Genomic DNA, 54,867 nt, shown 5'->3' with positions numbered 1-54,867 from the left:
TGGCACGACCGACGGTGCCAATGCTGGCGGGCCAGCGGATAAGGATGCAGCAGGTGAGGAGACGAGCGGCGAGGACAGCGCCTCACTCTCGACCGACCCTGACCATGACCAAGCAGGTAGGCGCAATACGAGTGCACACGATGGGCAGCACAGCGCCGGAGAAGAAGAAGGAACTGGCGATGCTAGTAGGGGAGGAGCTGCTGAAACTGACGCGCCAGCCCTGATGCCTCACTCCATCCACCTCGCCGACACCGGCTCCGGCACTCGCCTCAGCGCCCTGCTTATCTCACCCTTCGACCAGCTAACCAGCCCCAGCCTGCACGCTGCCGCTCATGCGCACCACCTGCAGCACGTGGCTCAGCCTGACACCCCGACCACACCGCCCGCCGCTGACGATGAGCCCACAAGCCCCACAACACGAACAACGCCCACCCTGGTGGGTGAGCGTTGTTCAACATCTGGAACCACATCCCAGCCTGTTTCAACTGGGGTGGGTTCAGGTAAGAGCTTGTTGGTACCCCCACTGGGATTCGAACCCAGGACCTTGTGCTTATCAGGCACGACACGAGGTATAAGCTCGCTGCTCTAACCGCTGAGCTATGGGGGCGCGGCCTTGACGCCGGTGGCGTCGTAGGTGATCGACGCTTCCGGTTCCGGCAGGGTCCCGGCAGCGCGGGAATAGGCTACCTCAGATGTAGGCCGCGTTCGTCCCTTTTCCAGTCAGTGTTTCATCGGCTCATCTCCGAACTCGTCTTGTGGCCCGGGTGTCGGGAATCCTCGGTCTTGCCGCTAGCCTGGTTGTATGAGTCACACCTCCGCCGCATCTTCTGACGATGGACGTCAGTCCTCACGGAACAACCCGGACAACCCTCTGAGCGTCGGTGACGTTGTCGCCCTCGTGGAATCCGCTGCACCTCCAGGTCTGGCCGCATCCTGGGACTCCAATGGACTCATCTGTGGCGACCCTACGGACCCGGTACGCAGCATCCTGCTGGCCGTCGACCCCGTGACAGCCGTCATCGATGAGGCCATCGACTCCGGCGTCGACATGATCATCACCCACCACCCGCTCTACCTGCGCGGGACCGACCACGTCGCGGCCACCGACGCCAAGGGGCGCTGCGTCCACCGGCTCATCCGTGCCGGCATCGCTCTGCTCAACGCCCACACCAGTCTCGATGCCGCTTGGGGCGGGGTCGCCGATGCCCTTGCCGATCGCGTGGGTCTGACCGAAACCGTCCCCCTCGAGCCCGCCCCCGCCATCCCGGATCAAGGGATCGGCCGCATCGGTAGGCTCCCGCAGCCCGTCACGCTGCGCCGGTTCGCCGCTGACGTCGCCGCTGCCCTCCCCGACTCGGCTCCCGGCCTGCTTGTGGGAGGAGACCTTGACGCCGTCGTCGAGCGGATCGCCGTCTCAGGTGGGGCAGGCGACTCACTCCTGCAACGGGCTCGGCAGGCCGGTGCCGACGTGTTTCTCACGGCTGATCTGCGTCACCACCCTGCCTCTGAGCACCTGGAGGAAGGTCGCCCCTACCTGCTGTGCGGGACGCACTGGGCCACCGAGTGGGTTGGCCTGGAGCCCTTGGCCCAGCGCCTCCAGGAGAGCGCCCGTTCTCGAGGCTCGTCGCTGACCGCCCGGGTATCCCGCATCGTCACCGATCCCTGGACGTTGCACCTGCCCACCGGATCGGATCAGGCGTGAGAGGATCATGAGAGGATTCGCATAACCGACCTGTACGCACCTGAAGGAGCAAAGCCGTGACAAGCGCCCCCATCGCCCAGCAGCGCCTTCTCATCGACCTCCAGGACCTTGACTCCCGTCTGGCACGGTTGCGTCACGAGCGCAAGCACCTTCCGGTTCTCAGTCGCATCGAGTCGGTTGTTGAACGTCTCAAGACGAATAAACGGGCGGCGGTTCGAGCCGACGCCGCTGTCAGCGAGGCCAGGACGCAGGCGACTCGTAGTGAGGACGAGGTCGGCCAGGTCGTCCACCGCGCCGCGGTGCTGCGTGAACGTCTTCACTCCGGTAACAGCGCCGCCCGCGACCTGTCAGCCATTCAGGGAGAGATCGATCAGCTCGGGCAGCGTCAGGCGGCCCTGGAGGAAGTGCAGATCGCTGCCATGGAGGCTCTGGAGACTGCCCGCGAAGAGGTGGAGCGTCTCAGCCGGGAGGAGTCCGACATCCGTATCGCTGGACGCGAGCTCACCGCTGAACGCGACTCCGAGTTCGCCCGCCTCGATCAGGAGATCGACTCCCTGGAGAGCCGGCGGGCGGACTTGGCCGGTTCCATTGAGGCGGTCCTCCTGGCCGACTATGAGGCGGTGCGCAGTTCCACCGGGGGGCTTGGCGCAGTTGCGCTCAGGGGGCGGAGCATTGAAGGCGGATCCCTTCAGATCAGCCCCCAGGAGCTGGCGCGCATCTCCGCCGCCCCCAAGGATGAGGTCATCCACGCCGAGGAGAACGACGTCATCGTCGTACGGATGGATGTCTGAGGGCGGCTGCGCTTCGGAACCGGGACAACCTGCTCCGCCGTCTCGCTGCTATCTCGCTCCGGAGGCGATCAGCCGACGCCATCATCGTTGTTGTCGAGTCACCAGAGTGAGGACTCGCCGCCCCTGCCGGTCCGCCTCGGAGATCTCGACGTCGTCGACGCCGTTCAACCGCGCGGCGAGAGCGGCGACGTCGTCCGCGCACGCCTCGGCGGACAGGGTCTGGTCGGACACGGCACTGAGAAGAGCTCCAGTGAGCAGTCCGCGAGCCCGCTTGGCCATGTGTGAGACGACCCTACGGGTGCCATCGCCGTCAACCCGTTCCACACGTACTGTCACAACCTCGACGCCGTCACGGGAAGAGGGCTTCCACGCGGCCGCATAATCCGCCGAGCGGCAGTCGACCGTCAGTCCCCGCGTCGCCGGCTCGATCAATGACGTGGCGAGGTGCGGTTTCCAGAACGCCGACAGTCGCCCTGGGCCGGGTAACGATGTTCCCATTGACAGCCGGTGGTTCGGCACCGGGTCGGTGGGGGACAGGACGCCCCACAGTCCCGAGAAGATGACGCAGTGACGTTCCAGGACACGGCGTCCGGCCTCCTCCTCGGCGATCGAGTCAAGCCTCGCGGCCTCGTACAGGACCCCGGTGAACAGCTGATGGGCGGGGGCGCAGGGTGAGGTCTCCAGCGACAGGTTCACCTTCGCCAGCCCCGCCCCGCGCGGTCCCAGCCCCAGGATGGCCGGGCCGTCCGGACGCTGACTCACGGCGTCCAGCGCCGACATCACCTCACGGCGTGGTGAGGTCAGCCGCTCGGCATCCAGCAGCGAGGCAAGATCCAGCGGCGGGCCCTCGACCGGAGCGGTCTTCCCCTCGGAGGGGGGTAGCAGGATCAGCACCCCCACATGATAAGCCGCGCGTGATCCCTGAAGGCGAGGGCGTCGCCGCGGGCCGTATGCCTCAACGACGCATCGTGCCGCTATGCTGGTCCTCGCGGACGAGCCGACCGGGCGGCCGCGGTACCCTGGACCGCCACTGAGGCGGCCAAGGGCTGAGGAACGTCCGGGCTCCACAGAGCAGGGCGGTGGCTAACGGCCACCCGGGGTGACCCGCGGGACAGTGCCACAGAGAGCAGACCGCCCACCGGACGACGGTGGGTAAGGGTGAAAGGGTGGGGTAAGAGCCCACCAGCGCGGCGGGTGACCGTCGCGGCTCGGTAAACCCCGCCCGGAGCAAGACCGCACAGCTGGCGCGTGAAGGCTGCTCGCCCGAGTCAGCGGGTAGGTCGCACGAGGCCACTGGTAACAGTGGTCCAAGATGAATGGTCGCCACCGCCCGGGCCGGTAACGGTGGGCGGCAACAGAACCCGGCGTACAGGTCGGCTCGTCCGCTTTCTCCATGATTACCATGGGCTGTTGAACCACTGAGAGGGCAACAGGAATGGGGCCGATCAGAGAATCTGACCGACCCCATTCCTGAAAGGAACCGTGGCGTGGTGAGCCGCTCACTGAGCCTTCACAAACACCTCTTCGCCACCGGAGTAACCCAGGCTGAGGACGAAAACGGCATTGCCGTCATTCTGAGTGGCGGAGTCGACAATGAACACGAGGTAGCCGGATGCTGTGCCGCCATCACGAGGCATTGACTGGGCCTGCAACGCGTTCTTGTCGAACATGTTGCTCGCCTCCTCCGAGGTGGTCCCATTGTAGGAGTAAACGACTTTCAGGTCGGTACTGCCCATTTGGCCATTACCGTGGTAGGTGATGTCAACAGGCACACGAATATAAGTCTTGCCAGCGGGAGGCTCCTTATAGATGGATGTCCGATCGCCGTCCTTAACGGTTTCAGTGGAGACATCCCACTCGACCGGTTTGAAGGTGACGTCAACCGAGGCATTGGGGTCAGAGCCGTACTTGCCGGCCTTCACCTGAACCGCCCCGGTGGTCGGGTCGAAAGGATCGTCCTTGGTTCCAGGGCCGTTCGCGGATGAAGGAGCAGCTGAGCCGTCCGGGCTCTTGCCCGTTCCGCCGGTCTTCTCAGTCTTGGGGTCCTTCTGACCGCCGCCACCGGGCTTACCGGTGTTCTTCGGCTGAGAGGTTGTTGTGCCGGTGGCTACGGGGTCGCCTTTGTCGGATCCATTTCTGAACAGGAAGATGCCGCCGACGACCAGGATGACCACGAGGGCTGCGGCACCGGTCCAGAACCACCACTGTTGAGTGACCGGCTTGGAGCCACTGCCAGGAGCCTCCTGTCCGCTGAAACCAGCGGGTTGCCACCCACCTACCGGAGGCTGAGGACCGCCCGGAGCGCCCTGGCCCTGGAACGGCGTGGGGGACTGCGCGTAATCCATGTTGGCCGTATATGGGCTGGCTCCACCGACCGGGGCCTGACCGGCGTAGTCACCGGAAGGGGCCGACGCGGACATGCCTGTGGGGTCGGCGACCGGAGCGCTGGGCCCCGTCGGGGTGGTTGACACGGCCTGAGTCGGCGCCCATGCCGGGTCGGCCCCTGTGGCGGCGCCCGCAGCCGAGGCAGCTGATCCGCTGGAGGGGGCGGAGTCGTCAATCCAGATCTGCCAGCCCTCGGGTGCCGGTCCCCAGGCGGGGTCGGGCTGCCAGCCCGCAGGCGGCTCGAAGCCCTCTGGTGGTGCGGGCCAGTTCGGCGGTGGATTGAAGCGCAAAGCCATGTGAACCTCCGGAAGGGAAGAAAATGGGACAAAGCCCGATGTGTTTTTCGGGCAGAATCTACACGTCCGCTGCTACGAGGACGATACGTTGTCAGCACGCCTTCAGGCAACGCGAACGGCTGCTGACGGGCGCGGATGGGGAGTCCTCCCCGGGGCCTTGGGCCGTCTCAGGGCAGCGTGAGGACCTCGGCGCCGTTGTCGGTCACCACCATCGTGTGCTCGAACTGCGCGGTACGGGAGCGGTCCTTGGTGACCACCGTCCAGCCGTCGTCCCACCGCTCCCACTCGATGCCGCCGAGCGTGAGCATCGGCTCGATCGTGAACACCATCCCCACCTCGATGACGTCGTCGTGGAGGGGAGCGGCGTCGTAGTGGGGGATGATGAGGCCGGAGTGGAAGGCCTCACCGACACCGTGTCCGGTGTAGTCACGCACCACGCCGTAGTGGAAGCGCTTGGCGTAGGCCTCAATGACCCGGCCGATGACGTTGACCTCCCGTCCCGGCTTGACCGCCTTGATCCCCCGCTCCATCGCGGTGCGGGTGCGCTCGATGAGCAGCTCCGTCTCAGGATCGACCTCGCCGACGGCGTAGGTGGCGTTCGTGTCGCCGTGGACGCCTCCGATGTAGGCGGTGACATCGAGGTTGACGAGGTCCCCTTCGTTCAGACGGGTCGAGTCAGGGATCCCGTGGCAGATGACCTCGTTGACCGAGGTGCAGATCGACTTGGGGAAGCCCATGTACCCCAGGCAGGAGGGGTAGGCGCCGTGGTCGCACAGGTACTCGTGAGCGATCCGGTCCAGCTCGTCCGTGGTCACCCCTGGGGCGATCGCCTTGGCGGCCTCGGTCAGGGCGCGGGCGGCCAGTCGACTCGCCACCCGGATCCGCTCAATCGTCTCAGCGTCCTTGACCTCGGAGGCGGTCACGTGCTCGGGGCCGTCATGGAACATGTACTCGGGACGCTCGATGGATGCAGGAACATGCCGTTCAGGACTGAGGGTTCCGGGAGTGAGCGTGCCACGTGGTGCGCGGTCGGCCAGGGAGGCTGAGGATGCGGGGGAAGCCGAAGAACTCATGACGTCAGCATAGGAGTGGGCGTTCGCTTCGGGGTGCCTTCCTTCGACCTGAGCGTGGGGCCTCCCCCATTGCGTTATGAGAATTATCACTTTTGCGTCTCGCCCTTGGAGCCTCTGGAGGTGAGTCGCCTGCGCCTGTCCCAGGCGCAGGCCGGAGCCTGTCTGACGTGCTGGACCGGCTGCGTCGTCGGCGGTCTGCTCAGCCGGGGCGGAGCGACGTTCTCCCCGGACGTCCGTCACTGACGTCCGGCTGCTGCTCCGGGACCTGGTTTCAGTCGGTCAGGCGCCGAACCAGTGCTCCTCAGCCGGGAAGCTCCGCTCACGCACCGCATTGCCGTAGTCGGCGGCGGCCTGGCGCAGTGCCTGGCCGACCTGACCGAACTGGTGGGCGAAGCGCGGCGACCAGCCCGTCATCCCGGCCATGTCCGTCCACACGAGGACCTGGCCGTCGCAGCGGGCTCCCGCGCCAATGCCGATCGTCGGGATGGTGAGGGACTCGGTGACGCGTGCGGCCAGGGGTTCGGGCACCATCTCCAGGACGAGGGCGATCGCGCCGGCCTCGGCCAGTACCTGCGCGTCGGCCAGGAGCTCCTCGGCCGCCTGACCGCGCCCCTGGACCCGGAAGCCCCCGAGCATGTTGATGCTCTGCGGGGTGAATCCCAGGTGCCCCACCACAGGGATGCCCGCCTGGGTCAGCGCGCGCACGCTCTCCGCCCGGGGTCTGCCGCCCTCGAGCTTGACGGCATTGGCCCCCGCCTTCATGAGGCGCACCGCACTGGCCAGTGCCTGCTCCGGGCCGGCCTCGTAGGTGCCGAAGGGGAGGTCGGCCACCACGAGCGCGCGCGTCGTCGCCCGGGCCACTGAGCGCGTGGCCACCACCATCTCGTCCAGCTCCACCGGCAGCGTCGAGTCGTGCCCGAGCATGACGTTGCCGATCGAGTCGCCCACCAGCAGCAGATCGGTTCCGGCAGCGTCCAGGACGCTGGCAGTAACGGCGTCGTAGGCGGTGAGCATGACGAGTTTGATGCCATCGTTCTTCGCCGCGGCGAGATGATGAACGCGTACGGGCTTGCCGCCTCCGACGGCGACGGAGGATCCGTGAGGGGACTCGGGGGTAGCCATGGGCCGAGGCTACCCGAGATCAAGGAGCGGTCCGGTGCGTACCTCTCCCCGTGGGCCTCCTTCACCGGGGTGATTCTCGAAACCTGCTCGACGCACCCGCGCACTAGGCTGGTTCCGGCAAGAACGTCTCAGGCGGACGAACGGCCGGTTCGGTCACGCCGTCGGTCCACCGCCGCACCCCACGCTGAGGAGGCACCATGGACAAGCAGCAGGAGTACGTGCTCAGAGCCATTGAAGAGCGCGACATCAGCTTCATCCGCCTGTGGTTCACTGACGTCTCCGGGCAGCTCAAGTCCGTGGCGATCGCACCGGCCGAGGTCGAGAGCGCCTTCGAGGAGGGCATCGGCTTCGATGGCTCGGCCATCGAGGGTCTGACCCGTGTCTTCGAGTCCGACATGCTGCTTGCACCCGACCCCTCCACCTTCCAGATGCTGCCGTGGCGCGACGGTGCCAACGGCGTGGCCCGCATGTTCTGCGACGTGCTCACGCCTGACGGCGAGCCCGCCCGCACCGACCCACGCTCCGTGCTCGAGCGCCAGCTCGCCCGGGTCGCCGAGGCCGGCTTCACCTGCTACATCCATCCCGAGATCGAGTTCTACCTGGTTCAACGTGACGCCGACGGACGTATCCGACCCACTGACGACGCCGGCTACTTCGATCACGTGCCCGGCGGCACCGCCCACGACTTCCGTCGCCATGCCATCCTCATGCTCGAGCAGATGGGGATCTCGGTGCAGTTCTCACACCACGAGGGCGGCCCCGGCCAGAACGAGATCGACCTGCGCTTCGCCGACGCCCTGTCCATGGCGGACAACATCATGACCTTCCGCGCCGTTGTCGAGGAGGTGGCCCTCCAGGAGGGCTGCTCGGCCACCTTCATGCCCAAGCCCTTCGCGGGCCGGCCCGGCAGCGGCATGCACACCCACTTCTCCCTGTTCGAGGGCGAGCGCAACGCCTTCTACGACCCGGCCGGCCAGTACCAGCTCTCCGCGACCGGGCGCGCCTTCATCGCCGGGCTGCTGCACCACGCCCGCGAGATCACCGCCGTGACCAACCAGCACGTCAACTCCTACAAGCGCCTGTGGGGCGGGGACGAGGCCCCCAGCTACGTGTGCTGGGGCCACAACAACCGCTCCGCCCTGGTGCGCGTGCCCATGCACAAGCCCGGCAAGGCCCAGTCCGCGCGCGTGGAGTACCGCGGCATCGACTCCTCGGCCAACCCCTACCTGGCCTATGCGGTCATCCTGGCAGCCGGGCTCAAGGGCATTGAGGAGGGCTATGAGCTTCCCCCCGAGGCCGAGGACGACGTCTGGGCCCTGTCGGAGATGGAGCGCAAGGCTCTGGGGATCCTTGCCCTGCCCACCTCGCTCAAGAGCGCGGTGGCGGCCATGGAGCGCTCCGACCTGGTGGCCGACACCTTCGGCGAGGACACCTTCGAGTACTTCCTGCGCAACAAGCGCCGCGAGTACCGGGCCTACGACGCCCAGGTCACCGACTTCGAGCTCAGCCAGTTCTTCCCCCGCGTCTGAGCGGAGCAGGAGGTCGCCGTGAGAGACCAGCGCAGGAGGCGCCCGCCGGTGGGGGCTCCCTCGCGGCACAGCTCCTCGCCCAGGACCCGGCTCCTGCGAGCCGGTTTCCAGAACGTCACTCGGGCCGGGGCGCTCCTGGGGGACCCGGCGCTGCTGCCGCTTCTACCGGTCAGGGACGGGACCGACGGCGTCCGCAGCGCTGGAGGAGTCTCCGGTCGGTCCTCGACCGTTCGTGTCCGGCGGATAGAAGACCGAACGGGAGACGTGGAGATCGGACCCGGCAGACAGGAGCTCATTGAGGCCCTGTCCCTCACCGCCGACCCCGATCTGGCGCTGCTCAGTCTGGTTCGACTTGCCGAGGCCGCAGCTTCCGTCGAGGCACGCCACCACGCCTCCTTTCGCGGCGTCGAGCCCGGGTGCACCCGAACACCCGCAACCCTTCTGCGCAGTCTCCTCGGTGCGTCCGCCGCCGAGCCTCGTGAGCATCGGCGTCGTCTTCTCGCCGTCCTGGGCGCCTCCCAGGCCCTGGGCGACTTTCTTGTGGCCCACCCCGAGCACCTTACGGCTCTCGCGCCGGCCAGGGCATGGGACGCCCCCGAGGAGCCAGAGGCCCGTGAGGCGATGCGGAACACCGTGCGGGAGGTGCTGGCTGCGGGGACATCGCAGAACAGAGGCATCGACTACTCGAGCGCTTCGATCGAGTCCGCTGCCCCAGGTTCAGCGGTGGATCGGGCGACCGCGGCGCTGCGACGTGTCTACCGGGACCGTCTCACAGCCATCGTCGCCGATGATGTGACCGACTCGGGCCCGATCGAGCACGTCCCCACTGTCTGCCGCCGTATGACGGAGCTCGCCGGCGCCGCTCTGGACGCCGCCCTGCTCATCGCGCGTGCCGCCGTCGGACCTCAGGCGGACGAGGTGATCCTTGCCGTGATCGCCATGGGCAAGACCGGGGCGTATGAGCTCAACTACATCTCCGATGTCGATGTCGTCTACGTCGTCGGCCCAGCTCGGGAGCCTCGGGGAATGGGAGAGCCGAGCGAGGAGCACCTTGTGGACGTCGGCACCCGTCTGGCCACCGAGCTCGCCCATGTCGTCTCCGCCACCGCGCCCGAGCCGCCTCTGTGGCCGCTGGACACGGCGCTGCGCCCCGAGGGCAGGGACGGCGCGCTCGTGCGCACCCTCGACTCCCACCTGGCCTACTACCGGCGATGGGCCGCATCCTGGGAGTTCCAGGCCCTGCTCAAGGCCAGGGCCTGCGCCGGGGACATGGAGCTCGGTACCTGCTATGAGCAGGCGGTGGCGCCTTTCGTGTGGGAGGCCAGCCGGCGGGAGAACTTCGTCGAGGACGCCCGCGCCATGCGCCGCCGGGTGGAGAAGGAGTCCGTGCCTCGCTCGGGCGTGGACCGGCGCATCAAGCTGGGACCCGGTGGACTGCGGGACGTGGAGTTCACCGTCCAGCTCCTCCAGCTCGTCCACGGCCGCTCCGATGAGAGCCTGCGCGTGCGCGGCACCTTGGAAGCACTCGACGCGCTCAGCATCGGCGGATACGTCAGCCGGACTGATGCAGCGGCACTGAGCAGCTGCTACAAGGCCCTACGGCTCCTGGAGCACCGCAGTCAGCTCTTCCGCCTGCGCCGTGCCCATGACCTGCCGCGCAAGGAGGAGAACCTGCGCCGCATCGAGCGGGGCATCAGCGACTGCCTGGGCCGGGGCGACAGCCTGTGGGAGGATTTCAAGGACCTTCGTCGGCGTGTGCGTGCGCTCCATCAGGAGATCTACTACCGTCCTCTGCTGAGCTTCGCCGCCACCCTCAGCGCCGACGAGATGGCACTGAGCCCTCAGGCGGCGCGCGAGCGACTCGCTGCTGTCGGCTACACGGACCCCGACGGGGCCCTGCGCCACATCCAGGCCCTCACCGAGGGCGTCAGCCGCCGAGCCGCCATCCAGCGCCAGTTGCTGCCGGTCATCATCGGCTGGATCGGTGAAGGGGCCGACCCCGACTTTGGCCTGCTCTCCTTCCGCCGCCTGTCGGAGGCCATCGGAGGGTCGCACTGGTATCTGGCCATGTTGCGGGACTCGCCGGTGGCTGCGCGCAGACTGTGCCAGGTCCTCTCCAGTGCCCACTGGGCTACCGAGCGTCTCGCGGAGTTCCCCGAGTCCATCGCCTGGCTCGACGACGATGCCGAGCTCGAGCCTCGCCGCCCCGGAGCCTTGGTGGAGGAGATCGCTGCCGTCCTGCGCCGTCGCAGCCTCACTGGTCCTGATGACGCGGCCCTTGCCGAGCAGGCGCTCGAGGCGGTTCAGGCGATTCTGAGAGTGCGCGCCCGTGAGGAGGTGCGCGCCTCACTGGCCGACTGCCTGGACGGCATTGACCCCGAACGCACCGCCTCCATCCTCACCGACGCCACCGACGCGGTCCTGGGCGGGGCGCTGACGATTGCCGCCGGACTGGTCATCGCTCAGCGCGACGGTATCGAGGCGGTTGCCATGGGACCCGATGATGACGGGTGCTGGCAGGCTGCTCTCGCCCGCCACGCCGTCGTCGCCATGGGACGCCTGGGAGGCCGCGAGATCGGGTACGCCTCCGACGCGGATGTCCTCTTCGTCCATGAGGCCCGTGACGGGGTGGGTGAGGACATCGCCGCCCAGGAGGCCGAGGCCGTTGCCAAGCAGGTCATGGGGCTTCTGGCCTCAGCGCTTCCGCACCCTCTTGAAGTGGACTGCGATCTGCGCCCCGAGGGCCGTAACGGTGTCATGAGTCGCTCGCTGGACGCCTACCGCGAGTACTACGGCCGCTGGTCCGCCCTGTGGGAGCGTCAGGCGCTGCTGCGTGCCCGTTCCTGCGCCGGAGACCGCGACCTGGGCCGGCGTTTCGAGGAGCTCATCAATCCTCTGCGCTGGGCGGAGGATGGACTGCGGCCCCAGGACCTGCGGGAGATCCGCAGGATCAAGGCGCGGGTGGAAGCCGAGCGCCTGCCCCGGGGCATCGACCCGGCCCGTCACCTCAAGCTCGGCCCCGGAGGGCTCAGTGACGTGGAGTGGAGTGCCCAGGTACTTCAGCTCGCTCACGCCGGTCGGATACCCGAGCTGCGGACCACCTCGACCGTCGGAGCGCTCCAGGCCGCGGTGCAGGCCGGGGTGCTGAGCGCGGACGGCGGGGGAGAGTTGGTTGCGGCCTGGATCCTGGCCAGCCGGCTGCGCTCGGCCATCGTCCTGGGTACCGGGCGCGCCTTGGGGCCGCGCTCCCAGGTCCTCCCCACCCAGATCCGGGAAATCCGCCTGGTGGGGCGTCTCATCGGCCTGGGCACAGGCAAGGAGCGAGAGCTCGAGGACCTTTACCGTCGCAGTGCCCGCCACGCGCGCACGGTGGCCGAGCGCATCGTCTTCGCCGACGCCGCCGCTCACGGCTCCTCCGCATCAACGCCGTCGACCACCACCTCGGTGGCTCAGGAAGGCAGCGCGGACTCACCGCCGCCCCACTCAACGGGTTGGGCCCGGAACACTCGCGCACAGTCCCGTCGGGGCACCGGAGCAGCAGGCTCCAAGAGCTCCAGGCGGGCAAACCGCAACCGTGCCACCAGGAGGCGACCGGAGGGGCCCTATCCCTGGAGCTGACCGGGCGGAGACGGAACCAGCCGGATACCAGACCGACGCTACCGGGCGATGAGGATCGCACCGTCGTCGAGGGCCACCGCACTGCGAGCCTGGCAGACTTGGTGTCGTGAGGCTCATTCTCGTACGCCACGGTCGCACCTCGGCCAATGTCATGCAGGCACTCGACACCGCCTTCCCCGGAAATCCCCTGGATGACGTGGGGCTGGGGCAGGCCGAGGGGCTGCCGGCCCGCCTGGAGAAGGCTGGCCTGCTTCAGGGGCTGGGCTCGCTGTGGGTCTCCCCGATCCTGCGCGCCAGGCAGACCATCGCCCCCATCGAGACCGCCACCGGTCTGAGCGCCACCGTCGACTCAGGGCTGCGTGAGGTCCTCGCCGCCGACCTGGAGATGAACACCGACGCGCGCTCGGTGGCCTGCTACGTGGACACCACCCGAGCCTGGATGGCGGGGCGCCCCGCCTGTCGCATCCCCGGATCGCCGGAAGACGGACACGACACGCTCCGGCGCGTCGACGACGCCGTCGGCCGGATCGCCGAGCAGGCCGCCCGGGCGGGAGACTCGGCGGCCCTGCTCGTTTCCCACGGCACCGTGCTGCGCCTGTGGACTTCCCTGAGGGCCGCGGCAGGAGGCGGCGTGGACCCGCTGTGGATCGCCGATCGACCGATGCACAACACCGGGATCACCGTCGTCGACGGCGATCCCGGTGCCGGGTGGAGCCTGACCTCCTGGGATGACGGCGCCTGGGACCAGGCCTCCTGACCGGCCTGCTTTACAGGACCGAGGAGAGGAAGGCCCGGGTACGTTCGGCCTGTGGATTGTCGAGGACCTCCACGGGGTCACCGGACTCGCAGATGACGCCGCCGTCCATGAAGATCAGCTGATCGCCGACCTCACGGGCGAAGCCCATCTCGTGGGTGACCACCACCATCGTCATCCCGGAGGCGGCGAGGTCCTTCATCACCTGAAGGACCTCACCGACAAGCTCGGGGTCCAGCGCGGAGGTCGGCTCATCGAAGAGCATGAGTTCAGGGTCCATCGCCAGGGCTCGGGCGATCGCCACCCGCTGCTGCTGACCACCGGAGAGCTGGGAGGGGTAGTGGTTGAGCCGGTCACCGAGTCCCACCCGCTCCAGCAGCTCGATGCCGCGTTCACGGGCCTTGGCCTTCGGAATCTTCTTGACTAGGACTGGCGCCTCCATAACGTTCTCCAGAGCCGTCATGTGGGGGAAGAGGTTGAAACGCTGGAAGACCATGCCGATTTTGGCGCGCTGAGCGGCACGGGCCCTATCCGACAGGGCGTGCAGCTCGGTGCGACCACCGCGCTCGACCTCACGCATACCGATGAGCTCGCCGTCGACCTTGACCCGGCCGGCGTCGATGGACTCCAGCTCGTTGATGCAGCGCAGCAGCGTCGACTTTCCCGAGCCCGACGGGCCGATGAGGACCGTGACCGAGCCGGGTGGCACAACGAGGTCGATACCCCGCAACACGTGCAGCTCGCCGAAGAACTTGTGCAGGTCGCTGACCTCAACCTTCGGCGTCGCAGCTGCGGCGTGAGTGGATGTGCTCATGGGGTGACCTCCAGGAAGGGATTGTCCTTGGTGGTGTGCGCATCGAGGATGGCCTGCTGGCGGGCCGACAGCCCCCGGCCGGAGGAGGCGGAGGCCTTGTCCGAGTCGAAGCCCTTGCCGTAGTAGCGCTCGATGTAGTGCTGCCCCACCATGAGGATCGAGGTGATGATGATGTACCAGATGGCCGCGACGATGAGCAGCGGAATGATCTGGTAGGTCAACGACGCGTAGGAGTTGGTGACGAAGGTCAGATCCAGGGTGAAGGGAACCGCCAGTACCAAGGAGGTCGTCTTGAGCATGGAGATCGTCTCGTTGCCGGTGGGCGGGACGATGACTCTCATCGCCTGTGGCAGGACGATTCTGCGCAGGATCTGGCTCTTGCTCATGCCCAGGGCCCCGGCGGCCTCGCTTTGCCCCTTGTCCACCGAGTTCAGACCCGAGCGGACGATCTCCGAGAGGTAGGCGCCCTCGTTGATGCCCAGTCCCAGAACCGCCGCGACGAAAGGGGTGAAGACCGTCGTCGTCTTGAACGTGAAGAACTCGGGTCCGAAGGGAATCCCCAGACTCAGCTCCTGGTAGAGCGCGGACAGGGCCCCCCAGAACACCAGCTGAGTGTAGATCGGAGTGCCACGGAAGAACCACAGGTAGGTCAGTGCAACCCAACGCAGCACCGGGTTGGAGGACTGACGCAGGATCGCCGTGGTCACCGCCAGGATAATGCCGATGGCCATGGCCATGAAGGTCAGCAGCAGCGTCCAGCCGACGGCCTTGACCACGTGAACCTCACGCAGGAAGAACCAGACCGTGGACCAGTGGAACTTCTCATTGGTGACCAGGCCGTGGATGAGCATGGCTCCCAGTACCGTGACGATCGCGGCACTGATCCAGGTTCCTGGACGGGGGACCGGCTTGGGATTGTTGAGGACGACCTTGTCGTCGTCGGAGGCGGGTGAGGCGGTCACGGCTCACTCCTTCACTGCGGGATTGAGTTCGGCGGTGGTCAGGGCAGCGTCCTTGACGCCCCAGTTGTCCAGGATCTTCTGCCAGATGCCCTGGTCCATGAGGTACTGGACGGCGGCCTGGATCGCGGCGGTGAACTGCGGGTCCGCCTTGGAGGTCACCACGCCCTGGGGTGAGGCGTCCTCGACCTCGCCCAGGGTGACGATCTGGTCGTCGGTCAGTTCGACGGCGTACCCGGCCACGGTCGAGTCGGAGTAGGTGGCATCGATGGTGCCACCTACCAGGCCCGTGGTGGCCTCGGACTGCTTGGAGTAGGAGCGCACCGACAGGACGTCCTTGCCCGCGTCGGAGCAGTCGTCGGCGGCCTTGCGCATAGTGGTCTCCTGGTCGGTGCCGACCTGGACCCCGATGGTCCGTCCACACAGGTTGAGGTGGTCGGAGGTGTCGACGTCCTTAGGATTTCCGGCCTGGACGTTGAAGCGCGAGCCGACGTTGACGTAAGCCGTCATGTCGACTTCCGCGGTCCGTTCGGGCGTCACGGTGAAGGAGGAGATGCCGGCGTCGTACTTCGAGCCGATCGAGGCGATGATGGAGTCGAACTCCGCGGTGTGCACCGTGCCCTTGACGCCCAGGACGGCGGCGATCGCATTGGTCAGATCGACGTCGTAGCCCACGGCCTTGCCCGAGGGGTCGAGGAACTCGGCCGGTGCATAATCTGTGGATGCCGCCACGTCCAGAACGCCGTCCTCGAGCGCTCCTTGGGGTAGTTTGGCGACGATGTCGGGCTGAGCCTGGATCGAGGAGGTGTCGTAGGAGTGGATCTGCGAGTTCCGGTTCGCGTTCCAGTCAGCGGCATTGGTGCATCCGCTCGTCGCTACCAGGCAGGCTGCGGCTGCCAGGCCGAGAGCGGCGTGTCGGCGGAACCTCATCGTGGGTCGTCCTCTTCGGAGTGGTTCAAGACAGAGAAAGAATATCCATAATCTAGTATAGATATTCAATCGACGAGGGTGGCCTTCAGCACGGTATCGGCCCTGAGCCTCATGTTCAGGAGGTTCAGGGCCGACGTCTGAGCTGTGCCGACATCACAGGTCATAGTAGAGTTGGAACTCATAGGGGTGTGGACGCAGCCGCAGTGGCTCGATCTCATTGGCACGCTTGTACTCGATCCAGGTCTCAATGAGATCAGGGGTGAAGACGTCTCCCTCGGTGAGGAAGTCGTGGTCCGCCTCCAGTGCTTCCAGTGCCTGCTCCAGGCTGTCGGGAAGCTTGTCGATGTCGAAGTACTCCTCGGGTGCGAGTTCGTAGAGGTCCTTATCGATGGGCTCGCGAGGCTCGATGCGGCCGCGGATGCCGTCGATGCCCGCCATGAGAACGGCGGAGAAGCACAGGTAGGGGTTGGATGAGGGATCTGGTACCCGGTACTCCACTCGCTTGGCCTTGGGCGAGGATCCCGTGACCGGGATCCGGATGCAGGCCGAGCGGTTACGGGCTGAATAGACCAGGTTGACCGGTGCCTCGAAACCCGGGACCAGACGGTGGAAGGAGTTCACCGACGGGTTGGTGAAGGCCAGCAACGCCGGGGCGTGGGCGAGGATACCGCCGATGTACCAGCGGGCCAGGTCGGAGAGCTGACCGTAACCGCGTTCGTCGAAGAACAGTGGCTTGCCGTCCTTCCACAATGAATGGTGGGTGTGCATGCCCGAGCCGTTATCGCCGAAGATCGGCTTGGGCATGAAGGTGGCCGTCCTGCCGTTGCGCCAGGCCTCGTTCTTGATGATGTACTTGAACTTCATCATGTCATCACCTGCCGCGAGCAGAGAGCTGAAGCGGTAGTTGATCTCCTGCTGTCCGGCGGTGCCGACCTCGTGGTGGGCCCTTTCGATCTCCAGGCCGGAGGCCAGGCAGGTGCGTACCATGCGGTCGCGGATATCGGCCATCTGGTCGTTGGGGGAGACTGGGAAGTAGCCGCCCTTGAAAGCGGTCTTATAACCTTTGTTGCCGCCCTCCTCCTCGCGCCCGGTGTTCCATGCGGCCTCGGCGGAGTCAATGGCGTAGAAGGACTCGGCTGGAGAGGACTCGTAGCGCACCGAGTCGAAGAGGTAGAATTCGGCCTCCGCCCCGATGTAGCAGGTGTCAGCAATTCCAGTGGAACGCAGGTAGTCCTCCGCCTTGGCCGCGATCGAACGAGGGTCGCGCGAGTAGACCTCATCGGTGAAGGGATCCACGATCGAGAAATTAACGACGAGTGTCTTCTCCTCGCGGAACGGGTCCAGGAAGGCTGTTGTCACATCCGGGATCAGCTTCATGTCCGACTCGTGAATCGCGGTGAAACCGCGGATCGAGGAACCGTCGAACATGAGCCCGTCGGTGAGTGCCTCGTCCTTGAACGCAGCCACAGGAATGGTGAAGTGCTGCATGACGCCGGGCAGGTCGCAGAACCGCACATCGACCAGTGCGACATTCTCCTTCTCGATGAACGTCAGTGCCTCGGATGCGTCCTTGAACATATCTCCTCCAGGTGGGAACGCGCACATACTTCACGCGTATGCACTGCGGCTGGCATCGGCAACTGTATTGACCCACCCGTGACAAAGAAGTGGCGTCGGTGTTGCCTGGGTGTTTCGCGCATTCTGTGCCGAGCCTCGGGGAGACGGGCTGCTGTGCGGCGGTATCGAAGGACAGGGCGTGGGTGACCGAGTGCTCAGCGGCCGCGCATGGCACGACGGTCCGGACGCATCCGGTTGGGGTCCACGTAACTGGGGATCGGCAGACTCTTGCCGGCCATCGAGGTCAGGCGCTTCGAGACCTGGGTGATCTCAGTGTCGGTTAATGAGGTTGGCTTGGTCGGAAGCTTACGCAGCGTCTTGGACAGTTCCGCCAGACGTACTTGCCCGGCGTCTGTACCCACCTGGAGGGTGTGGGTGGGAACTGTTGACAGCAGACGGTGCACCTTGCGCTCCTCCTCCGCAAGCATGCGACGAGTGCGGGTGCTCGGCCCTTCTGCGATGAGCACGACCCCGGGACGCCCCACCAGCCTCCACACGAGGTCCTTGTCCTTGGTGAAGGCCACGGGGTCGGGCTCGACGAACCAGCCACGGCCGATCTGGTCGAGAACGGCTTTGGCCGCCCCCGGCATCCCCTCGATCTGTGCGTAGGAGGCGCGACGCACCGTCAGAGACAAGATGATCATGTCGACCATGAGAGCCAGGAGGACACTCAGGAACAGCCAGTACCACAAGGACATCCCGGTCGCGAAGGACACGGCCACACCCAGGGCCAGGCATGCGGCGGACGCTGTCAGCATCACCCATCCGACCCACGGGTAGCTGCGCCGCGAGATCGTGTAGGAGTCCTTGATGTTCTGAAGGTACTGGGCCAGCCGACGCTTCTTCTTCGGCTGGGGGGCCTGGGCACTACTCACAGGTTCACCATAGACGACGTTGGTGCGCTGGCACGCACGGTCTCGCCGTCAGCGTGGTCGACTGGTGCACGTCGCTGAACCGGGTATGTGAGCCGGGATGCAGCCCACTCAGCAAGCGGCGGCGAGATGGGGGTGTGTCCCCAGGAGGGCCGACGCCTCCTGGCGGGCGGTGGCGGGCTCGGCGAGTTGGGCCAGGCGCTCGGGGATGGGCCGGCCGCGCTTGACCATGGCCCGCCCCCACAGCATGCCGGCGCGGTAGGAGGAGCGCACCATCGGGCCGCTCATGACTGCGGCGAATCCGATCTCCTCGGCCAGACGGCTCAGCTCGACGAACTCCTGGGGCTTGACCCAGCGGTCGACGGGATGGTGCAGTTTGGAGGGGCGCAGGTACTGCGTGATGGTGAGAATGTCGCAGCGGGCCTCCACCAGAGCGGCCATGGCCGCCTCGATCTCGTCCCGGGTCTCGCCCATGCCCAGGATGAGGTTGGACTTGGTGACCAGTCCCGCTTCGGAGGCCGCGGTGATGACGTCGAGGCTGCCCCGGTAGGAGAAGGCCGGCCTGATCCGCTTGAAGATGCGCGGGACGGTCTCCAGGTTGTGACCGAGAACCTCGGGGCGTGAGGAGAAGACGTCCTCCAGCGCCTCCGGGTCGCCCCTGAAGTCGGGGATGAGCAACTCGACCCCGGTGCCCGGGGAGAGCTCGTGCACCCGGCGGGAGGTCTCGGCGTAGAGCCAGGCGCCGCCGTCGGGGCGATCATCGCGGGCCACGCCGGTGACGGTGGCGTACCTCAGGTCCATCTCCTTGATCGAGACCGCTACTCGCCTGGGCTCATCAACGTCGTACTCAGTGGGACGGCCGGTGGCGATGTCGCAGAAGTCGCAGCGCCGGGTGCACATCTCGCCGCCAACCAGGAAGGTGGCCTCACGGTCGTTCCAGCACTCGTAGATGTTGGGACAGTTCGCCTCGGCGCAGACCGTGTGAAGGCTCTTCTCCCGCACCAGTCCACGGACCTCCTGATAGGTGTCTGAAACGACGGCCCGAGTGCGCAGCCAGTCGGGCTTGGACTCGATGGGCGTCTGGGCGTTGCGCGCCTCGACCCGCAGGAGCTTTCGTCCCTCGGGGGCCACCGTGGTGCTCACTTCTACCTTCTACCTCTCCTCGCCGACGACGATTCCTGACGGAGTCTAGTACCCTCATGCAGGTTCGTAGGACCTCAGGCCTAGAAGTGGGTCCCGGTTGTCACGTGGCGTCTGCCACCAACGGTGCCAGATGAGCTTCCAGGGACGCCACCAGGGCGTTTGCTGGAACGCTGGTCGCCAGGTGTCGGCCGGTCTCTGCGCTCAACGAGGTCACACCTGCGTCATCGATCCCGCAGGGAATGATGCGGTCCAAGGAGAAGGCCTCCAGGTCGGGGTCGACATTGAGACCGATGCCGTGCATGGTCGTGCCCCGGGCGACCCTGACCCCCAGGGCGCAGATCTTGCGTTCGGTACGACGGAGCCGGCCGGGCGCCACAGGGGCCCCTGCGCTCTCGGGATCGGCTGGCACCCAGACCCCAGAGCGTCCCTCGACCCGGATCGTCTTCAATCCGTAGAGGGCGCACAGGTCGATGACGGCGGCCTCCAGGGCCCGCACGTAACGGATGACGTCGATCGGTGCGGCCAGGCGGAGGATCGGGTAGACGGTCAGCTGGCCCGGCCCGTGCCAAGTGGTCTTGCCGCCGCGGTCCACGTCGATGACCGGAACCTGCCCGGGCTCGACGACGTTGCCGTCGGGTCGCTCCCATGAGTGGGCTCGTCTGCCGACCGTGTAGACCGGCTCGTGCTCCATGAGCAGCAGCGTGCTGGGCAGACGGCCTGCTACGACCTCGGCGTGGACCACTCGTTGCCGCTCCCATCCCTCACGGAAGGGGATGAGTCGGGATCCGAGCTCCACATCCTGACGCAGCACGGGTACAGCCTAAGACCACAATCAGCGCCGGGACCAAAGTTATCCACAGGCCGCAAGCGCGGCCTGGTCATCTGCCGCCGGCGTAGTGACCATGGAATGCATGTGTCCAACGATGCGCCCCCGTTCCGATGACCAGCCGGCCGATAGTGAAGTCGCTGATGCAGGTGGTACTGGTACTGCACGTCCGGCGCGTCGCCCGGTGCTTCGACGCCGTGGTGCGCGCAGACCTCATGCCGCCAGCCTCCTGGTGTCCGATGCCGAGCCGGGCATTGCCGACTCGGCACTCGGCGCCCTGTCTCGTCAGGGCTACACCGTCGGTGAGGTGATGGGGCGCTCCACGGCTCCCAGCGCGCCTCGGCGTGGCCTGGACGTCCAAGGCCACGATGTCGTCATCCGGGTCGTCGACCTGCCGCACGGGCGTGGCGGAGCAGGGGTCCTGCGGCGGTTGGCCGATCTGCGCGTGCTGCGCCACCCCGGCCTGGTGACTGTGCGGGAGGTGGTTTCCCTGCCCGAGCAGCGGGCGGGAGTCATCATGGACCTCATCGACGGAGCCGGACTCGATGTGGTCCTGGGGGCTCGGGGAAGACTCAACGTCTCCCACCTGGCCACTCTCCTGGACGTCCTGGGGTCGGCACTGGCCTGTCTCCACGAGCACGGTGCCGCTCACGGGGATGTCTCCGCCGGCAACGTCCTGGTCACCACTGACGGTCGTCCGGTCCTCATCGATCTGCTGGGCTCCGTGATGGAGATGGGGACTCAGGACTGTGCTGCTCCCGAGCGGATCGCGGGTGCTCCGGCGTCGGCGGCCTCCGACGTCTATGCCCTCGCCCGCCTTCTGACTGAATGCGCGGGACAGGGTGGCAGTGGGGCCCGGCGGCTGAAGAGCCTTCTGCCCGACGCCCTGGCTGATGACCCGGCCGACCGCCCCAAGGCCCGAGACCTCGCCGCCCGAGCACCCCAGTTGGGGCAGGCCGCTCCCATTGGGCTGCCCGACGGTGCCCGGCTCGCCGCCGGCTCTCTGCGCGCGGCGGCCCGTACACCGACACGCACAGTAGGTTCCAGACTGGGGTCCAGGGCAGGGCCGGGTGTCCTGAGATCGAGGCTGGGGGTGCGAGCTGATACCGGTAGATGTGAGAAGAAGGATCGCGGTGCCGTGAGCCGTCCTGGACGGGGTCCTGCGGCACTGCGCTGGGGGAGGGGGCGACGAGAGGGGAGTGGACGTGCCCGCATCTGGGGGCTAGCGGCTGTGCTGCTGACTGTGGCCTGCCTGGTGGTCTGGGGGCTGGCGAGAGGACTGGCTTCGTTCAGGCCCGCGTGGGCGCTCGGTGCCGCTCCGACGTCCACGACAGGCATGCGGTCAAGCACGTCGGTTGTCTCCGGGGCAACCCCTTCGGCGGTCCTTTCATCGGGATCATCTCCAGCTGAGTCGGTGAGCGCGCCTCCGACTGTGCCGTCCTCACAGACGGCGCAGAGTGACGGTACGGACATGGACAGCGTCGTCGTCGCCCTGTCCTCCGCTCGTGACCGTGCGCTGATGGCCGCTGATGCCAGCGCTCTGGCGGCCACCACGGTTCCCGGTTCTCCTGCGGCCGAGGCTGACACCAGGGTGCTTGCCGGCCTGGTCGAATCGGGCGAGCGGGTCGCCGACCTGCAGACCTCCGTGGCCCAGGTGACCGACGTAGCTCTGCCCGGCGACGCGGCCGCGCTCTGGCAAGACGCGCGAGCGGTTCGGGTCACGCTCTCCCAGAGTCCATCGACGCGCTCAGGTGCAGCCGGCACACGGACGGTTCCCGCTTTGGAGTCCCGGCAGGTCGTGCTCATCCTCGTCCCAGAACCCTGGCGCGTTGCCGAGGTCCGAGGGACGGGCTGACTCGGGCTCGCGCGAGCCCGTAGCGTTGAGCTCAGTACGGTTCGGTGAAGATGGAGTTGTAGCCGGCCAGCTCAAGAAGTCGGCGGGTATCGGAGACCATCGCGGCTGAGCCGCAGAGGTAGACGTCCGTGCAGCGAGGCTCGAGCCGGAGGTCGCCGGCGAGCTCGGCGAGAGCGTCGGTGACTCGTCCACGGAACGTGTCCGGCTCCTCCTCACGGCTCAGGCAGCGTAGTACCCGCCCGGGCATGGGGGATTCGATCAGGGTTGTCAGGTCCTCGTCCCGGCGGCGGCACCCGAAGAGCAACGTGTCGTGCTCTATGCCGGGGGCCTGAGCGAACATGGCCAGCATGGGGGCGATTCCGGTTCCGGTGGCGATGAACAGCCGGCGTCTGTCCGAGTCGGCGAGCCCGAATCCGCCCAGGGGAAGCTCCACCACTGTGCTCGTGCCCGTGTCCGCGTTCTCGATGAACTGTGATCCTCGGCCGCCTGTTCGGGTGGAGATGAGCAGTCGAAGACGATTGTCCTCCAGCCCTGCGATCGAGTAGTCGCGCCATGCGTTGTCACCCACGTGCAGGCGGGCGAACTGCCCCGGCGCCCACGGGCTGATCTTCTCGTCCAGGCACAGCACCACCTCCCAGACACTGGGCGTCAGACGCCGTTTAGAGGTCAGAACGGCATGGTGCTTGCCCTCCGGCAGTGTGCGGACGTGGTGTGAGCCCGGGGTGGTGGAATCCTTGCGGATAGCGGAGTTGATCATGGTGTAGCCCTGAGGACCAAGTGCCTGGCAGGCTGCGGCTACTCCACCCATCATGGCTCCCATGACGCCGGAGCTCCCGGCGTCCTGCCCGGACAGGAGCAGCCCCGGGATGGCCGTGCGCGGCCCCAGCGGGCCGGACCTGTAGCGCAGCGGAGTGGCGGGCGGACCGTAGAAGGCGCCGGCAGGATGGGCGGTGTAGTGCTCGTAGGTCAGGGGAGTGGCGACCTCCATGTAGTCCACCAGGTCGCTCAGGCCTGGTGCCGCGCTCTCTGCCAGGTCCAGCATGCCGCGGGCGACGTGCTCCTTGAGGGTGGAGTACTCGGGGCCGCGGTCCCCCTTCGGGTGATCGGCCCAGTGCTGGAACGCCGTCGCATCGCAGAAGGATATGAGCTCGGCGGTGTGCGGGGACTCGCCGGACTTCAGGGAGGGGAAGGAGACGAAGACGTCATGGGGACGGCCTTCCAACAGGGAGACGGTGTGCTCCTGGCTATGTTCGTGGTCGAGATCCCGGTTGACCCAGATGTTGCCGCCGTTGAGGCCGATGCTGCGCGGGTCCTCACGCAGACGCAGAAACACAGTGACCGCTGACGTGTTCGTTCCCAGGTTCGCCAGAGTGCGGCGCGCCGGCCCGGTGGCGCGACCGATGTCGCCGGATGTGGGCAACAGGCGGTTGAAAGTGTTGAAGGCGCCGACGGCGGAGATGATGGCAGGGGCGCGGTAGATGCGCTCGCGTATCGGAGTCCCCCGGCGGTCCATGACCCGGACCCCAATGGCTGCTCCATTCTCGGTGAGGACCTCCGTGACCTCCTGGGCGACGCGGACGGCTCCTCCTGCCCGCTCGATCCCCTTCTCGAAGGTGCGGGCGATCCGAGCACTGCCGCCTCTGGGGAACCATCCTCCCTCAAGGTAGTGGGAGACGATCATCGCGTGCACGGCGAAGGCCGAGCGGGACGGTGGCAGACCGTAGTCTCCCCACTGGCTGGCCAGGACGCCTCTGAGCTCGGGGGAGCGGAAGCGGGCATCCAGGTACGCCTTCGTGGTTCCGGTGGCTGTTCGTCCGCCTGCGCGTTGAACCAGACCAAGGAACGACGCCACCGGCCGGGGAACCATCCCCTGAACGAAGCCCATGGTCGCCCACGCCGTCGCGCGGCGAACATCCTTGAAGTAACGATGAATGGCTCTGGACTCCTGGGGGAATGCGGTGACCAGGTCTCGCTCGTAGCGGTCAGGATCGCTGCTGATGCTCAGGTCGAGGCCCGGGTAGACGAACCGGTCGTAGGCGTCCGGCATACGGTTCCACTCCAGCTCGCCACCGGAGAGGTAGTCGAAGTAGGTGCGGGCTCGGCTTCCGGGGCCGATCTGCCCGATGTAGTGCACTCCCACATCCCAGGAGGCGCCGTCTCTCCGGAAGGTGTGAGTGAGTCCACCCGGCTCCGTGTGCCGCTCCAGGACGAGAACCCGTTTGCCGGCGGTACGTGCCAGCAGTCCTGCGCTTGTCAGCCCTCCGATACCCGAGCCGATCACGATGACGTCGTAGGACATGGCTGCTCCTCACGTGACTAGACAGTGTCAAGTCAGTGTAATCAGCCTACTAGACAGTGTCTAGTAGTGGTCCTACACTTTTTACATGACCTCTCGATCACTGGCTTCTTCCGGGCGGAGCGGCCGAGACCTGCGCTCCGAGCTGCTGCGAACCAGTCGGGCGCTTCTGAACGAGTCGGGTCCTGGCGCGCTGAGCATGCGGGAGGTGGCTCGGCGTGCCGGGTGCACCCACCAGGCGCCCTACCACTACTTCGCCAACCGGGAGGCTGTCCTGGCGGAATTGGTGCGCGAGGGCTTCGATGAGCTTGCGGACCGGCTTGCAGCGGCGCGCGAGGGGGTTGGGGATGCGGACCTCCGGGCGATCTTGACGGCCTCGGGGATCGCCTACGTCGAGTTCGCGCTGCGCCATCCCGGGGTCTTCCGGGTGATGTTCCGGCCCGATGTGTGCGATTTCGAGCGCTTTCCGGAGATGGTGCAAGCCGGTGAGCGCGCGCGCAATGAGCTTGTCCGCATAGCGAGATCCATGGTCGGCGGGGAGGCGTCTCTCGAGGTGGAGGTGCTGTTCTGGTCCAGCGTTCATGGTCTGGCCTTACTGCTGCTCGACGGCCCCTTGGCGGGCGAGTTTGGCTCGATGCAGGAGCGCATCGACTTCGCTCGTGGGGTTGTTGACCTGGCCGGGATTCCGATCGTCGATGTCTTCCATGAAGATGAGGGGATGGCGTGACGGAGGGCTTGCAGCAGTAGTGGGCTGTCGGTCCGACTGCTCGAACCGGCTGTCTGCGCCGAAGGCGGGTAGCAACATAGGTTGACAGGAGAGTGCTGTCAACCTATGTTGCTTACATGGATGCGCTCACTGCGGCCGCCGAGGCCGCTGATACCACTCACCCCGAGGACGGGCTGCGAGCCGTGGCCGCCCTGCGGCGACTGACGGACGCTCTTGAGCTGGCACAGGTCGAGGCCTCTCTGCGCTCAGGCATGGGGTGGAGCGAGATCGCCTCCCACCTCGGCGTCTCTCGTCAGGCCGTCCACAAGAAGTACGCCAAGCGAGTTCAGCCTGGTCTGGCTCCAAACCGGAGGAGATGACGATGCCCACCGTTAACCACTACCTGACCTGGCTCGGCGCCATGTACTCGGAGGCCGCTCGCCTGCGCCACCGGGAGATCGAGCCGGAGCACATGCTCCTCGGTCTTCTTGCCCAGGGCGGGACGGCAGCGGCCGTCCTGGCGGCCCAGGGCGTGACCCTCGCACGAGCGCGTTCAGCCGTCGATAAGATGGCGGATGCGGATCTTGCGCGTGTGGGTATCAGCGTGTCCGCCTCACTGAGGCCGGCTCCGGTTGCCGTCGATGACCTGGATCAGTACGTCGGTAGTGATATCCCCTTGTCTCAGGCCGCCGCCGATCTCATGAGCACCAGAGGTACCTCCTTCGCGACAAGCGGTCAGGCGCTCCAAGCCCTCATCTCTTCAACTACCGCCTCACCGCAGTCCCGGGTTGTCAGGCTTCTCGTCCACTGCGGTGTCGATGTCGGGCGCCTGCGCACCGAGCTCAGTGAGACGGTGATTGCCAAAACGCCGGCCTCGGGGCACTACCGGGTGACCGATGAGTACAGCAGTCACGGTTTGGACCGGGTCATCAGTCAGGAACGCTTCGTCTCAGGGCCGATGGCCCACGTGGCCGCCCTGCTCGGCGATCCTGACAGGCTCACCTGGTGGGCCCTGCCTCGAGAACAGCTCGCCGAGGCTCTGTCGGACGGCGCCGTGCAGAGGGTGGAGGGGCGTGGTCGAATCGGCTTCATGAGATGGCGGCTGGAGGCGGCCACGCCCGCAAGGATCACCTGGTCGTGCACCGCAGTCTCGGGGCGTCATGACGGGGAGACGGTCTTCGTGAAGGACCTGCACCTGACCGAGGCTCCAGGTGGAACCCGTGTTCGCCTGGTGCTGGCGCATCGCACCTGGGGGCGACTGGGACCATTGCTCTACCGGTTCTCCTGGCGGTGGAACCGTTTGGGGCTGGAGAACACGCTCATTGGCATCGCACGCGCGGCGGCTGAGGACTCATGAACCGATGACCGGGGCCGGCGCAGTCCGGGGCGTCGTCTCGGTTTTCTGCTGTGAATCTGACACGACGAGCAGGGCCCCGCACCATCACGGTGCGGGGCCCTCTGACGGCTAGCGTGTCGGAACCTGGCTCACAGGCCCAGCTCGCCGCCGAAGTCGCCCTCCTCAAGGCGCTTCTTGACCGTCATGAGGTAACGGGCCGCGTCCGCGCCGTCCACCAGTCGGTGGTCGTAGGACAGGGCCAGGTAGCACACCGAGCGGATGGCGATGACCTCGCCGCCGTCGGTGTCCTTGGTGACGCGGGGCTGGCGCTGGATGGCGCCCAGCCCCAGGATCGCGACCTCCGGCTGGTTGATGATCGGGGTGTCGAACAGGGCACCGCCGCTGCCGGTGTTGGTGATCGTGAAGGTCGAGCCGCTGAGCTCATCGGGGTTGACCTTGTTGTCCCGGGTGCGGGCGGCCAGGTCATTGATGCGCTTGGCCAGTCCGGGGATGTTGAGGTCGCCGGCGTTCTTGATCACCGGAACGAGCAGGCCGCGCGGCGTGTCCACCGCGATGCCCACGTGCTCGACGTCGTGGTAGGTGACGTTCTTGCCCTCAATGGAGGCGTTGATCTTCGGGTGGGCCTTGAGGGCCTCCGTGGCCGCCTGGACGAAGAAGGGCAGGAAGGTCAGCTTGGTGCCGTTCCTGGCCAGGAAGTCGTTCTTCGCGCGAGCCCGCAGCGCGGCCACGCGAGTTACATCCACCTCGACGACGGTGGTCAGCTGAGCGGAGGTCTGCAGCGAGTCGATCATGCGCTCGGCGATGACCTGGCGCAGGCGGCTCATCTTCTCCGTACGACCGCGCAGGGTCGTGTCCACCTCGGGCGTGGTCGGGGCCGGCTTGGCCGCAGCGGCGGGAGCGGACTCCTGAGAAGCAGGTGGGGCTGCGGCCGCGGCGGCTGCACGAGCCTCCTCGGCGGCCTTGGCCGCGGCCTCCACATCCTGCTTACGAATACGGCCTCCCACGCCGGTGCCGGTGACGGTGGACAGGTCCACGCCCTTGTCCTTGGCGAGCTTGCGAACGATCGGAGTGACGTAGGAGCCCGTGGCGCCCGAGCTCACCGGTGCGGCGGCGGCAGGAGCGGGGGCCGACGACGCTGCCGGAGTCGGGGCCGGCTCGGCGGCAGGAGCGGGGGCCTCCGGTGTGGCAGCCGGGGCGGATGCTGTCGCTGGAGCGGCCGACGGGGACCCGATGATGGCCAGGACGGTGCCGACCTCGACGGTCTCGTCCTCGGGGACGCGGATCTCCAGCAGGACGCCGGATGCGGGGGAGGGGACCTCGGTGTCCACCTTGTCGGTGGCGACCTCCAGCAGGGGCTCGTCGGCCTCGACGGTGTCACCCACGGCCTTGAGCCAGGAGGAGACCGTCCCCTCGGTGACGGACTCACCCAGAGCGGGCATCTTCACGGACTCTGACATTGCTGTCTTCCTTACTCTCGTCTAGCTGGATCAGCCGTGGTTGTGCAGCGGCTTGCCGGCGAGGGCCATGGCGGCCTCGCCGAGGGTCTCGTTCTGGGTGGGGTGGGCGTGGACCAGGGAGGCGACGTCGTCGGCGTCGGCCTCCCAGGACACCATGAGCTGGCCCTCTCCGACCTGCTCGCCCATGCGGGCACCTATGGCGTGGAAGCCCACGATGGGACCGTCCTTGAGGGAGACGAGCTTGACGAAGCCCTGGGTCCCCAGGATCTGGCTCTTGGCGTTGCCGGCCACATTGAACTCGGCCGTGGTGACGTTGTCCTTGCCGTGGATCTCGGCGGCCTTGGCCTCGGACAGACCCACCGAGGCGATCTCGGGCTCGCAGAAGGTGACTTTGGGGACCAGGACGTCGTCGACCGGGGTGGGGTCCAGGCCCGCGATCCTCTCAGCCACGACGATGCCCTGGGCGAAGCCGCGGTGGGCGAGCTGGACACCGGGGACGATGTCGCCTACGGCCCACACACCGGGGACATTGGTGCGGCCGTACTCGTCGGCCAGGACGAAGCCGCGGTCCATCGCCACCCCGACCTCCTCGTAGCCCAGGTTGGCCGTGGCCGGTCCGCGGCCCACGGCGATGAGCAGGACCTCGGCCTCGTGGGTCTTGCCGTCCTGGGTACGTACGGTCACGCCGCCGTCGTGGCGCTCGACCGACTCGAACATCGTGTTGGTGCGGAAGGTGATCTTGCGCTTGCGGAAGGCGCGCTCGAGCTGCTTGGAGATCGCCTCGTCCTCGTTGGGGACCAGGTGAGGCAGACCCTCGATGATGGTGACCTGGCTGCCCATGGAGGCCCAGGCAGAGGCGAACTCGACCCCGATGACGCCGCCGCCCAGGATCACCGCGGAGGCGGGGACGTGGTCCATCTCCAGGGCCTCCTCGGAGGTGATGACGCCTCCGGAGATCTCCTGTCCGATGGTCTTGGAGTAGGAGCCGGAGGCGAGGATCACGTTGCGGCCGGTGATGCGACGACCGTCAACCTCGACGGCGTCCGCGGCAACCAGGCGTCCCCAGCCCTGGATCAGGTCGATGCCCCGTGAGGAGACCAGGCCCTCAAGTCCCTTGTGCATCCGCGAGACGATACTGTTCTTGTACTTCTGGACGCCCGGCATGTCCACGCCCTCGAAGGCGGCCTTGATACCCACTGCGGCAGCCTCGCGCACGGCATCGGCGGTCTCGGCGGCGTGCAGCAGGGCCTTGGTGGGTACGCAGCCGCGGTGGAGACAGGTGCCCCCGAGCTTGTCGGCCTCGATGAGGGCGACCTTGAGGCCCAGCTGGGCGCCGCGCAGGGCGGCGGCGTAGCCCCCTGATCCCGCACCCAGAATGACCATGTCGTAGACGGTCTCTGTCACGAACTCACTCCTTGTTGGTTGGTCACGACGCCCTTGCGGGGCGGCTCGGCACGGGGCCATTGTTCCACCTGAGGAGTGGGTGCAGGAGTCAGCGGGGTTGCCGTTTAGGGACTAGGGTCCTGAAAATGCGGTGATACGTATCACTGTACATGGGTTGGTGTCAGTGACCTGCTTCGACGGACCGCAGTGAAGGCTCGCACGGAGCCCGGTTGTGCTACCGCGGAGCCTCGCCATCAGCCCTCCGGCCACTTATGGAAGGACGCCGACCTCGGCGGACAGCGAACGGAGCAGCTCCACCAGGGTCGAGACCCCCATCCCGGTACCTCCTGTGGGCGTCAGCCCCCAGGGCGAGGAGTCATTGTAGGCGGGTCCGGCAATGTCGAGGTGCGCCCACGGCCTGCGACCGACGAACTCGCGCAGGAACAGTCCCGCCGACAGCATCCCGCCGGCCCGAGAACCGACCTTGGTGTTGCGCAGGTCCGCGAATGGGGAGTCCAGGGTCGCGCGCAGGTGAGCGGGCAGCGGCATCGGCCAGAAGGACTCTCCCGCTCGCTGGGCGGCGGCCACGACCTCCTCGCGAAGCTCCGGTGTGCCCATGACCGCCGCCACATGGTCACCTAGGGCAACGATTTGTGCTCCGGTCAAGGTGGCCACGTCCAGGACGGCATCGGGTTCCTCCGTGACGGCTCGGGCCAGGGCGTCAGCCATGACCAGACGACCCTCAGCATCGGTATTGGTGACCTCCACGGTGGTGCCGTCGAACATCGTGATGATGTCACTGGGGCGCTGGGCGTCGGCGCCCGGCATGTTCTCGGCCAGCGCCAGCCAGGCGGTCACTCGGATCGGCAACGTGAGGCGAGCGGCCGCCACGACGGCGCCCAATACCGTGGCCGCGCCGGCCATGTCGGACTTCATCTCCGGCATGGAGGCGGCCGGTTTGAGGGACAGGCCACCTGAGTCGAAGGTGATGCCCTTGCCGATGAGCGCTACGTGTTTGGGGCGGGCCGCCTCGCTGTCGCCCGCCGACCGGATCCCGCTCGTGTTCTCGCCGTTCTGCGAAGGAACCCATTCCAAGCGAACGAGGCGTGCCGGGTGCACCGAGCCTTGGGCGACTCCAAGGATCCCGCCGAATCCCTGTTCGACCAGCATCGGGGTGTCCCACACCTCGACCGTGATCCCGGCCTCCTGTCCGGCTGAACATGCCCTCTCCGCGAACACCTCCGGGGTCAGGCGATTGGGGGGCTCGTTGACGAGGTCGCGGGTCAGGGTCGTGGCCTCCACCAGCGCCAGGGCGTCGGACAAGACCGCTTTCCCCTCCGGTGTATCGGACAGGGATGAGACGATGAGGATGCTCTTCAGGGCGGGAGCCTCCTCCGAGGAGGACGCGCGCGCTGGTCGGTCGTCGTTCCTCGCGGCCTTCCAGGAGTAGGTGCCCAGGGCCGCTCCGTGCGCAACAGCGGCCAGCTGTGCCTCGGAGAGGGATGGTAGCGCCAGGATCGCGGAATCGGTTCCGGCCAGCGCCCGGGTGGCGCGCCCGGCGGCCCGACGCAGTAGCCCCGTCTGGTCATACCCCAGAGCGGCCTCGTCGTCGGTGATGATGGCAAGGGGATCCGTGTCGGCCCACCCCGAACCGACACCGACGACAAGAATCGTTGCTGGACCGTGGTATGTCGTGGTGCTCACCGATGAGGCGGGCAGACGTACCACGGAGTCCTGAGCACCGGAGAACCCCAGAGAGGGAAGCAGTGCCGCCAGCGCATCGATGTCGAGGCCCTCCAGGGCGGTGCCGGAGGGCGGCTGGAGGCCCTCCAGGAGGATCTCGGGGACGTCGGTCCTGCTCTTGCCCGGCGCGGCCGCCAGGACGAGAGTGCCGGCTACCGGCACGGCGTCGGCACCTACTCGGTCGTTTGCTTGTTCTTCAGCGGCCTTCTGCGCCTGAGCGGCAGCCTCGACGGTGTCAGCGCCCTGCTCGGACTGTGCGGGCCCGGCCTCCGGTGAGTCGATCTCGTCCTGTGCGCCGATAGTGTCGGGTTCCCGGGGGTCACCGATAGTGTCGACCTCGGCCTGCCTGGTGAGGTCGGTATCCTTACAGCCATCGTTCACCGAGGCGTGCGCGTTCAAGGATCTTGTCAACTTAATGGTGCTCACGTTGTGAATAGTAACGTTGCGGCATTGGTTAGAGGCTGAGCCGGCACCTCGCGTGCCGGAGGCCATCATGTGCATGATGTGGAAAGGTCGTTCCCATGGACGAGCACTCATCGGTGAGGACGGTGCAGGACACCCGTCGCCCCGCTTACGGCTGGGGACGCATCCTGGTCGGCGTCTTCGCCGTCTTTGGTGCGATTGTCCTTGTTCCGTCCATGATCTCGCTGGTGCGTAGCCCCGATGAGGCTCCTGCAGTCCGGTCCTTCAATCTCTTGGGAGGGGGGCTGTACATCCTCCTTGCCGTCTGCGTGGCCCACAACGGACGCCGGATGCGCAACATCGGTTGGATGTGCCTGGGCGCGCTGGCCACCATGGCCGTGCTCATCGGGGTGCTGACCTTGAGCGACGCCTCCACCCCCACCGCCGATCTCGGAGTGTCGGTGTGGGCGTACTGGGGCCGGTCAAGGTGGTACCTGCCGACGGTCCTGCCGGCGGTGGCCGCCGCCTGGATGTGGATGTCTGACCCACGGCGCATCGTGGTCAACGCCGAGCGCATCACTGAGCTGTCCGACACCCTGACCGAGAGCCTCACCGAAAAGGCTCGTGCCGTTCAAGAGGGCCGTGCTCTGAAGAGCTCCAGAGGCGATGATCAGGAATTCGGTACTGCGTCCGCCTCGGATCGCAGTGACAAGCAGTGAGGAGCAATGAGGAACGGGCAGCGACTGGTGGCCGGAGGTGAACGGGGTCACTGGCGCCATGGACGGCGGACGCTATGCGAGCTGAGTCGACCGAACCGGCTGATCCGACGTCGGGGAACAGGACGCGAGTACCACCTGTCCTGCAGTCGGGAGCCCAGTGAGGTGTACGCCGCGGCTGCAGCGCGGGCACTGGCCTGGACCTCGTAGATCCTGTCGACGACGGTCCGCTGACTCACCCAGCCCACCAGCCGCCGGCCGTCGCAACCTGATGCTCGGGCGACCACCGGCAGCCCCTCAAGAGGGGTCCTGGTCAGGGCCTCGAGCACGTCGGTGGCCTCGGCCTCGCAGTTCAGGTGATCGGAGACCAAGGGCAGATCCGCCGCTGTCAAGCTCGGTCGGGAGGCGTCACCGGTGTCGGTGGTGTCGATTCCTCCCCTCAGGAGCGCGTCGGTGAGCTGGGTCATCGTCACGCATCCGAGCAGTTCATCCATTGGCAGAAGATCGTTGTCGGTGCTGGCTCCGGCGTCATCGGAGGTCGGATCCGGGGGATCGCTGTGAGCGTTGCTGCCGGAGTCGTCCGCCACCCGGACCACGGGTAGGACTGAAGCACCGTATCGGATCATGAGAGCGGCCGCCTCGTGCACCGTCGTCGTGGCCTCGATCGTCGCGGGCGGGTCCACCATGAGCTGGGAGGCCCGGGCACGGCCCAGGAGAGTGGCGGTCATCGGGTCCTCGACGTCCTCTCCTCGACGGCGCAGCTCCTCGGTGAACAAGGTGCCCCGTGACAGGAAGCGGCTGGCGAAGGTGGCCAGCACTGTGGCCAGCATGAGGGGCAGCAGCAGCGCGTGCTGGCTGGTCATCTCAATGATGAGCAGGACGGCTGTCATCGGGGCTCGAGCGGCACCGGCGAAGACCGCCCCCATACCGATCACCCCGAAGACTCCGGCCGCCGGGGTATAGCTGGGAGCCACCAGCGTCCCGAAGGCAGCTCCGAGCGTCCCGCCGATGAACAGTGATGGTGCGAAGACTCCACCGACGAAGCCCATCCCCAGCGTCAGCGAGGTGGCCAGCATCTTGCCCGCGCACAGTACCAACAGCAGCACCAGGGTGTAGCGCCCTGCCAGCGCCCGGTTGAGCGCCGCCGAGGACTCCCCGTACATCTCCGGCAGGACGATCAGTATGCCGCCCACTGCCAGGCCTCCGATACCGGGGCGCACCCAGATCGGGACGCCCAACCGTTGCCAGGTGCGGGTCAGAGTATCCAGTACGATGAAACGAAGACGCATGAAGCCGATGCCGACGCATCCGCCAACCACGCCCAGGAGGGCGACCCAACCGAGCTGGGCGTCCCCGGACAGGTCCAGGTAAGGAAGCGACAAGGACAGAGTCGTCCCCAGAAGGTGATGCGACAGAACCGTCGAGGCCACACAGGCCAGGACAATGACGATGAAGGCGTCGGCGCTGAAGCCCATGAGGACGACTTCCAGGGCGAAGAAGGCTCCTGCCAGCGGAGCGTTGAAGGCCGCGGCGATCCCGGCAGCGGTGCCGGCGGCCGCCAGGTGACGCACCGGGAGCCTCGGTAGGCGCAGTCCTCGCCCGATGAGGTTCGCCGTCGAGGCGCCCAGTTCGGCGATCGGTCCCTCCGGGCCCACTGAGCCGCCGCCGCCGATCGTCAGGGCCGACGACGTTGTCATGGCCAGAGCCGGCAGCGGTGCCATCGTGCCGTCACTGTGGCGCGTCGACCAGATGACGCCGGCCACCCCGTGGCCGGTGGGCGTATTCCCCAGCCGGGACATGACAGGCCCCACGATGATTCCCGAGACCACCGGGGCCACCATGACGAACCAGGTGCCGAGCGCTGCAAGCGACCCGACCGAGGGCCCCATTGACTCCGTGTAGTCGTCGGCACCACTGAGCAATTGGGACCAGGCGTCGATCCCCAGCCGGAACAGCACGGCGCCAAGTCCGGAGGCCAGCCCCACTACCACCGCCAGGATGTAGAGCCCGAAACGATGATGACGGAAGAGACTGCCCATACGCCTTGACAGAGGCTGGGACAGACTCCTCCAGGCGCGTTTCATCAGCGCAGATTCTCCACCTTGACCATGAAGGTGTCCTCCTCGCCACGCTGCTCGGACTCGGAGCCGGCCGCGCCGATGTTCCACACCTGGCGATAGAAGCTCAGCTCGGCCTCGTAACGGCGCCGGATATTCGCCGCCAGACGGAAGCCGTGGCCCTCACCCTGGAAGATCTCCAGGGCGACCGGTGCTCCGGCCGCCCTGAGTGCCTCGTACATGGCGGTGGCCTGCTCGGCCGGGACGATCGGGTCCTCTGAACCCTGGATGAGCAGCAGCGGCACACTGATGTCCTCGATGCGGTTGATAGGGCTGCGCTCGTCGAGAACCGGGGCGTCAATGTCCTGGGTGCCCATGAGCTGGCCGATGTAGTGCGACTCGAACTTGTGGGTAGTGCGTACCAGTCGCCTGAGATCAGTCACTCCGAAGCAGGAGCTGGCCGCAGTGAACACTGTGGAGCGAGTGATGGCCGACAGCACTGTGAAACCTCCAGCCGATCCACCACGGATCGCGATGCGGCGCGGATCCACGAGCTCGGCGTCCACCAGGTGCTGGGCTCCGCTGACACAGTCGTCGACGTCGTAGACGCCCCACTTGCCCTCCAGGGCCTTGCGGTAGCCCGTTCCGTAACCCATGGAGCCGCGGTAGTTGACGTCGAGGTAGGCGAAGCCCCGGCTGGTCCAGTACTGGATGCGCAGGTCGTAGCCGGGCACGGCCGTCGCCGTGGGGCCGCCATGGACGTTGACGATGAGGGGAGGCAGCTCGTCCTCGCCCCCCACATGAGAGGCCGACGTCGGTGGGTAGTAGAATCCGTGAGCGTTCGCGCCGTCGCTCGTGGGCCAGGAGACCGGATTGGGGAAGGACACCCCGACCCCCTCGGGCTCGAACTCACCCGAGCCGCGCAGCACCTGGACCGTGCCGTTCCTGACCTCCACGATGCTCGGCATCGTCATCTCATTGGAGGCCAGCATGACGACCCGGCCGGCGCTGGAGGCCACGTTGCCGATCGGCTGCCACCCCACGTTCCATTCCTCGAGCTCACCGTTGGCGAGCCTGATCGTCCCCAGGTGCGAGACCGCGTCCCGGGCCCAGGAGGTGATGATGTGGTCGGCGTCGAGAACATCGAAAGAGTGCGGACCCAGTTGCCAGGCGGGGTTGGTGAAGGTGGCCTCGGCCGGGTGCAGGGGTCGGGTGCGCAGTTTCTGGGACCAACCCGGACGGTTGGTGCCCCGCACTGGGAAGCCCTCGGTACGGTAGAGGTTCCAGTAGCCCGAGGCGTTGGAGCCGTGAACCAGCTCGCACTCCTCGGTCCAGCGGGGCTCGGAGACCGAGTGCCCGTCCCCGCCGTCCACGAGTGCCCGTTCGCCGATCGTCCCGTCCGGGCCGAGGTCGCCCACGTGCAGCGAGGCGTTGTCCCACGGCATTCCGGGGTGGTCCCAGGTGATCCAGGCCAGGTGCTCACCGTCGGGTGACAGCGTCGGGGCGACGACGAAGTCCGTCCCCGACACGAGCGTGCGTACGCGCGAGTCGTCGCGCGCGGCCGAACCGTCCAAGGGGATCGCCACCAGGGTGTTGACGGCCTCGCCCTGACCGCGATGGTCCTCGCGGACCGCATAAACCAGCCCACGGGCGGTGTCGATCTCCAGATCACCGTGACGCACATCGCCATAGATCGTCAGCGGGACCAGGCCGCGCAAGCGGTGCGCCACGTCGTAGCGGTAAAGGCGTCCATCACCGGCGTGGGAGACCACGATGATCCCACCGTCGACGGCGTAGGCCCGCCCACCGTACTCGTGCACCCTGGTGCGCACATCGACCAGTTCGTCAGCCGGTGTCAGCGGAAGCACCTCACCGATCTGACCATCTCCGTCACGCCGCAGCAGGACATTGCGGCCGGCCTGCGAGGCACGTTGCTCCACCCAGTAGGTATCGCCACCGTCCACCCGGACCTGGGACAGGAGAACCGTCCGGGTGGTGATCGTGCCCGGAGTGATGGGCGAGGGCCAGGTGCCGAAGGGGGCTGTGGTGCTCATGGTTCCTCCTGGAAGGCCGTCCTGAGGGCGGTCGAGCGATCGAGAACGATGCTGCCGACCGGCGGGGGCGAACGGTCCCGACGGTCAAGGCATACAGTACGTGCTCATCCGTGACCCGTGTGACACGCAACCGTGTGGGACAAGGAGCGCTCTATGCTGAAGACTGCCGTTGAACGATGGCGCCAGGATAAACACCACTGCCAAGGCATCATCGAGCCCTCACCGGCTACCCTTTCCCGGGTGCCTCTCCAGCCAATCCGCCACTTCGGTCTCCAGTGACGCACCACCGCATGAACGACAACTCATCACCTTCAAAAGGAGGCGCACCGTGCCAGCAGTCGAGCACACTGGACGGCCCGCCAAGCAGGTCGGCCGGGCGCTTCTCCCCTCGGTGCGAAAGCCCGCCGAACTCGATCGGTTCACCAGCGAGGAACTGGTGGCGCTCGCGGCGGAGATCCGGCGCTATCTCGTCACCTCGGTCGCTCGCACCGGGGGTCACTTGGGACCCAACCTCGGCGTCGTCGAGCTGACGATCGCCCTGCACCGGACCTTCCGCTCGCCACGAGACACCATCGTCTTCGATACCGGTCACCAGGCCTACGTCCACAAGCTGCTCACCGGTCGTCAGGACTTCTCCCACCTGCGTGAGCGAGATGGGCTGTCGGGCTACCCGTCACGGGCGGAGTCCGTCCACGATGTTGTGGAGAACTCCCACGCCTCCACCTCGCTGTCATGGGCGGACGGAATCGCCCGCGCCAACCACCTTCAGGGCCACGACGAGCGTCATGTCGTTGCCGTCATCGGCGACGGCGCCATGACCGGGGGCATGGCCTGGGAGGCGCTGAACAACATCGCCGACTCCGCTGACAAGCACCTGGTCATCGTCGTCAACGATAACGGCCGCTCCTATGCCCCCACCATCGGTGGGCTGGCCCATCACCTCGACGCGCTGCGTACCAACCCCGGCTACGAACGCGTTCTGTCCGGGGTCAAGCGGACCCTGCTGTCCCAGGGGGCGCCTGGTCGAGCCGCCTTCGACGCCCTGCACGGTCTCAAACGGGGACTCAAGGACGTCCTGGTCCCCTCGGCGTTCTTCGAGGATCTAGGGGTCAAGTACACCGGCCCGGTCGACGGCCACGACATCACCGCCCTCGAGTTCGCTCTCACCCGGGCTCGTGAGTACGCGGAGCCGGTGATCGTCCACGTCATCACCGAGAAGGGACGGGGGTACACTCCGGCCGAGGAGGATCACGCCGACCGCTTCCACGCCGTCGGGCGCATTCACCCTGAGACGGGTTTACCGGTGGTGCCCTCGCGGTTCGGTTGGACAGCCGTCGTCGCCGAGGAGTTGGTGGAGCTGGCTCGCGATGATGAACGGATCGTCGGCATCACCGCGGCCATGCAGCAGCCGGTCGGTTTACAGCCACTTGCCGACACCTTGCCCGAGCGCGTCATCGATGTCGGTATCGCCGAGCAGCACGCGCTCGCCTTCGCCGCTGGGCTTGCCTTCGCCGGGATGCGCCCGGTGATCGCTCTGTACGCCACCTTCCTCAACCGCGCCTTCGACCAGGTCCTCATGGATGTCGGCCTGCACCGGGCGGGCGTCACGATCCTGCTGGACCGGGCCGGCATCACCGGCACGGACGGAGCCAGCCATAACGGCATGTGGGACATGGCCTTGCTGGCTCATGTTCCGGGCTTGCACCTGGCGGCGCCCCGAGATGAGGCGACGTTGCGTCAGGCGCTGAAAGTAGCGATTGGTGCCGACGACGTCCCGACCGTGGTGCGCTACCCCAAGGGTTCCCTGCCCGCCGCCTTGCCCGCCCTGCGTACCATGGGGGAGGAGGACGGGATGTTCTGTGCGGTGGACGTCCTGCTGGACACGCTCGGCGCTGCTGCCGAGATCACGGACGCTCGGGAGGAGGCCGGAGCGCTGCTACTGGTCGGAGTGGGCGTGATGGCCTCCGCGACTCTAGAGGCCGGCCGATGTCTGGCCATGGAGGGACTGGCGGTGCGGGTGGTCTCCCCACGCTGGCCGGTGCCCGTGCCTGCGGCACTGGTGGAGATGGTGCGCCACTGTCGGGGGGCGCTCGTGGTGGAGGACGGACTCGTCGACGGTGGGGTCGGCTCCCAGTTGCGTGACGCCGTCGAGGATGCGGCACTGGCCGACGGCACCGGGATCGTTCCACGGGTGATGCGCCTGGGCGTGCCGCGTCGTTTCCTGCCCACGGCGGACCGTGAGGAGCTGTTGGCCGAATTCGGCATGGATTCGGATGGGATCTGTGCGGCGGCACGACGGCTTGCGGGGCGGACGAAGGTCTGAGCCCCATGAGGCTCGGCGCCCCAGACGTCGTCTACGTCCTGAGACTCCGTAGGCACGTGCCGCCCGTCGGACACGCCCTCACGATCGTGGTCGACGGTCGGTTCGGTGAACGTGCTCGAGGCCGTGTCGCCGACATCGCCGGGACTGTCGTCACCGGTTCCCGGTCCGGGACCTTGGGGCCGACTAAGCGTTCCGAGACGGTGCTCGGCGCTTCCCGGACCGCTCAACCGTGGTGGCGTGACCGATGAAGATTGGGACGCCCGTCCTAATTGACTCAGCAGTCCCGGAATCTGGAGGTGTGCCCGGACTCGCTGGATGTTGTCGGAGGAAGAGCGGCATTGTCGTCAGGTGGAGAACGTTTTTCTGAACAGCAGATAGAAGGACTTATGTCCCAGATTGGATTGATGCCGATCGGCCTGTGAGTCATCACACCGGCGCTTCTTGGGACTAGTGGCCCACAAGGCATTCTCGGAGTTCTATTCTGAGGGCGACGGCGCGCCGATGTGCCGCCTCGCCTCACAAGGGCGACAGCAACCGGGTGGCTCTCCGGTCACCCACACGAGGAGGGCACGGATGACCACTGAGGTCACAACATCTGCCACCACGGCGAGCGGCAATGATGCCTGGGAGGGCTTCGTTACCGGACCGTGGACCGAGGACATTGACGTCCGCGACTTCATCCAGCGTAACTACACCCCCTACGACGGTGACGCCTCGTTCCTCGCCGGCGCCACGGACAAGACTCTGCGCCTTTGGAACACCCTGGAGAAGAAGTACCTCTCCGAGGAGCGCAAGGTCCGCATCCTCGACGTTGACACCCACACTCCCGCCGACATCGACGCATTCCCCGCCGGGTACATCAGCGAGGACGACGACGTCATCGTTGGTCTGCAGACGGACTCACCGCTGCGCCGCGCCATGATGCCCAACGGTGGCTGGCGCATGGTGGAGACCGCCATCAAGGAGGCGGGCAAGGAGGTCGACCCCGAGGTCAAGAAGATCTTCACCCGCTACCGCAAGACTCACAACGACGCGGTCTTCGACATCTACACCCCGCGCATCCGCGCGGCGCGCTCGAGCCACATCATCACCGGCCTGCCCGACGCCTACGGCCGCGGCCGCATCATCGGCGACTACCGCCGGGTGGCGCTCTACGGCGTCGACTTCCTCATCGAGGAGAAGCAGAAGGCCAAGGACTCCGTGGCGGACAAGCCCTTCTCCGAGCACTGGGCCCGCTACCGCGAGGAGCACTCCGAGCAGATCAAGGCGCTCAAGAAGCTCAAGGTCATGGCCGCCTCCTACGGTTACGACATCTCAGGCCCGGCCAAGAACGCCCACGAGGCGGTCCAGTGGACCTACTTCGCCTACCTGGCCTCCGTGAAGTCTCAGGACGGTGCCGCCATGAGCATCGGCCGGCTCTCCGGTTTCCTGGACATCTACTTCGAGCGGGACCTGCGCAACGGGGTCATCGACGAGACCCGTGCTCAGGAGCTCATTGACAACATCGTCATGAAGCTGCGCATCACGCGCTTCCTGCGCACCATCGACTACGACCAGATCTTCTCCGGCGATCCCTACTGGGCCACCTGGTCCGACGCCGGCTTCGGTGAGGACGGTCGTGCCCTGGTCACCAAGACCTCCTTCCGTCTACTGCAGACCCTGCGCAACCTCGGCCCGGCCCCGGAGCCGAACATCACGATCTTCTGGGACGAGAACCTGCCGCAGGGCTACAAGGACTTCTGCGCCCTCATCTCCATCACGACCTCCTCCATCCAGTATGAGGCCGACGAGCAGATCCGTGACCACTGGGGTGACGACGCCGCGATCGCCTGCTGCGTCTCCCCGATGCGCGTGGGCAAGCAGATGCAGTTCTTCGGCGCCCGCGTCAACTCCGCCAAGGCGCTGCTCTACGCCATCAACGGCGGGCGCGACGAGATGACCGGCAAGCAGGTCGTCACCGGGCTGCCCGGTGTCGAGGGCGATGGCCCCCTCGACTTCGACGACGTGTGGGACAAGTACGAGAAGATGCTCGACTGGGTGGTGTCCACCTACGTCGAGGCCCTCAACATCATCCACTACTGCCACGACCGCTACGCCTACGAGTCCATCGAGATGGCGCTGCACGACTCCGAGATCGTGCGCACCATGGGCTGCGGCATCGCCGGTCTGTCGATCGTGGCCGACTCGCTGGCGGCTATCAAGTACGCCAAGGTCACCCCGGTGCGTGATGAGACCGGCCTGGTGGTGGACTACGTCACCGAGGGAGACTTCCCGATCTACGGCAATGACGACGACCGCGCTGACGACATCGCCGCCACCGTGGTCCACACGATCATGTCGAAGATCAAGGCCCAGCCCTTCTACCGTGATGCCATCCCGACTCAGTCGGTGCTGACGATCACCTCCAATGTTGTCTACGGCAAGGCCACTGGTTCCTTCCCCTCGGGCCACCAGAAGGGCACGCCCTTCTCGCCCGGCGCCAACCCGGAGAACGGGATGGACACCCACGGTATGGTCGCCTCGATGCTCAGCGTCGGTAAGCTCGACTACAACGACGCCCTCGACGGGATCTCGCTGACTAACACGATCACCCCGCAGGGTCTGGGCCGTACGCTCGACGAGCGTGTCGCCAACCTCGTGGGCATCCTCGACGCCGGCTTCGTCCCTGACGACTGCGCCGAGATCTGATCCAGCCATCCTGCGGCTGATCGCACTGCAGCAATTTCTCCACACATCAGTAACACCACTTCAGAAAGGGGCCAACATGGCCACGTACGAAGAGCGCCTCGCCTCCATGAAGGCGCAGCGTCAGGACAACGGCGGCGTCAAGGGCCTGTACCACGCCAACATCAACGTCCTGGACCGCAACACCCTCGAGGACGCGATGGAGCACCCGGAGAACTACCCGAACCTGACGGTCCGTGTCTCCGGCTACGCCGTCAACTTCGTCAAGCTGACTCGTGAGCAGCAGCTTGACGTCCTCCACCGCACATTCCACTCCCAGGCCTGAGCCCTGGAGCACGGCGAGCGGTCATGACGCAGACCACGACGACCGTGCGTGACGGCGGTCGGGACCAGGACTTCCTGGCCCCGGCCGTCCGCTTGCGCGGGGCGGGTATCGGCGGCCTCGAGGAGCTGACAGATCTTCAGCGCTCCGAGCGCCTGGCACGGATGCGGGCCGGCGAGCTGGGCTCGATCCACTCCTGGGAGCTCGTCACCGCGGTGGACGGTCCCGGTACCCGGATGACCGTCTTCCTCAACGGATGCCCCCTGCGGTGTCTGTACTGCCACAACCCCGACACCTTCCTCATGAAGGACGGGGAGCCGGTGGAGGCCGAGGAGCTTCTGCGCCGCATGCGCCGCTACCGGGGGGTGTTCCGAGCGTCCAAGGGTGGAATCACGTTGTCAGGCGGCGAGGTCCTCATGCAACCGGCCTTCGCGGGCAGACTGCTGGCCGGTGCCAAGAAGATGGGCATCCACACCTGCATCGACACCTCAGGATTCCTGGGGGCCAATGCCAGCGACGAGATGCTCGACAACATCGACCTGGTCCTGCTCGACGTCAAGAGCGGTGACGAGGAGACCTACAAGAAGGTGACAGGGCGTTCCCTGGCGCCGACGATCACTTTCGGAGATCGTCTGGCGGCCAAGGGAATCGAGATCTGGGCCAGGTTCGTTCTGGTCCCGGATCTGACGGACGGCCCCGAGAACGTTCACAACGTGGCCCGGATCATTGAGCGCTGGGGCTCGGTCAGCCGCGTCGAGGTCCTGCCCTTCCACCAGATGGGTACGGACAAGTGGGACGCCCTGGGACTGACCTATCAGCTGCGCGACACCCGGCCTCCGGAGCCGGAGCTCGTGGAGTCCGTGCGTGCCATCTTCCGTTCCTACGGCTTCGAGGTCCACTGAGTCTCTGCATGAGCGGCTGACCTCCCCGCATCTGACGGTGCGCTGTCCATCTCATTGGGGGCGGCGCACCGTTGTGCGTGGTCGAAGACCTATTCAGCTCAGCGCTGCGGCAAGGGCGGGGGCGGCCTGCTCGATCTGCCATTGTCTGGCTCCTATGGAGGCCAGACGATCACTGATCTCTTGTGCGCTCACGCCGCCTGCGCGTCCGGCCTCGAACTCCTCACCGAGGTCCCAGGCCAGGCGGCGTTGGCAGCCCGGTGCGAGAAGAAGTTCTTGGGGAACACGGATCTCCTCGGCACGTTGCTTGACGGCTACGCGCACCAGATTGAACTGATTGGCAGCTTCGACATGGTGACGCTGCCAGGTGCGCGGATGGGGAAGTTCTTCGGGGCCCAGTGGCGCGCGGGTGGGCGGTAGTTCGTCATCGGGCAGTTCCAGGGCGCGCTCAATGGCCCGCCACCAGCGTTCCTGATTCTGCCGTGCCTGACGTGAAGCGAACTCCTTGAGGCTGGTCATCTTGCGACGTGACCGGGGGCGGGCGACGGCGGCGGCGATGAGAGCCTGGTGGGGCAGAACCTTGGAGGGGGTTCGGTCGAGCTCTGCGGCCAGCTCCTCCCGTGACTTCCACAGTTCGCGCAGGATCGCGAGCGAGCGGGGGGAGCGCACGGCGCTTCCGGCTCGTGGGGTCTTTCGCCAAGGGTCGAGCTTGGCTGGCCTGGCGGGCCTGGTCCGCACGTGCTCGAACTCCTGAGCCGCCCATTGGTCCTTACCGGCCGCTTCGAGCTCGGCGGCCAGGGCGTGCCTGAGGTCGATGAGCAACTCGACGTCGAGAGTGGCGTAGATGAGCCAGGAGGTGGGCAGGGGGCGAGTGGACCAGTCGGCTGCCGCATGGTCCTTGGCCAGGCGCAGCCCCAAGGTCTCCTCGATGACCGCTCCCAGCCCGATGTGCTGGCGTCCTAGAAGCCGGGCGGCCAACTCGGTGTCGAACAAGGAGGCGGGTGCTAGACCGAGAGCGGTCAGGCAGGGGATGTCTTGGTCGGCGGCGTGAAGGATCCACTCGGGGCCGTCGAGGACAACGGCCAACTCAGTCAGTGGGCCGCTGATGACCGGGTCGATGAGGAGTGTACCGACACCTTCACGGCGGAGTTGGATGAGGTAGGCGTCCTGCCCGTAGCGGAAGCCGGAGGCACGCTCGGCGTCAACGGCGACGGGACCGTGCCCGTTAGCCAGCAGGTGGGCGGCCTGGCGGAGTTCGGCGGGGGTGCTGGTGATCTCGGGCAGACCGTCCTTGGGACGCGGGTAGTCGACGATGTCGTGGGCGCTGACGGGATGATCCGTCGTACCAGGTGGTACGGCTGGGCGGGGTACGGCCGAGGAAGCCGATGGGCGGGCGGTGCCGGTCACGTGGGTCGTCACCTGGAGACTCCGGCGAGAGTCAGGGGGTGGACCGGTGCAGGTTCGTGGCCGGAGGCGACGAGGAGGAGCTCATGCCAGGCCGTCAGATGGGGGCCGAGCTGTGCAGTGCTAGGAGACCAGGAGGCTCGGATCTCAGCGTGGGCACAAGAATCGTTCAGTGTCAGACCGCCGAAGGTCTCAGATAGGACTCGGGTGACGGTTCCTACCAGCGCCCGGTACCCGGCTCGGGAGTCCTCCAGCCCGTCGGTGAGCCAGCTCCAGGCCGCCGACTCGAAGACGGGGTCCATACCGACCTCGTCGTCAATCCGAGCGTGCGCCTGAATCACGATGCGAAAGTCTCCTCCCCAGGACTCCTCGCCGTTGGGGTTGTACAGGACGACGAAGCGTCCTGTGGCGATCGGGGTCGTACCGGCTGTTTCGACGGTCTCGGCTGTCAATGCGGCGGAGTAGGGGGCCAGCTTCCTGGGCGCGGGTATCTCCTCCATGAGGAGCCCTCGCGGGCGGGGCGCGTCACGAAGAGACAGGAGCGCTTCCTCGAATCGTTCGGGGAGGGCACCTGCCTCGTTCTGGCGCGGCCTACCGTAGACAGTCACGGATAACACGCTAGTGTGCCGCTGCGGCAGGCACATGAAGCCACGCCGCTGGGAGGATTGCATTGTGTCAACAAGGAACCTTCCTTTCTGGACGGATGAGCACCTATTGGGTTGCAGGCCGGTGGCGCGTGGATGTCGTCCTGAGGAGCTTTCCACCAGTGCCGTCAGAGCCGGGCGACGAGCGTCTGTCCGGGCCCCAGGGGTGCCTGTGCGTTGTCAACTGGTTCCCAGGACAGGAGTACTGTCGTCAGTGCGGGAGCGGGGCGCTCCTCGCCGGAGAGATTGGCAGCGACGACGACGTCCTCGTAGATCACTGTGAGCATGTCGTTGGTTTCGTCGACCTGTGGCCAGGCGGTGCGTCGGGACCATGCCAACTCCCGACGTAGAGCGATCAGCGCCCGGTACCATTCCAGTACGCGAGCGTGCTCCGGGTCGTCCAGCTCGGACCAACGCAGGCGCGAGGCCTCAACGGTGCTGGACGCCTGAGGATCGGGGATCTTGTCGGCGTTCCAGCCGAAGTCGGCGAACTCCCGTACACGCCCCTCACTGACGCTACGGGCGAGGTCGGCCTCCTCATGGTCGGTGAAGAACTGGAACGGAGCGCGCGTTCCCCACTCCTCGCCCATGAAGAGCATCGGCGTGTAGGGCGACAGGAGCACCAGGGCAGCGGTGGCCGCCAGGGCGGCGTCGTCGAGGCCGGCCGAGGGGCGGTCTCCGACTGCGCGGTTGCCGACCTGGTCGTGGTTGGAGCCGAAGACCACGAACCGTCGGGGATCGGTGTCCTCGGGCACGGGCGCTCCCCAAATCCGATCCCGGAAGGTGGACCAGGAGCCGTTGTGGAGGAAGGCCCGACCATAGGCCTTGGCCCAGGCGCCGGCCTTGGCGAAGTCGCTGTAGTAGCCCTGATCCTCCCCGGTGAGTCGGGCGTGCAGGGCGTGGTGGACATCGTCGGCCCACTGGGCGGTCATGCCCAGGCTCGGGGACTCGGCCGGCGGCTCCTCGCCGGTGGGGGTGATGACCCCGACGTCGTTGAGGTCGGCCTCGGCCACCAGGCTCAGAGGGCGGCCGAGCTCGGCGGACAAGGCGGCCACGGCGTCCGAAAGCTCGGCCAGAACATGCGTCTGAGGCGGGGCGGCGGCTGCGGCGTCGTCCTTGATCTCGTGGATGGCGTCCAGACGCAGGGCGTCGATGTGGAAGTCCCGCAGCCAGCGCAGGGCTGAGTCGATGACGAAGGCGCGCACCTGATGGCTGCCGTCATGGTCATAGTTGACGGCCTCGCCCCAGGGGGTGTGGTGGGCCGGGGTGAAGTAGGGTCCGAAGACGCTGAGGTAGTTGCCCGATGGGCCCAGGTGGTTGTAGACGACGTCGAGGCAGACACCGATGCCGGCGTTGTGGGCGGCGTCGACGAATCGTGCCAGGGCGTCGGGGCCGCCGTAGGCTTCGTGGATGGCCCACAGGCCCACCCCGTCGTAGCCCCAGCCGGCCTTGCCGGGGAAGGCCGCCAGCGGCATGAGTTCAACAATGTCGACACCCAGATCGGCCAGGTGGCCCAGACGGGTGATGGCGGCATCCAGAGTGCCCTCAGGAGTGAAGGTGCCCACGTGGAGCTCGTAGATGACCGAGCCGAGCACGTCCTTTCCCGCCCAGCCCTGGTCGGTCCACCGCCAGGCGGCAGGGTCCACGGTGCGCGAGGGGCCGTGAACACCGTGGGGCTGCAGGGCGCTGCGTGGGTCGGGACGGTCCGGGGAGCCGTCCACGCGGAAGGCGTAGTCGGTGTCCGGTTCCAGGTCGAAGGGAGCGGTCCACCAGCCGCCCGGGGCCGGGGTCATGTCGACCAGCCGGTCATCGTTCAGCAGGTGGAGCTCCACGTTGTGGGCCGACGGCGCCCATACCGGTACCCGTGGTCCGACAGGGAGGGCTGGAGAGGTCCAGGGCTGAGGCGTCAGATTCACGGAGCAGCCCCCTCTGAGGACTGATCAGGTTGAGAAGGGTTACATGTGGTCGCTTTCGTGGGGATCTTGGCCAGGACGACGACTGGAGCGTCTCCCACCACCTCGGCCAGGGGCTGGTGGCCGCCTTCCACGGTGCTGCCGTGCAGGACGTCCTCCCAGGTTCCTTCCGGGAGGACGACGCTTTCCTCGCGCCACCCACCCAGCTGCTCGAGCCTTCTGGACAAGCGCCTGATGATGACGACAACGTCTGGAACCTCATCGAGCAGCCGGGTGTAGGCGAAGGCGAAGGATGTGGTCACTGGAATCGTCCGGTAGCCGGAGCGCGGACCGACGAAGGTGTTGGGACGTGAGGCGCGCAGCCGCGCCAGACGAGAAGTGAGGAAGAGCTTGTCCTCGTCGAGGTTGCGCGGGGTCGCACCTGAGTCGAGACGTTCCAGGGTGTTGGTGAGCACGCTGTAATCGACCGGTCGGCGATTATCGGGATCCACCAGGGAGGTACGGGTGGTCTCACTGCCCTGGTAGATATCACTGACGCCCAGCCAGGTCAGGGCTAGTGCCTTGTTGGCAAGAATGACCGTGCGTACGGTCCTCGCCGTCAGAGCCGCGAAGTCCTCCAGTTCGTGGGCGACCTCTTCGTTAGTGAGCAGGTGGGTCGCATAGTCGGTCAGGGCTTGCTCGCGGTCCAGGTCCGGGGCGGTCCATGTGGTCCAGATCTTCTGCTCCCGGGAGGCCTTGACGAGGTAGGCACCTAGACGTTCAGGGGTCATCGGATCGTCACCATCGGGCGCCCAGGTGCCCCACAGGGTCTGCCACAACAAGTTCTCGCTGCGCCCATCGAGGTCCAGAGGGCGGGCCTGGGCGGTCATGGCGCGCAGACGATGGACGAGGTCGCTCCACTCATCGGCGTAGGAGGCCAGGACGTCCAGACGCGCACGTACGTCTTCACCACGCTTGGTGTCGTGGGTGGTGGAGGTGATCATTGTGTCGGGCCACGTGTTCTGGAGCCGATCGGCCCAGGCATGGGCCTCGTCGGCGCTCAGTGCGAAGCCGGCCGGGTTGCCGCCGACCTCAGTGAGACTGGTCAGGTGTGTCCAGCGGTAGAAGGCCGTGTCCTCCACGCCCTTGGCGGTGACGGCCCCGCACACCTGCTGGAAGCGGATGATGGCCTCAGCGCGCTCCGGGGACTCCGACAGGCCCTCGGACCCGACCGGCTCTCCCAGGAGGATAGCGACCACGAGGTCGAGAGTCTCGCTCTGATCCGGCTCTAGGCGCTGACGAGCGCGCTCGGCGTCGGTGTGCAGGACGGCGGCCGTCTCCGGGCCGGGAGGCGTGCCCGGTACGACGTAGACCCGGTACTGTTCAGCGGCCACGAGCAGCTCGATGACGCAGGCCCGCAGGTCGCGCAGCGTGTGATCGCGTAGGCGAACGTCCTGGGAGGTCAGGGAGTCCAGGATTCGGGCCAGGAGGTCGACCTCCGCGGCCAGTGACCCGGTGATGACTTCGCGCTTGGCCTCCTCGACGACGCGGTTGTAGTCGACCGGCGCGTCCCCGGCGAGTTCCTGCATGAGTGCCCCCAGCCGGGCTGCGCCCGCGGGATCCACCTGAAGCTGGTCGATTCTCCAGGCCGCGTCGTAGCCGGTGGTACCGGCCACCGGCCAGGAGGTGGGCAGGGACTCGTTGGGGGCCAGGATCTTCTCTGCTGCGATCCACGCCCCACCGGTGGCGTCGACCAGCTGGGTGAGGTAGCCGCCGGGGTCGGCCAGGCCATCGGGGTGGTCCACGCGCAGAGCACTGATAATGTCATCCTGCATGAGCTCCAGGATGAGGGCGTGGCTGCCGGCGAAGACGTCGGGGTTCTCGACCCGGATCGCGGCCAGGGTGCCGACGTCGAAGAACCGCCGGTAGTTGATCTCCTCGTCGCCGACCTTCCAGTAGGCCAGACGGTAGTGCTGGCGCTCAACCAGCACATGCATGGGCAGCGACTCGGTGCCCTGAGCAATGGGGAAGGCATGGTCGTAGTAGCGCAGTACCCACTGCTCACCCAGGTCCTCCTGCCCCGGAACCACCATCTGCTCCAGGGTGAGCTCCTCATCGGCCAGGACGGCACCGATGCGCTTGCCCAGGATCGGCATGAGGATGGGCTCGTCCAGGGAGAGGTCGAACCAGGCGGCGTAGGGGGAGTCCGGGCCCTCGCGCAGTACCGACCACAGGGGCAGGTTGTGCCAGCCAGGGGTCGGGACCGCCATATGGTTGGGGACGATGTCCACCATGATGCCCATTCCATGAGTCCGGGCCTCGGCGGACAGGGACTCCAACTGGTCGCGTCCGCCCATGACGGCGGAGATCCGGCGGTGGTCGACGACGTCGTAGCCGTGGGTAGAGCCCGGCGCGGCCGTCAGTACCGGGGAGAGGTAGAGGTCGGTGACCCCGAGGTCGGCCAGGTAGGGAACCAGAGCCTTGGCGTTGGCGAAGGTGAGGTCTGCTCCCAGCTGGAGGCGGTAGGTGGTCACTGGCGTGCGGTGCTCGGGCGCCGGTACGTGTCCTGACCAGGGGGCGTAGGCGGGGGCCTCTGCTGAGTCCGCTGAGGCGGCCTTATCTGCTGAATCCACTGCGTCGGTCATGTGACTTCCTGAGCTCGTCTGGTGTACGTCGGGCGGTGCGCCGTTGTCAGGTGGTATCCGTTTGCGTGTCGTTCCGGTTTCTACCGCTGGTGCCTCTCCGTTGTGGCGTCGGACTCGGGCGCGTCCATGAGGAAGAGCATCGAGCGGGCCTCGACCACGACGGTCTCGTCCGCAGCCAGCACCGGGTCGGAATCGCCGTCCACTGCAGGAGCCGTGTCCAGGGCGACCTTCCAGGTGGGGGAGTAGCCCTCACCTGGGAGGGTGAAGGTGATGTCCTCGTCGGAGGCATTGATGAGTACGAGGAAGGAGTTGTCCACGACCCTCTGGCCCCGCTCATCTGGTTCAGCGATGGCCTCGCCGTTGAGAAAGACCATCATGGCGCGGGCATACCAGGTGGTCCAGTCCTGGTCAGTCATCGACTCACCGGCGGGCGTGAGCCACTCGATCTCACCGAGCTCGCTCTCACCGCCGTGCCCGGCGTCCCCGGTGAAGAAGCGTCGACGCCGCAGCACCGGGTGGTCCCGACGCAGCCACATCATGGTGCGGGTGAACTCGAGCAGGTCGTTGTCCTGCTCATCGAGGTCCCAGTTGATCCAGGAGATCTCGTTGTCCTGGCAATAGGCGTTGTTGTTGCCTCCCTGGGTTCGCCCCAGCTCGTCGCCATGACAGATCATGGGCACGCCCTGACTGAACAGGATGGTCGCCAGAAAGTTACGAGTCTGGCGGTGACGCAGTTCGGTGATCGTTGGGTCCTCGGTGGGTCCCTCGGCACCGCAGTTCCAGGAGCGGTTGTTGTTTGCACCATCGGCGTTGCCCTCGAGATTGGCCTCGTTGTGCTTCTCGTTGTAGGAGACCAGGTCGTGCATGGTGAAGCCGTCGTGGGCCGTGACGAAGTTGATGCTGGCCACCGGTGTGCGACCGGCGTGCTGGTAGAGATCGGAGGAGCCGGTGATGCGAGAGGCGAACTCGCCCAGCGTTGAGGGCTCCCCGCGCCAGAAATCGCGCACGGTGTCGCGGTACTTACCGTTCCACTCGCTCCACAGGGCCGGGAATCCGCCTACGTTGTAGCCGCCGTCGCCCACGTCCCAGGGCTCGGCAATGAGCTTGACCTGTGAGAGCACCGGGTCCTGATGGATGATGTCGAAGAAGGCGCTGAGCTTGTCGACCTCGTGGAACTGTCGGGCCAGGGTGGAGGCCAGGTCGAAGCGGAATCCGTCCACGTGCATCTCGGTGACCCAGTACCGTAGTGAGTCCATGATGAGCTGGAGGACAGCCGGCGAGCGCATGAGCAGTGAGTTGCCTGTGCCGGTGGTGTCGAAGTAGTGGGCGGGCGAGCCGTCGACGAGCCGGTAGTAGGAGCTGTTGTCGATACCGCGGAAGGACAGAGTGGGACCCAGGTGGTTGCCCTCCGCCGTGTGGTTGTAGACCACGTCCAGGATGACCTCGATGCCCTCCTCGTGGAAGGCCTTGACCATGGACTTGAACTCCTGGACCTGCTGGCCCTCGGTGCCGTAGGCGGCATAGGTGTTGTGCGGGGCGAAGAAGCCGATCGTGTTGTATCCCCAGTAGTTGGACAGCCCCTTCTCCTGCAGGTGGGTGTCATTGACGAACTGGTGGACCGGCATGAGCTCGATGGCCGTGACGCCCAGGCTCTTGAGGTGCTCGATGACGGCGGGCTGGGACAGACCGGCATAGGTGCCCCGGAGGTTCTCGGGAACCAGCGGGTGCAACTGAGTCATGCCCTTGACATGGGCTTCGTAGATGATCGTCTCGTGGTACTCGTGCCCCGGGGGGCGGTCGTGGCCCCAATCGAAGTAGGGGTTGATGACCACCGATCGCATGGTGTGTTCCGCTGAGTCCTCCTCGTTGCGCACCTCCGGGTTGTCGAAGGAGTAGGAGTACAGGGTTTGGGAGGGCGTCACCTCGCCGGAGATCGCCTTGGCGTAGGGATCCAGCAGCAATTTGGAGGGGTCGCAGCGATGACCTGAGGTCGGCTCGTAGGGGCCGGCCACTCGGTAGCCGTACTTCTGTCCCGGCGAGATCCCGGGAAGATAGGCGTGCCAGACATCGCCGTCGACTTCCTTGAGCACGACCCGTTCCTCGTGACCGTCGTCATCGAACAGACACAGGTCGACACCGGTGGCGGCCGAGGAGTAGAGAGCGAAGTTCGTTCCTGAGCCGTCGTAGGTCGCCCCGAGTGGGTAGGGGTGACCGGGCCAGATCTGGCGCTTCGGAGCGTCCTGGGATTCCTGAGTGGCCTGAGGCAACGGTGTCGTCGGCGTGGTCATAGGGACAACCCTGCCACGACTGCGGTGTGAAGACAGGAGTGTGGGAGAAAGACATGTCACGTTGACCCGTTGCCTGCCGGATCCTCCCAGGATCCGAGACACGATCCTTCGAGCGTGAGACACCTCATGGGTTATCGCTGGCTGGACGGTTTTGCCTCTGGAGGATGCCTCTGCTAACTTTCTTCCCGCACCCGGATAGGGTGTCACGCGGATGTGGCTCAGTTGGTAGAGCATCACCTTGCCAAGGTGAGGGTCGCGGGTTCGAGTCCCGTCATCCGCTCGGGCGATTGGCGCAGCGGGAGCGCGCTTCCCTGACACGGAAGAGGTCACTGGTTCGATCCCAGTATCGCCCACCGGGAAAGTCGGTAGGGTCTCGGAGCATGCGTTCCGGGCCCTCTCCTGTTTCCTGTGCCGGGGCGATGGCGATGCTGGGGCACGGTGACCCGAGTGAGGACGAGCGCTTTTCCCGAGCGGCTGGCGCGCCGCCGGGCACCCGCACCCCGCCTGTGAGAACGCGGCCTCTAAATCCATCCTTCGCGCCAGGCGATGCGGGCGGCGGCGACGCGGGTGTCGGCTCCGAGCTTAGACATGGCCGAGGAGGTGTAGTTGCGAACGGTGCCCTGGGCGAGGTGCGTGCGTTCGGAGATGGTGCGGATCGTCGCGCCGTCGAGGGCCTCGCGGAGTACCTCGATCTCGCGCTCGGTGAGTGGGCAGTTGCTCTCCATGAGCGCGGAGTCGGCGACGTCGCTGTCGATGTAGCGGCCCCCGGCATGAATGGTTCTTAGGATGTGTGGAAGTTCGATGACCGAGGTGGTCTTGGTGACGAATCCCGCAACGCCCGCCTTGAGCGCACGACGGAGCACGGCGGGTCTGGCATGCCGTGTCAGTAGCACGATGCGAGTGCGGGGTGCCTGGGCTCGGATCACGGTGGCCGCCTCGATGCCGTCGAGATGCGGCATCTCCAGGTCGAGGATCGCCACGTCGGGACATTCGCAGGAGACGATACGGACGGCTTCCTTCCCGTCGGCGGCGGTTGCCGCGACCGTGATGCCGGGCTCGAGATCGAGCAGCGTGGTGATGGCTTCGCCGAAAAGGGTCTCGTCATCGGCGAGCACGATCCGGATGTTCTGGCTCATTGATTCGATATTCCTTCGCCGGCTACGGGGAGCCATCCCTCCAGGCGGCTTCCCTCTGTCTCAGTTGTTGTCAACGAGAGTCGACCTCCTACCTGCATGTAGCGACGTCCCAGTTCGAAGATTCCCGATCCCCGCTGGATCGTCCGGGGTGCAACTGGACCGGAGTCCTCGAGCGGGAGTAGGACACCGATGCGATTGTCGCCAGGCTCCTGATGTACTGTGAGGCGGCAACTGCGAGCCTGTGTGTGGCGGAGCACGTTGGTGACGCCTTCGCGGATGGTTAAGCCAAGTAACCGAACCGTTGTGTCAGTGAGGTTAGGGGGCAGGTCTATCTTGGTATCCATGCTGATGCCTGCCGCTTCGAGCACACGAATGGCGTTCATGATCTCGTCGTTGATATCGACTTTTCGGTAGGCATACACGATGCCATGCATCTCATCGACCGCAGCAGCCGCTATCTGCCTGACCCTGGCAGCACGTTCACCAGCTTCCTCGTAGCGTTCGGCGGTGATCAGCCGCTGTACGATTTGTGCCTCTGCTGCGAGTAACTGAAGATTCTGTCCTTGAATATCGTGCAGGTCACCGGCGAAGCGTTGCCGCTCTTGAGTGACGGCTCGTTGCGCTTCGGTGGCGCGCAGATCGTCGACTTCGAGCGCGAGTGCGTACACCATGTCCTGACCGAGTACTGCAAACGCAATGGTGGATGCGATTGCAATCGTCAACGCCGGTTCGTTCGGTTCCAGACCGGTGAGACTGAGCAGAAGGCGTGAGCCGAAAAAGCAGATGAGCGCTGTTACTGCGACTCGGGACGAGGCGATCCAGAACGACAACGACCCAGCGACGGCCGCCCGAAACGCCAGAGCCAGTGGCGCTATGGTCGGGGTGATGCCTTGGGCCGGTATCGGGTCAGCAGTCGTGAGCACCACCGAGGCTAGAACCAATGCGATGGTCCAGCTGCCGTTCACCAACGGACGACGCCACCAATTGGAGAATCGGTGATCAGGTCGACGTTCGGCCAGTAGCGCGCCCGCACCGAGCCCTCCCACCAGAGCCACCGCCACGATCCTGATAGCTGCTCGCAGGGGTGGACCCGCATCGAAATAAGAAAGAACAGGGGCAACGACGGTGGCGGTGATGACTAACGTCACATGTGTCGAATCTATGTAGACGCCGATCCCGAAAAAGGAAGACGATCGGGAGAAGGGGACCACCGACGATCCTACCGACGTCGTTCCCACCGGAACGTCCGCCTCGAGAGTACTCCGAGTATCAGCAGCCATGTCACAATGATCGCAGCGTCAGCGAGGATCCGGCCAGCATGAGCACTGGGCGCCCATCCGCTTATGATCATGTCGGCGTTTGCGACGAGCGGCACGGCTCGCAGCATGAGGTTCTCGGTGGGGTCGAGGAGAACCGGCAGGATCGACACCGCGCCCATCGTGCTGACGAACAGTGGCATCATGGTCCACTGCACCTTCTCCGGATTGGGGGTCACTGCGGCAGTGACCACTCCGGCGAGAGCCGCGACGAACACCCCTGCTACTCCAGCAATGATGACCAGCAATGGCGAGGCCGGGACAGGTATGTCTGGGAGTCCGTACCAGATCATGCCGCCCCAAACCGTCGCGAGCTGTAAGAGCCCTACGAGCAATGGAGGCACCAGTAGCCCGGACACGATCCCGAAATCGGGCAATGCTGAGGTACGCAGCCTTTTCAAGGCGAGGGTGTGTCTTCTGGCGGTGATCGTGTTCAGGGAGACGAAGTACACGGTGATGCACATGACTGCGGCAGAGTTACGGCCGGACACTTGCGCCCATGCGTAGTTGCTCTCGGCCCGTTCACCTATCACCGAGAGTCCCAGCAAGGCGATTGGAAGAATCACACTCAGTGCAATCATGATTGGTTGTCGCATGAAAACCCGCAGCTCGGACGCCACCAGAGCCCGCCACAGGCTTCCATTTCTTCGCATAGGCTTGGTCTGCGCAGTCGGGCTCACGAGAACGCCTCCTCGGGGCTGTTTTTGTCCAATTGTTCGTCCCCTTCCACGGCTTCGAGAAGAACTCTCTCCAGCGATGCAGGAGATGATTGCAGTTCGTCCAGGGTGAGGTCATGGCAATGCGCCCAGTCGATGACTTCCTCGACGTCGCTCTGCAATTCGATGGTGTGGATCGT

The 54,867-nt window shown here is 66.3% G+C and carries 42 protein-coding genes, 3 tRNA genes and 1 other RNA gene (1 of these 46 running past the window's edge); 19 read left to right on the top strand and 27 right to left on the bottom strand.

All coding sequences use genetic code 11. The annotated features are described in order from the left end of the window. Positions 1 to 224: hypothetical protein (locus RWR81_RS01200; protein ID WP_314453167.1), on the top strand; the 224-nt coding region annotated here is incomplete at its 5' end. A gap of 288 nt (positions 225 to 512) precedes the next feature. Here RWR81_RS01200 and RWR81_RS01195 read toward each other — a convergent pair. Continuing rightward, positions 513 to 607: transfer RNA gene (locus RWR81_RS01195), tRNA-Ile, on the bottom strand. Between the two features lie 195 nt (positions 608 to 802). On the opposite strand from RWR81_RS01195, the gene RWR81_RS01190 reads away from it, so the two are divergent. Beyond that, positions 803 to 1,702: a Nif3-like dinuclear metal center hexameric protein gene (locus RWR81_RS01190; protein WP_314453164.1), complete on the top strand. Its 900-nt coding sequence runs from the start codon at positions 803 to 805 to the stop codon at positions 1,700 to 1,702. Positions 1,703 to 1,758: 56 nt separating this feature from the next. Next, entirely contained in the window at positions 1,759 to 2,493 is a 735-nt protein-coding gene (locus RWR81_RS01185; protein WP_314453161.1) for a hypothetical protein, read from the top strand. Between the two features lie 81 nt (positions 2,494 to 2,574). On the opposite strand, the gene RWR81_RS01180 is transcribed toward RWR81_RS01185, so the two are convergent. Next, positions 2,575 to 3,393 (bottom strand): peroxide stress protein YaaA, encoded by an 819-nt coding sequence (locus RWR81_RS01180; RefSeq protein WP_314453158.1) that lies wholly within the window; start codon positions 3,391 to 3,393, stop codon positions 2,575 to 2,577. Between the two features lie 93 nt (positions 3,394 to 3,486). Here RWR81_RS01180 and rnpB point away from each other — a divergent pair. Then, an RNA gene (gene rnpB / locus RWR81_RS01175) (RNase P RNA component class A) lies at positions 3,487 to 3,878 on the top strand. Positions 3,879 to 3,992: 114 nt separating this feature from the next. Here the strand turns inward: rnpB and RWR81_RS01170 are convergent. Together RWR81_RS01170 and map are read right to left on the bottom strand one after the other, a co-directional pair. Beyond that, entirely contained in the window at positions 3,993 to 5,174 is a 1,182-nt protein-coding gene (locus RWR81_RS01170; protein ID WP_314453156.1) for a hypothetical protein, read from the bottom strand. A gap of 167 nt (positions 5,175 to 5,341) precedes the next feature. Further along, positions 5,342 to 6,247, bottom strand: a complete 906-nt coding sequence (gene map / locus RWR81_RS01165; RefSeq protein WP_314453153.1) for a type I methionyl aminopeptidase — start codon at positions 6,245 to 6,247, stop codon at positions 5,342 to 5,344. A gap of 120 nt (positions 6,248 to 6,367) precedes the next feature. Between map and RWR81_RS01160 the strand changes: the two genes are divergently transcribed. After that, positions 6,368 to 6,490 (top strand): hypothetical protein, encoded by a 123-nt coding sequence (locus tag RWR81_RS01160; protein ID WP_314453150.1) that lies wholly within the window; start codon positions 6,368 to 6,370, stop codon positions 6,488 to 6,490. 36 nt (positions 6,491 to 6,526) lie between these two features. On the opposite strand, the gene panB is transcribed toward RWR81_RS01160, so the two are convergent. After that, positions 6,527 to 7,369: a 3-methyl-2-oxobutanoate hydroxymethyltransferase gene (gene panB, locus RWR81_RS01155; RefSeq protein WP_314453147.1), complete on the bottom strand. Its 843-nt coding sequence runs from the start codon at positions 7,367 to 7,369 to the stop codon at positions 6,527 to 6,529. Positions 7,370 to 7,566: 197 nt separating this feature from the next. Between panB and glnA (RWR81_RS01150) the strand changes: the two genes are divergently transcribed. The 3 genes from glnA (RWR81_RS01150) (at position 7,567) to RWR81_RS01140 (ending at position 13,273) form a co-directional block, all read left to right on the top strand. After that, a complete protein-coding gene (gene glnA, locus RWR81_RS01150) occupies positions 7,567 to 8,898 on the top strand; it encodes a type I glutamate--ammonia ligase (RefSeq protein WP_314453145.1) in 1,332 nt (443 codons plus the stop codon). A gap of 18 nt (positions 8,899 to 8,916) precedes the next feature. Continuing rightward, on the top strand, positions 8,917 to 12,516 hold the full coding sequence (locus tag RWR81_RS01145) for a bifunctional [glutamine synthetase] adenylyltransferase/[glutamine synthetase]-adenylyl-L-tyrosine phosphorylase (protein WP_314453142.1): 3,600 nt from the start codon (positions 8,917 to 8,919) through the stop codon (positions 12,514 to 12,516). Between the two features lie 106 nt (positions 12,517 to 12,622). Then, positions 12,623 to 13,273 carry a histidine phosphatase family protein gene (locus tag RWR81_RS01140; protein WP_314453139.1) on the top strand — a complete coding sequence of 217 codons (651 nt, stop codon included), beginning with the start codon at positions 12,623 to 12,625 and terminating at the stop codon, positions 13,271 to 13,273. Positions 13,274 to 13,283: 10 nt separating this feature from the next. Here the strand turns inward: RWR81_RS01140 and RWR81_RS01135 are convergent, their stop codons facing one another. From RWR81_RS01135 to lipB, 7 genes are all read right to left on the bottom strand, one after another. Further along, complete coding sequence (locus RWR81_RS01135; RefSeq protein ID WP_314453136.1) at positions 13,284 to 14,084, bottom strand: amino acid ABC transporter ATP-binding protein; 801 nt, start codon at positions 14,082 to 14,084, stop codon at positions 13,284 to 13,286. Then, positions 14,081 to 15,046: an amino acid ABC transporter permease gene (locus RWR81_RS01130; protein ID WP_314453133.1), complete on the bottom strand. Its 966-nt coding sequence runs from the start codon at positions 15,044 to 15,046 to the stop codon at positions 14,081 to 14,083. The genes RWR81_RS01135 and RWR81_RS01130 overlap by 4 nt, the downstream gene beginning before the upstream one ends. Before the next feature lie 3 nt (positions 15,047 to 15,049). After that, positions 15,050 to 15,973: an ABC transporter substrate-binding protein gene (locus RWR81_RS01125; protein ID WP_314453130.1), complete on the bottom strand. Its 924-nt coding sequence runs from the start codon at positions 15,971 to 15,973 to the stop codon at positions 15,050 to 15,052. 153 nt (positions 15,974 to 16,126) lie between these two features. Further along, positions 16,127 to 17,551: a type I glutamate--ammonia ligase gene (gene glnA / locus RWR81_RS01120; protein ID WP_314453128.1), complete on the bottom strand. Its 1,425-nt coding sequence runs from the start codon at positions 17,549 to 17,551 to the stop codon at positions 16,127 to 16,129. Positions 17,552 to 17,745: 194 nt separating this feature from the next. Further along, entirely contained in the window at positions 17,746 to 18,465 is a 720-nt protein-coding gene (locus tag RWR81_RS01115) for a DUF4191 domain-containing protein (protein ID WP_314453125.1), read from the bottom strand. A gap of 108 nt (positions 18,466 to 18,573) precedes the next feature. Further along, complete coding sequence (locus RWR81_RS01110) at positions 18,574 to 19,605, bottom strand: lipoyl synthase (RefSeq protein ID WP_314453121.1); 1,032 nt, start codon at positions 19,603 to 19,605, stop codon at positions 18,574 to 18,576. A 100-nt stretch (positions 19,606 to 19,705) separates the two neighbouring features. Next, positions 19,706 to 20,416, bottom strand: a complete 711-nt coding sequence (gene lipB / locus RWR81_RS01105) for a lipoyl(octanoyl) transferase LipB (protein ID WP_314453118.1) — start codon at positions 20,414 to 20,416, stop codon at positions 19,706 to 19,708. Positions 20,417 to 20,615: 199 nt separating this feature from the next. Between lipB and RWR81_RS01100 the strand changes: the two genes are divergently transcribed. After that, positions 20,616 to 22,286: a protein kinase domain-containing protein gene (locus RWR81_RS01100; RefSeq protein WP_314453116.1), complete on the top strand. Its 1,671-nt coding sequence runs from the start codon at positions 20,616 to 20,618 to the stop codon at positions 22,284 to 22,286. A gap of 31 nt (positions 22,287 to 22,317) precedes the next feature. Here the strand turns inward: RWR81_RS01100 and RWR81_RS01095 are convergent, their stop codons facing one another. Then, complete coding sequence (locus RWR81_RS01095) at positions 22,318 to 24,585, bottom strand: FAD-dependent oxidoreductase (protein ID WP_314453114.1); 2,268 nt, start codon at positions 24,583 to 24,585, stop codon at positions 22,318 to 22,320. Between the two features lie 85 nt (positions 24,586 to 24,670). Between RWR81_RS01095 and RWR81_RS01090 the strand changes: the two genes are divergently transcribed. The 3 genes from RWR81_RS01090 to RWR81_RS01080 all read left to right on the top strand — a co-directional run bounded on the left by RWR81_RS01090 (position 24,671) and on the right by RWR81_RS01080 (position 26,645). Continuing rightward, positions 24,671 to 25,309: a TetR/AcrR family transcriptional regulator gene (locus RWR81_RS01090; protein ID WP_314453112.1), complete on the top strand. Its 639-nt coding sequence runs from the start codon at positions 24,671 to 24,673 to the stop codon at positions 25,307 to 25,309. Between the two features lie 116 nt (positions 25,310 to 25,425). Continuing rightward, entirely contained in the window at positions 25,426 to 25,668 is a 243-nt protein-coding gene (locus tag RWR81_RS01085) for a hypothetical protein (protein WP_314453108.1), read from the top strand. A 2-nt stretch (positions 25,669 to 25,670) separates the two neighbouring features. Beyond that, the gene (locus RWR81_RS01080; RefSeq protein ID WP_314453105.1) at positions 25,671 to 26,645 is read left to right on the top strand and encodes a Clp protease N-terminal domain-containing protein; all 975 of its coding nucleotides are present in this window, start codon (positions 25,671 to 25,673) and stop codon (positions 26,643 to 26,645) included. 128 nt (positions 26,646 to 26,773) lie between these two features. On the opposite strand, the gene sucB is transcribed toward RWR81_RS01080, so the two are convergent. The 3 genes from sucB to RWR81_RS01065 form a co-directional block, all read right to left on the bottom strand. Then, the gene (sucB, locus tag RWR81_RS01075) at positions 26,774 to 28,102 is read right to left on the bottom strand and encodes a 2-oxoglutarate dehydrogenase, E2 component, dihydrolipoamide succinyltransferase (protein ID WP_314453102.1); all 1,329 of its coding nucleotides are present in this window, start codon (positions 28,100 to 28,102) and stop codon (positions 26,774 to 26,776) included. A 30-nt stretch (positions 28,103 to 28,132) separates the two neighbouring features. Continuing rightward, a complete protein-coding gene (gene lpdA, locus RWR81_RS01070) occupies positions 28,133 to 29,506 on the bottom strand; it encodes a dihydrolipoyl dehydrogenase (RefSeq protein WP_314453099.1) in 1,374 nt (457 codons plus the stop codon). A 249-nt stretch (positions 29,507 to 29,755) separates the two neighbouring features. After that, positions 29,756 to 31,720 (bottom strand): leucyl aminopeptidase, encoded by a 1,965-nt coding sequence (locus tag RWR81_RS01065; protein WP_314453097.1) that lies wholly within the window; start codon positions 31,718 to 31,720, stop codon positions 29,756 to 29,758. A gap of 29 nt (positions 31,721 to 31,749) precedes the next feature. Between RWR81_RS01065 and RWR81_RS01060 the strand changes: the two genes are divergently transcribed. Beyond that, positions 31,750 to 32,349 carry a hypothetical protein gene (locus RWR81_RS01060; protein WP_314453095.1) on the top strand — a complete coding sequence of 200 codons (600 nt, stop codon included), beginning with the start codon at positions 31,750 to 31,752 and terminating at the stop codon, positions 32,347 to 32,349. A 47-nt stretch (positions 32,350 to 32,396) separates the two neighbouring features. Here the strand turns inward: RWR81_RS01060 and RWR81_RS01055 are convergent, their stop codons facing one another. Together RWR81_RS01055 and RWR81_RS01050 are read right to left on the bottom strand one after the other, a co-directional pair. Continuing rightward, the gene (locus tag RWR81_RS01055; protein ID WP_314453093.1) at positions 32,397 to 34,430 is read right to left on the bottom strand and encodes a chloride channel protein; all 2,034 of its coding nucleotides are present in this window, start codon (positions 34,428 to 34,430) and stop codon (positions 32,397 to 32,399) included. After that, on the bottom strand, positions 34,430 to 36,457 hold the full coding sequence (locus tag RWR81_RS01050) for a prolyl oligopeptidase family serine peptidase (RefSeq protein WP_314453089.1): 2,028 nt from the start codon (positions 36,455 to 36,457) through the stop codon (positions 34,430 to 34,432). The genes RWR81_RS01055 and RWR81_RS01050 overlap by 1 nt, the downstream gene beginning before the upstream one ends. A 328-nt stretch (positions 36,458 to 36,785) precedes the next feature. Between RWR81_RS01050 and dxs the strand changes: the two genes are divergently transcribed. From dxs to pflA, 4 genes are all read left to right on the top strand, one after another. Beyond that, complete coding sequence (gene dxs, locus RWR81_RS01045) at positions 36,786 to 38,780, top strand: 1-deoxy-D-xylulose-5-phosphate synthase (protein ID WP_314453086.1); 1,995 nt, start codon at positions 36,786 to 36,788, stop codon at positions 38,778 to 38,780. Positions 38,781 to 39,353: 573 nt separating this feature from the next. Beyond that, positions 39,354 to 41,468, top strand: a complete 2,115-nt coding sequence (gene pflB / locus RWR81_RS01040) for a formate C-acetyltransferase (protein ID WP_314453083.1) — start codon at positions 39,354 to 39,356, stop codon at positions 41,466 to 41,468. Positions 41,469 to 41,544: 76 nt separating this feature from the next. After that, the gene (gene grcA2 / locus RWR81_RS01035; RefSeq protein WP_009406209.1) at positions 41,545 to 41,790 is read left to right on the top strand and encodes an autonomous glycyl radical cofactor GrcA2; all 246 of its coding nucleotides are present in this window, start codon (positions 41,545 to 41,547) and stop codon (positions 41,788 to 41,790) included. A gap of 23 nt (positions 41,791 to 41,813) precedes the next feature. After that, positions 41,814 to 42,689 (top strand): pyruvate formate-lyase-activating protein, encoded by an 876-nt coding sequence (gene pflA / locus RWR81_RS01030; RefSeq protein WP_314453080.1) that lies wholly within the window; start codon positions 41,814 to 41,816, stop codon positions 42,687 to 42,689. A 93-nt stretch (positions 42,690 to 42,782) separates the two neighbouring features. Here pflA and RWR81_RS01025 read toward each other — a convergent pair whose 3' ends face one another. From RWR81_RS01025 to glgX, 5 genes are all read right to left on the bottom strand, one after another. Beyond that, positions 42,783 to 44,105 carry an HRDC domain-containing protein gene (locus RWR81_RS01025; RefSeq protein ID WP_314453077.1) on the bottom strand — a complete coding sequence of 441 codons (1,323 nt, stop codon included), beginning with the start codon at positions 44,103 to 44,105 and terminating at the stop codon, positions 42,783 to 42,785. Next, positions 44,102 to 44,707 (bottom strand): DUF3000 domain-containing protein, encoded by a 606-nt coding sequence (locus RWR81_RS01020; RefSeq protein WP_314453074.1) that lies wholly within the window; start codon positions 44,705 to 44,707, stop codon positions 44,102 to 44,104. Before RWR81_RS01020 ends, RWR81_RS01025 begins: the two co-directional genes overlap by 4 nt. Before the next feature lie 155 nt (positions 44,708 to 44,862). Next, positions 44,863 to 46,644: a malto-oligosyltrehalose trehalohydrolase gene (gene treZ, locus RWR81_RS01015; protein ID WP_399497776.1), complete on the bottom strand. Its 1,782-nt coding sequence runs from the start codon at positions 46,642 to 46,644 to the stop codon at positions 44,863 to 44,865. 2 nt (positions 46,645 to 46,646) lie between these two features. Beyond that, the gene (treY, locus tag RWR81_RS01010) at positions 46,647 to 49,271 is read right to left on the bottom strand and encodes a malto-oligosyltrehalose synthase (RefSeq protein ID WP_314453067.1); all 2,625 of its coding nucleotides are present in this window, start codon (positions 49,269 to 49,271) and stop codon (positions 46,647 to 46,649) included. Between the two features lie 80 nt (positions 49,272 to 49,351). After that, complete coding sequence (gene glgX, locus RWR81_RS01005) at positions 49,352 to 51,559, bottom strand: glycogen debranching protein GlgX (RefSeq protein ID WP_314453065.1); 2,208 nt, start codon at positions 51,557 to 51,559, stop codon at positions 49,352 to 49,354. Between the two features lie 207 nt (positions 51,560 to 51,766). On the opposite strand from glgX, the gene RWR81_RS01000 reads away from it, so the two are divergent. Further along, a tRNA-Gly gene (locus RWR81_RS01000) sits at positions 51,767 to 51,839 on the top strand. 1 nt (position 51,840) lies between these two features. Further along, positions 51,841 to 51,912 (top strand) — tRNA-Val (locus tag RWR81_RS00995). A 168-nt stretch (positions 51,913 to 52,080) separates the two neighbouring features. Here RWR81_RS00995 and RWR81_RS00990 read toward each other — a convergent pair. The 4 genes in view from RWR81_RS00990 to RWR81_RS00975 are tightly spaced (at most 8 nt apart) and all read right to left on the bottom strand, a layout consistent with a single transcriptional unit that may run on beyond the window. Continuing rightward, positions 52,081 to 52,695 carry a response regulator transcription factor gene (locus RWR81_RS00990; protein WP_314453062.1) on the bottom strand — a complete coding sequence of 205 codons (615 nt, stop codon included), beginning with the start codon at positions 52,693 to 52,695 and terminating at the stop codon, positions 52,081 to 52,083. Then, a complete protein-coding gene (locus tag RWR81_RS00985; RefSeq protein WP_314453059.1) occupies positions 52,692 to 53,906 on the bottom strand; it encodes a histidine kinase in 1,215 nt (404 codons plus the stop codon). Before RWR81_RS00985 ends, RWR81_RS00990 begins: the two co-directional genes overlap by 4 nt. Before the next feature lie 8 nt (positions 53,907 to 53,914). Continuing rightward, entirely contained in the window at positions 53,915 to 54,691 is a 777-nt protein-coding gene (locus tag RWR81_RS00980; RefSeq protein ID WP_314453056.1) for a hypothetical protein, read from the bottom strand. Beyond that, positions 54,688 to 54,867 carry the 3' end of an ABC transporter ATP-binding protein gene (locus RWR81_RS00975; RefSeq protein ID WP_314453053.1) on the bottom strand. It continues 807 nt past the right edge of the window, so 180 of the gene's 987 nt are visible here — the last part of the coding sequence; the start codon falls outside the window, past its right edge — the gene reads right to left on this strand; the stop codon is at positions 54,688 to 54,690. Before RWR81_RS00975 ends, RWR81_RS00980 begins: the two co-directional genes overlap by 4 nt.

It is taken from the genome of uncultured Actinomyces sp., from assembly GCF_963526355.1.
Taxonomy (GTDB): Bacteria; Actinomycetota; Actinomycetes; order Actinomycetales; family Actinomycetaceae; genus Actinomyces.
The sequence above is the reverse complement of the archived record's forward strand: the minus strand, read 5'-3'. Positions and strand labels throughout refer to the sequence as shown.

Coding starts and splice junctions, on each gene's coding strand:
- RWR81_RS01190 (WP_314453164.1), top strand. CDS start 803: ATGAGTCACACCTCCGCCGCATCTTCTGACGATGGACGTCAGTCCTCA.
- RWR81_RS01170 (WP_314453156.1), bottom strand. CDS start 5,174: ATGGCTTTGCGCTTCAATCCACCGCCGAACTGGCCCGCACCACCAGAG.
- map (WP_314453153.1), bottom strand. CDS start 6,247: ATGAGTTCTTCGGCTTCCCCCGCATCCTCAGCCTCCCTGGCCGACCGC.
- panB (WP_314453147.1), bottom strand. CDS start 7,369: ATGGCTACCCCCGAGTCCCCTCACGGATCCTCCGTCGCCGTCGGAGGC.
- glnA (WP_314453145.1), top strand. CDS start 7,567: ATGGACAAGCAGCAGGAGTACGTGCTCAGAGCCATTGAAGAGCGCGAC.
- RWR81_RS01135 (WP_314453136.1), bottom strand. CDS start 14,084: ATGAGCACATCCACTCACGCCGCAGCTGCGACGCCGAAGGTTGAGGTC.
- RWR81_RS01125 (WP_314453130.1), bottom strand. CDS start 15,973: ATGAGGTTCCGCCGACACGCCGCTCTCGGCCTGGCAGCCGCAGCCTGC.
- glnA (WP_314453128.1), bottom strand. CDS start 17,551: ATGTTCAAGGACGCATCCGAGGCACTGACGTTCATCGAGAAGGAGAAT.
- RWR81_RS01095 (WP_314453114.1), bottom strand. CDS start 24,585: ATGTCCTACGACGTCATCGTGATCGGCTCGGGTATCGGAGGGCTGACA.
- RWR81_RS01090 (WP_314453112.1), top strand. CDS start 24,671: ATGACCTCTCGATCACTGGCTTCTTCCGGGCGGAGCGGCCGAGACCTG.
- RWR81_RS01085 (WP_314453108.1), top strand. CDS start 25,426: ATGGATGCGCTCACTGCGGCCGCCGAGGCCGCTGATACCACTCACCCC.
- RWR81_RS01080 (WP_314453105.1), top strand. CDS start 25,671: ATGCCCACCGTTAACCACTACCTGACCTGGCTCGGCGCCATGTACTCG.
- sucB (WP_314453102.1), bottom strand. CDS start 28,102: ATGTCAGAGTCCGTGAAGATGCCCGCTCTGGGTGAGTCCGTCACCGAG.
- RWR81_RS01065 (WP_314453097.1), bottom strand. CDS start 31,720: ATGGCCTCCGGCACGCGAGGTGCCGGCTCAGCCTCTAACCAATGCCGC.
- RWR81_RS01060 (WP_314453095.1), top strand. CDS start 31,750: ATGGACGAGCACTCATCGGTGAGGACGGTGCAGGACACCCGTCGCCCC.
- RWR81_RS01055 (WP_314453093.1), bottom strand. CDS start 34,430: ATGAAACGCGCCTGGAGGAGTCTGTCCCAGCCTCTGTCAAGGCGTATG.
- RWR81_RS01050 (WP_314453089.1), bottom strand. CDS start 36,457: ATGAGCACCACAGCCCCCTTCGGCACCTGGCCCTCGCCCATCACTCCG.
- pflB (WP_314453083.1), top strand. CDS start 39,354: ATGACCACTGAGGTCACAACATCTGCCACCACGGCGAGCGGCAATGAT.
- grcA2 (WP_009406209.1), top strand. CDS start 41,545: ATGGCCACGTACGAAGAGCGCCTCGCCTCCATGAAGGCGCAGCGTCAG.
- pflA (WP_314453080.1), top strand. CDS start 41,814: ATGACGCAGACCACGACGACCGTGCGTGACGGCGGTCGGGACCAGGAC.
- treY (WP_314453067.1), bottom strand. CDS start 49,271: ATGACCGACGCAGTGGATTCAGCAGATAAGGCCGCCTCAGCGGACTCA.
- glgX (WP_314453065.1), bottom strand. CDS start 51,559: ATGACCACGCCGACGACACCGTTGCCTCAGGCCACTCAGGAATCCCAG.
- RWR81_RS00990 (WP_314453062.1), bottom strand. CDS start 52,695: ATGAGCCAGAACATCCGGATCGTGCTCGCCGATGACGAGACCCTTTTC.